This window comes from Streptomyces sp. NPDC001137 (assembly GCF_040298885.1).
Taxonomy (GTDB): Bacteria; Actinomycetota; Actinomycetes; order Streptomycetales; family Streptomycetaceae; genus Streptomyces.
The window spans coordinates 342,408-394,785 of record NZ_JBEPBA010000006.1 but is presented as its reverse complement, the minus strand read 5'-3'; the positions used below and the strand labels follow the sequence as shown (position 1 = coordinate 394,785).

Genomic DNA, 52,378 nt, shown 5'->3' with positions numbered 1-52,378 from the left:
CCCGAGGTCAACCCCGTCCGCGACATCGCCCCGCCCCGCATCCCTCTCTACAACGGCACCGCCTGGTTCCTGCCCTTCGCGGGCGCCTACTACAAGACGCTCGACCGCATCCGCTGACCGGTCGGCAGCCCCTCTGCACCCACAAGGAGATACCCACGATGACTGTCGTCCGTGATGTTCCCAAGCAGCTGTTCATCGGCGGCGATTGGCGGGACGCGGAGTCCGGCCGAACCCTGGCCGTCGACAACCCGGCCACCGGCGAGGAACTGTGCCAGGTCGCCGACGCCTCACCCGGCGACGGCCAGCGGGCCCTTGAAGCGGCGGTCGCCGCGCAGGCCGCCTGGGCCGCCACTCCACCGCGCGTGCGCAGCGAGATCCTGCGTCGCGCCTACGACATCATCATCGCGCGCACAGAGGACCTCGCGCTGCTGATGACCCTGGAGATGGGAAAGCCCCTGGCCGAGGCGCGTGCCGAGGTCGCCTACGGCGCCGAGTTCTTCCGCTGGTTCTCCGAGGAAGCCGTCCGTGTCGACGGCGGCATGATGACCGCCCCCGACGGCAGGAACCGTCTGCTGGTCACCCGTCAGCCCGTGGGACCCTGTCTGCTCATCACTCCGTGGAACTTCCCTCTGGCCATGGGCACCCGCAAGATCGGCCCCGCCATCGCCGCCGGCTGCACCATCGTCCTCAAACCCGCCCCGCAGACGCCCCTGACCAGCCTTGTCCTGGCTCAGATCCTCACCGAAGCGGGACTGCCGGCCGGTGTGCTGAACGTCGTCACCACCTCCGACGCCGCCGGCGTCGTCGAACCCCTGCTGCGCGGCGGGCAGATCCGGAAGCTGTCCTTCACCGGCTCTACCCAGGTCGGCAGGATCCTGCTGGCCCAGTGCGCCGACACCGTCATCCGCACCTCCATGGAACTGGGCGGCAACGCCCCGCTCCTCGTCTTCGACGACGCCGACCTCGACGTGGCCGTCGAGGGCACCATGGTCGCCAAGATGCGCAACATGGGCGAGTCCTGCTGCGCGGCCAACCGCATCTTCGTCCACACCTCCGTCGCCGACGAGTTCGCCCAACGCCTTACCGCCCGCATGGCCGCCCTCACCGTCGGGCCCGGCGCCGAACCCGGCACCGACGTCGGTCCCCTCATCGATGTCGTCGGCCGCAGCAAGGCACACGACCTCGTGCGGGACGCAGTCAAGCGCGGTGCCACCGTCCTGACCGGGGGTGAACTCCCAGAGGGCCCCGGCTGCTTCTACCCGCCCACCGTCCTCACCGGCATCGCCCCCGACTCCGCGATCATCGACTCCGAGATCTTCGGCCCGGTCGCCGCGATCCGCACCTTCGCGACCGAGGACGAGGCCGTCGCCGCCGCCAACGACACCGAATTCGGCCTGGCCGCCTACCTGTTCACCCAGAACCTCGACCGTGCCCTGCGAGTCGCCGAACGCCTCGAAAGCGGCATGATCGGCATCAACACCGGACTGGTCTCCAACCCCGCCGCCCCCTTCGGCGGCGTCAAACAGTCCGGCCTGGGCCGCGAAGGCGGACGCGTCGGCATCGACGAGTTCCTGGAGTACAAGTACCTGGCCGTCCCCGTCGGAGCCTGACATGCGCGACCGACTCGTCGTCCTCTACCGCGGCAACCGGCCCCCCGCCACCGCGCGCCTCGAAAGCCTCGCCGACACCGTCTACGCCACCGAGGAGGAGCTGCCCTACCTCCTCCCCGGCGCCGACGTCCTCCTGGCCTGGGTGAACATCACCCCGGCCATCCGAGAGGCTTGGCCCGATGATCCCCACAAGGCGCCCCGCTGGGTGCACGCGTCCTCCGCCGGCGTGGACTCCTTCCTGTTCCCCGCCCTGGTGGACGATCCGCAGGTCGTCCTGACCAACGCCCGCGGGGTCTACGAGCAGCCGACCGCCGAGTACGTCCTGGGCCTGATCCTCTCGCTCGCCAAGGACTTCCCCGGCACGTGGGAGCACCAGCGGCGCCGCGAGTGGCGCCCGCGCCCCAGTGACAGCATCACCGGACGCACCGTGCTGGTCTGGGGGACGGGGCCGATCGGCCGGGCCATCGCCCGGCTGTTGCGCGCCGTCGGGATGCGGGTGAGCGGAGCCGGCCGCGCGCCCCGCACGGACGACCCCGACTTCGGCACGGTGCACGGTGCGATGACCCTGCGCTCCGCCCTGACGGATGCGGACTACGTCGTCCTGGCCGCCCCCCTCACCCAGGGCACCCGGGGCATGGTGGACGCCCCCGTGCTCGCCACCATGAAGCCGGGAGCGCGGCTGATCAACGTAGGCCGTGGCGGACTCGTCGACGAGGAGGCGCTGGTCGACCACCTCGCCGCCGGACGGCTCGCCGGGGCGGCCCTGGACGTGTTCGCCCAGGAACCCCTGCCGGCCGAATCACCTCTGTGGAACCTGCCCGGCGTGATGATCTCCCCACACACGGCGGGCGAGACCACCGGCGAACGCGAGGCGCTCATCGAGGTGTTCCTCGACAACTTCACCCGCCACCTCGAGGGCCGGCCGCTACGCAATGTGGTGGACAAGCAACGCGGATACGTGGTCGACGACACGCACCCCGCCTGAAGACGAGTTGCACGCGCACCCGCCGGTGACTCCTACCTCAGGTCCCCGGCCGCGTCGTGAACGCCACGTGCGGGGGCGCTGCTCGCCCTGGACGGGCGGCGGCACGCTCTCCGGGTGACATTCCGGCCGTTCCCGACGCGAATCCCACCCTGCTGGAAGAGATCTCGACCACAGGAACCCACAGGACAGGCAGCTGTCACAAGAGCAGGCTCTGCCTTGTCTTCCCTGGTAGAGGCGTCTCGTACAGGCACCTCTCGCAGAGATCAGGGAAAACTCGAGAGGAATTCCGTCATGAAGGTCGTAGTGATCGGTGGGACCGGGCTGATCGGCTCGAAGGTGGTCGCCGGGCTCGGCGAGCACGGGCACGAGGCCGTCGCGGCCGCGCCCAGCACCGGCGTCAACACGCTGACGGGCGAGGGGCTCGCCGGCGTCCTGCAGGGCGCGTCGGTCGTGGTCGACGTCTCCAACTCGCCCTCCTTCGAGGACGAGGCGGTCATGGAGTTCTTCCGCACGTCCACGACCAACCTGCTGAAGGCGGAGACCGAGGCGGGCGTCCGCCACCACGTGGCGCTGTCCGTCGTCGGCACCGACCGTCTCCAGGGCAGCGGCTACTTCCGCGCGAAGCGGGTCCAGGAGGACCTGATCAAGGCGTCGGGCACCCCCTTCTCCATCGTTCACGCCACGCAGTTCTTCGAGTTCGGGAAGGGTCTCGCCGACGGGATGACCGAGGGCGACACCGTGCGGGTGCCCGACGCCAAGATCCAGCCCATCGTCTCCGACGACGTGGCCGCGGCCGTCACCCGCACCGCAGTCGGCGCCCCGGCGGACGGCGTGGTGGAGGTCGCAGGCCCCGAGGCGTTCCAGCTGGAGGAGTTCCTCCGCATGGCCCTGGCCGCCCACGACGACCCCCGCACGGTCGTCACCGACCCACAAGCGACCTACTGGGGTGCGGAGTTGACGGAGAACACGCTCCTGCCGGGCCCGGACGCGCACCGCGCCGAGACCCGGTTCGCCGACTGGCTCGCCCAGCAGAAGTAGGGGAAAACCTTCAGGCCGCGGTGGCGCCCTTGAGTGCCTCCAGCAGCTGCTCGCGTGTCAGCAACTGGACCGTGTGGTCCTCGGTCGCCGTGAACAGGGCCACGGGCACGCTGACCAGCCCCAGCGTCACCACTCCGCTCCAGACGGGTCGCGCCATCACCTCTCACCTCACCTTGCGTTTCGTGTCCCGGGTGCGTCCCCGCTCCGGCCCGCCCAGACGTTTGACCTGGTCGGCAGCGGATTCGGCGCGTCGGCGGGCCTCCCTGGCCTGCCGGTCGGTGGCGCGGGCCTGCTCGCGGGCCTTGCGGGCGGCCGACTCGGCCTCATGGTGTTCGCTCTCCAGCCGCTTGATCTCGTCGGCCAGCTCCGTCAGGCGCTGTTCGAGTTCGTCGGCGCGCGCCTGCGTGTCCCGCGCCTGCCGGTCGGCGGCCGCGGCTTCCTCCTGACGGGCGGTGAGGTCGCGTTCGGCCTCCTCGGCCTGCTGCCGGGCCTGTTCGAGCCGTCGGCGCTGCTCTTCTCCGGCCCTGCTGCGGTCTCGCGCGGGCGGGGCCGGGGCAGGCTCGCGAGGACGCGGGCGCGCGCCGTCGGCAGCCTGCGGGAAGCCGACGGCCTGGTCGAAGGCTTTGACCAGGCGTCCACCGGCCCACTCCCGGGCGGCATCCGGGTCGGCGAGCACGGCGTGCAGGATGGTCTCGACCTCGCGCTGGACGCCCTCGCCGACCGGGTGCCCTGCCTGCGAGGCCAGCTGGCGTGCCTGCCGGGACAGCGCGTTGATCAGGGCGTGCTGCCGGCGGCTGAGTTCCCGCAGCTGCGCCCCGTCCAGGTCGCGGTGCGCCTGGCGCAGGCCTTCGCCGAGCCGCAGCAGCGCGTCGGTCTCCTCGGGCTGTTCACGTACGAGGAGGTTGCTCGCCCAGGCAGACAGGCTGGGACGGCGCAGCTTGCTGATCTTCCCTGCGAGGGTGCGGTCACCGGCCCTGCAGGCCTCGGCCGCACGCGCGTCGCGGGCCGCGGTGAAGTCCTCCGGCTTCAGCGCGTACAGCTCGTCCGAGACAGTCTCCAGGTCCAGGTCCACCGCGTCCCTCCGCGCTCGACAGCCCCTCGGTGCTCGACCCCAACGGACGAGTTTCGCGGTTTTCATGCCTTATGCCGGGTTACGCCCCGACATACATCCTGGGGCTACGGCCGCCCCGAGTGTCCCTGCCGCTGTTGACGACGGTTCCCCGCGAGGGCCGGCTGCCGACTCGTACTGGCCCCACCCCTTGCCCCATCTATCGATATTCGATAGATTCCCATCGCAACTCGATGGAGGCTGAGTCATGGGAAAGCTGGCAGTGCGTGCGCTGCGCGCAGTGCTCGTGGTGGTGTTCGTCGGCACCGTGTTCGTGCAGGCAGGAATGGTGTGGGCGCTGATCAGCAAGAACGACCCGGAGGACGGGTCGCTCCCGCTGACCCCGCTGCGTGTGATCACGATCCTGGGCATGGTGTCGGTCCAGGTCGCCCTGGTCTGCGTATGGCGCCTGGTGGCGATGGTGCGACGCGGAACCGTCTTCTCCCACGCCGCCTTCCGGTACGTGGACGGCGTGATCGGCGCGATCGTGGCGGCCTCCCTTGTGTGGTTCGCGGTCACGGCCATCAATGCGCCGGGGCAGCGGGACGACCCGGGCGTCACCGTCATCATGGGCGGGATCGGCCTGGCCATCCTCGGGGTCGCGCTCATCGTGCTCGTGCTGCGGATGCTGCTCGCTCAGGCCGTCGCGCGCGACGTCGAAGCGGCACAATTGCAGGCCGAGTTGGACGAGGTGATCTGATGCCGATCGCCGTCGACATCGACGTGATGCTGGCCAGGCGGAAGATGTCCGTGGGCGAACTCGCGGAACGCGTGGGGATCACGCCCGCCAACTTGGCGGTACTCAAGAACGGCCGCGCCAAGGCGGTGCGCTTCACGACGCTCGCCGCCCTCTGCGAGGTGCTCAAGTGCCAGCCGGGCGATCTGCTGCGCTGGGAGGCCGAGGACTCCGCAAGCGGATGATGTTGCCCCCGGCGGGCGTGGAAACGCCGACACCACCAGCCGTGACACGACACCTGCAGCACCGCGTGGACGTCCCCGGTACCCGAGCGGAAGACGATGCCGGCTGGCAGGGCCGCGCTCCCGAACACTGTTGGTCAATCCGAGGGCTCGCATGACGTCGGCTCCCACGACACGGCTTGCCAACCCTCAGCCCCCATGCGGTTGCGGTCCCTGGTCCGGATCCTGGCTCCTGCCGGTGACCGACCGCACCACCTCCTCGATCAGCATCCTGTTCTCCTGGTCCGCGCTCTCGCCGATGGCGAAGCGGGTACGGATGTAGGCATAAGAGAGGTCGAGCCGGGGGCTGGCGAAAGCAACGGCTCCGGCTGCCCCTCCATGGCCGAAAGCGTCGGGGCCGAGGCAGGGGTAGAGGTCGTCGAAGACCGTGAAGCCGAGGGCGAAGCGGCTTTGGACTCCGCCCACCGCGTCGATGCCCTCGGAGTGAATTCGGGTGAACGTCTCGACCGTCTCGGCATCCAGCAGAGCCGGCCTGTCGTCCAGGACTCCGATCACCGCCGCATACGCCCCGGCCACGCCTCGGGCGGAGGCGACCCCGCCGGCCGAGCCCTGGCCGAGGGCCCTGGTACGGCGGAAATTGGGGAAGACGGACAGGTCCGGCATGTACTTGTAACTGAAGGCGATCTTCACCAGTTCCGGCGGCTCCTCCACAACCGCACCAGGAGTCGGGATCCCCGGGTCCACCGGGACATACCTGGGTTCCAGTTCCTCCGGTAGGCCCAGGTAGAAGTCGACGGCGTGCGGACGGCGCACCCGGTGTTCCCACCAGTCCTGGAGGGTACGGCCGGTGGCGCGACGCACGACCTCACCCGTGAGGGCGGCCATGACGAGGCCGTGGTAGCCGAACGCCGTGCCGGGCTTCCAGTAGGGGGCCTGGGCGGCGAGGCGCTGGGCCATGAGGGTGTCGTCGGCCAGTTCCTCGATCGTGAAGACGTCGTCCACACCTACCACGCCCGCCTGGTGGGCGAGCAGTTGCCGCAGGGTTATCTCTCCCTTGCCCGCCTCGGCGAACTCCGGCCAGTACGACGCCACCGTTCGGTCCAGGTCCAGTACGCCGTCTTGGACGAGCAGGGCCACCACCAGATGGGCCGCGCCCTTGCTCACCGAGAACACACCAGTCAGCGAGTCGCCATCCTCGACAGGACCGGCCCAGAGGTCCACCACGCGCTCACCCCGGTGATGCACCGCGAGCTGTTGGCCCGTCGGGTGCGGTTGCCGGGCCGCCACCTGCGCGAAGACCTCGCGCACCGCCTCGAAGCCTGCTTGCACATGCCCGTGAACGTGTCCCCGCCCCAGAGTGCGGCCGCCGTCTCGGTTGTCAGTCAACCCTGCCTCCCGTCGTGGAATGTGCGCTCACCTCAGCCCCTGGAGGTACCCGCGTACGCGATCAGCAAATACACCGCCCCGATGCAGCTCTGCGCAGACTGCCACTGCCGCGACGAACCCCAACGAGCGAACGCAGCCGGAAACGGCAGCTCATGCTCGGGAACGGCTACACGGTGAAGACAAGCCCATACGGGACGCTCACCCTTGAAAAGAAACATCTCCCAGAAGTGTGGTCCATGGAAATCGTTCCAGCGATGTGGAGCGAACTGCCCGACAAGAGGCCGTGGCACCGAACGAGCTCCGATGGACGCACCCTGGCAGAGGAACTTGTGTTGTAAGAACCCCCGACGAAATGATCTTCGAGGTGGTTGGTCAGTTTGGTGCTCATCCGGCCGTCGATGTGATCAGCCGTTGCGTGATCCCGGTCTGAGCTGTGACACCGGTCCGACGTCTGTTCAGCGGGAGGCGAAGCCGTCCCGGTGGCGCAGCACCGCGGTCGAGTCCACGGCGTCGGTCACCGCTTCGCGCGCGCCGGGCAGCCGGCGGGCCACTCGGTCGGCGACGTTCTTCCCGACCAATGACGATGACGGCCAACACGCTGTCGACACTGGTGGTGTGGTCGGTCATGTCAGTTGCTCCCACCGGTGTTCCGGCTAGCGTTGTGGCCGAGGCGCAGCGCAGAGACGAGGAAGAAGATACCGCCAAGCAGGGCGTAGCCGGCCAGATTGCTCAGCGAGGAGTGAGGGGCAGCGGCCTGCCGGAGGAACGAGATCCCGGCGAGCGCGGAGATGCTGCCGCTGGCGATCATCGCCCACTGGCCGCCGAGGTCGCGTCGCCGCAGAGCGACGATGAGCTGGACGAGGCCCGCTACGACGGCCCAGACCCCCCACACGCGCAGGACCCCCGGAATGCCGGAGGTGACCGCGAAGACCAGTCCGACGGCGGCGAACGCACTGATCGCGATGTTGACGTAGAGACCAAGAGCGGACCGGCTCGCTCGGGAGGAGCGGGCATCGACGACGGCGGCGCCCACGTCGAATAGCGGGTAGATCACGAGCAGGCTCGCGCTCACCGGCCCGATGCTCGACGCGGTCAAGAAGAGCACGACGGCCCAGATCAGAGCGAACCCGAAACGAACGAGGTAGAGCCGACGAAGCGCTGACGCGACGGTGGCAGGGGCGGGGGCAGTAGTCGTGGTCATGACTGTTCCTTTCCAAAGAAAGCCGTTGGATCCGGTGTCTGCTGACGTGGAGCGGGCCACGGCATGACCGCCGGTACCCTGGCAGAAAGACCGTTCTCTCTTGCCGCGTGGAGCCTGACACGACTCCTCGGCGATTGCAAGACCGATCGTTCTTTCTGCTACGGTGGGGTCATGGCCACCCGGACACGTCCCGCGCCCGACAACCCGAACGGCAGTTCATCGGGAGAGCCGGTCCGCTCCGAGGCGCGACAGCGGCTGCTGTCCACGGCCAGCGGGCTGTTCTACCGCGAAGGCATCAGGGCGGTCGGGGTCGAGCGGATCCTCGCCGAGGCCCCGGCCACGCGGGCGACGTTCTATCGGCACTTCCCCTCGAAAGAAGACCTCGTGGTCGCCTACCTGCGCGGCGTCGACGCGGATACGCGGGCCGGCGTGCAGGCCGCCATCGAGGCCGCACCGTCCCCGGCCGACGCACTGCGCGCGATCGGGACCGCCGTCGCCGACAGCCTGGCCTCGCCGGAGTTCCGCGGCTGCGCGTTCCTCAAGGCCGCCGCCGAGTACCCCGACCCCGAAGACCGGGTGCGCCAGGTGATCCTCGATCACCGAGCCTGGTACACGACCACGCTCACCCAACTCTTCGCGCAGGTCTTCGGGAACTCACCGCGTCGCGGCAAACCAGAACACGCCGCCCGGCACTTCGTCATGATGCGCGACGGCGCCATGAGCGGCGCCCACCTCGACGGCGTCGACAGCGTCGGCGCGGCGTTCCGCCGCGGCGTCGAGGGCCTGCTCACCGTCCTTCACTGAGCACCCACCGGCATCGGGCCACAAAGCAAACACACAGCGGCCAACTACCGCGCTCGCAACCCGACCTTCCGAACCACCGCCGCAGGCAAGCTCGTTGGCAAGTTCCCCTTGGCCGTCCACCTTGAGAACGGTGAGACCGAGTGGCACGACATCCTCAGCTTCGGCGATCGTGCAGCAGCGCTGCAGAAGCGAGCGGAAGCCACCGAGGGGCACATCGGCACCCTCTTCGGTACTGCCGTCCGCCCCTTTACGATTACGACAACGGCATCGCCATCCCGCCACAGCAACGTCCCCGACGGTCCGGCCCTCCTCTACGCGCGCTCGGAAACAGCCGCCATGATCGAGGGAGTCAAGGTCGCTGAATTTGACCATCTCGCAGAGGGCTAGCGCGCTCTCAGCCATGCGAGTGAGTAGTTCGCTGAGCGGTTTTTCGGAATGATTAGCGAGGTAGCTTGGTGGCGACGTTGTCCTAGACGAGGCGGGAAACCATGCGTGCACGTAGAGTCTTCGCCATCTTGATCGCCACCCCTGTCCTGCTTGCCGCGATGGGAGTGGCTGGTGGATCCGCGGTCGCTATGCAAAGACCCGCCCCCGAAGGGTCAAGTGCTCGGCCCAAGCCGACCGCCGAAGTTGAAAGCAGGCACGGCGAGGTCAAAAGATCTGCCGATGAAGAATCTGAACCGGAAGAAGGCCTACTCGGCACTGTCGGAGGTGAACTCCTCGATCGCGTTTCTTCCAGATGGGCGTAAGGGCTCGTAACGCGATCAGGATCGCGTTACGAGCCCTTTGTGAGCACAATCGACCATGCAGAACAGCACGAAGCCGGGTCTCCCCATCGGGAACCCGGCTGTTTTCAGTCTTCGGCGAGACGTACAAAATTTGGTGAGACGAAAACCCGGAAACGATCAAGGGCCTCGTCTCACATGATGTGATCCAAGGCCCTGATCTGCGACTACGGAGAAGACTCCAGTCGGGACGACAGGATTTGAACCTGCGACCCCTTGACCCCCAGTCAAGTGCGCTACCAAGCTGCGCCACGTCCCGGTGCGCTTCCCGCGGTGAACCGCGTGATCGCGCGGACAGCACTTTACCGCACGTGCGGGGTGGTGCCGAAGCGGGCCCGGGGGGCGCGCGACAATCGGGCGTATGGGCAGTACGGGACGTAGGAGCAGCGCGCCGTCGGGCCGGGTGGCCGGGGCGCGGGACCGGGACGGCGAGGGGCGGGCTCGGAATGCCCGGCCGCGGGACGGGCTCGGGCGGCCGTTGCCGTACGGCGCGGAGGGGGTGGCCCGGCAGCCCGAGGGCGTGGTGCGCACCCCGGAGCAGAGCGTCGCCGAGGCGCAGGAGCTCCTGAATGACGGTAAGCCCTTCCATGCTCATGAGGTGTTCGAGGATGCGTGGAAGTCGGGGCCGGAGGAGGAGCGGGAGCTGTGGCGGGGGCTGGCGCAGCTTGCCGTCGGGCTCACGCATGCGGCCCGGGGGAATGTCACCGGCGGCGCCCGGTTGCTGCGGCGGGGCGCCGGGGCCGTGGAGCAGTGGGCGGCGGGATCGGGGCGGCTGCGGCCGTACGGGATGGATCTGGTGGGGCTGGCCGGCTGGGCGCGTGAGCTGGCGGACGACGTGGAGAGGGGCGGCGGGGCCGTCGATGCGGGAGCGCGGGCGCCGCGGTTGCGTGGGCGGACCTCGTAGGGCCGGCGGCCGTCCGTACCCGCTCGGTAGGGATGCGGTGTACGGACTGTCAGTGGGGTGCGGCAGACTCGGGGTGTGCGAAAGATTCATGTCATCGGTATCGGCGCGGGCGACCCCGACCAGCTCACCCTGCAGGCGGTCAGGGCGCTGCGGAGCACCGACGTGTTCTTCATTCTCGAGAAGGGTGAGGTGAAGGACGACCTCACCCGCCTCCGCCGGGACATGCTCGACGCGCACATACCGGACGGGGCGTCGTACCGGGTGGTCGAGGCGCGGGACCCGGAGCGGGACCGCAAGGCGGGCGGTGCGGACTACTCGCCCGCGGTCGGGGACTGGCGCAGTGCCCGTGCCGACATCTACGAGCGGCTGATCGCCGAGGAGCTGCGCGAGGACGAGAGCGGCGCGTTCCTGGTGTGGGGGGATCCGGCGTTGTACGACAGCACGATCGGGATTCTGGAGGAGGTGCGGGAGCGGGGTGGCGTCGAGTTCGACTACGACGTCGTGCCGGGCATCAGCAGTGTCTCCGCGCTCGTCGCCCGGCATCGCACCGGGCTGAACCGGGTGGCCCGGCCCGTCCAGATCACCACAGGGCGGCGGCTCGCCGAGGGCTTCCCGGAGGGCGTGGACGACGTGGTCGTGATGCTGGACGCCCACCAGACCTTCCGGCAGTACGCCGACGAGGACATCGACATCTACTGGGGCGCGTACATCGGCACCCCGGACGAGATCCTCGCCTCCGGGCCGATCGGTGAGGCCGCGCCGCGGATCGAGCGGCTGCGGGCCGAGGCCCGCGAGCGCAAGGGGTGGATCATGGACACGTATCTGCTGCGCAGACATCCCGGGCAGCGGTAGGCATAGGCCACCCGAGCGGGTCGCCCCGCATGCGCCGGTGGTCCACCGGTGTGATCGTGACCTCGTGACGGTGGCCGAGGGGGCCGCCCCGCCTGCCGCCGCACCGCAGCGGCCGTGCTCGACCCGCGCCGCCGCAACGTCGTCTTCGTGACGATCAAGCTCGGGAACCGCTGCCGCCGCCTGAAAACGGGGTGCTCGGCGATGCGGGTGATCGCCATACTCGCCTCATGTCTCCCGCACCCGTCCGCTTCCGCGACACCCGCCGCACGGCCTACGAGTTCTCCGGGTCCACGCTGGTGCGCTGCCCGCGCTGCGACCGCGTCGCCCACTTCGAGCGGCGCGAGGGCCTGGCGGCCGGCGCCCCGGGCCGGACGTATCCGGAACGGCGTCTGGTCTGCCGCTCCTGCGGTCTGTCCCGCGTCGACACCGGACCGCACTGTGGGCCACGGGAGCCCGGGCAGAGATGCTGCCGACCGGCCCCGGCCCTGTGGCTGCGGGCGGAGACCAGGCACGGCGAGCTGTGGGCGTACAACCTCGAACACCTCGACCTGATCAGGCGGTTCGTCGCCGCCGATCTGCGGGAGCGGGCGCCCTGGTACGACACCGGGCCGAAGATGACGTTGGTCGCGAGGCTGCCCGCCTGGATCAAGAGCGCCAAGAACCGCACCGCGGTGCTGCACGCGATCGACCGGCTGCGGGCATCGGTCATCTCGGGCTGAGACCCAGCCGGGCGAGGGCCTGCGGCACATCGGGGACGGCGGTCACGCCCTCCGGCAACGGCGGCCTTTGTACGACCACCACGGGCAGCCGGAGCCCGCGGGCGGCCGTGAGCTTGGCGGCCGTCGCCTCTCCCCCGCTGTCCTTCGTCACCACGACGTCGACCAGGTACTCGCTCAGCAGCGCCGTCTCGTCGTCCACCGTGAACGGCCCGCGCGCCAGCAGCACTTCCGTGTGCGGCGGCATCGGCGGCTCGGGGGGTTCCACGGACCGTACGACGAAGTGACGGTCTGTCAGATGGGCGAAGGCGGAGAGCCCCATGCGTCCCGTGGTCAGGAAGACGCGGGGGCCGAAGCGCGGCAGCAGGTTCGCCGCCGCGGCGAGGGACGGGACCATGTGCCAGCGGTCCTCGGGGCCCGGTTGCCAGCCCGGTCGGCGCAGGACGACCGCCGGGACGCCGGTCGCCGACGCGGCCCGCGCCGCGTTCGCCGTGATGGCCTCCGCGAAGGGGTGCGTGGCGTCCACGAGGGCGTCCACGCGCTGCTCGCGCAGCCAGTCGGCCAGCCCCTGCGCCCCGCCGAAGCCTCCGACGCGTACGTCCCCGGCCAGCGCGCCCGGCCGGATCACCCGTCCCGCGAGCGAGGTCGTGACGCGTACGCCGGGATGTGCCGCGAGCGCGGCGGCGAGTTCGCGGGCCTCGGTGGTGCCGCCGAGGATCAGGACGTGGGGGGACATGGCTGCGAGCGTACGAGGTCGGCGGTGGACGCGGTCGTGGGGGATGCGGGACGGCCGCCCGGTGGGGGTACCGGGCGGCCGTCTTGTTCATGTGCTCAGCCCTGACGGGCCTTGAAGCGGGGGTCCTTCTTGTTGATCACGTAGACCACGCCCCTTCGGCGCACCACCTGGGCGCCGGGCTTGGACTTCAGGGAACGCAGGGACTTGCGGACCTTCATGGTTCTGCTCTCCTCGGGTAGCGCGCGGCAGGGCGTCAGTGACGGGTCGCCGCGGAACGGCCGTAGCGGCGCTCGAAGCGCTCCACGCGGCCGGCCGTGTCCAGGACCCGCGACCTGCCCGTGTAGAAGGGGTGGGACGCCGAGGAGATCTCGACGTCGATCACGGGGTAGGTGTTGCCGTCCTCCCACTCGATCGTCTTCGAGGAGTCGGCGGTGGAGCGGGTCAGGAAGGTGACGTCCGCGGTGCGGTCGCGGAAGACCACGTACCGGGAGTCGGGATGGATGCGGGGCTTCATGGGGTTTTCCTTTCCGGGACCGCGGCCGGAGGGTGGTTCCTCAGGGCCGCGGCCGGGTTGTGGCGTGCTGCTTCAGCGCTCCTCGCGGAACTCGACGTGCGCGCCGGCCACCGGGTCGTACTTGCGCAGGACGAGTCGGTCGGGGTCGTTGAGGCGGTTCTTGCGGGTCACGTAGGTGACGCCGGTTCCGGCCGTCGACTTCAGCTTGACGACGGGGCGCGCGGTGCTGCGTGCCATGAGGTTCTCCCTTCGCCCACGCCACGGATCTTTGATCCGAGCATGCCAATCACAGCCGGTCCAACAACGGCTTCGGCTGTCGCATTCCCGGGGTGGCGGGCGATGCGCGGTTATCGTCCAGGCATGGAGTCAGTGCGGGAATCCGTGAACGGGTCCATGCGTGGATCCGTGCGTGCCGTTCTCATCGACATCGACGGGGTGCTGACCGTCTCGTGGGAGCCGTTGCCGGGGACGGTCGAGGCGTTGCGGGAGATCCGGGAGGCCGGGTTCGGGGTCGCGCTGGTCACCAACACCACCTCGCGGACGCGGGCGTCGATCGCCGGGACCTTGCGGGAGGCGGGGTTCGCGGTCGACGCGGAGGACATCCTGACCGCGCCCGTCGCCACCGCCGCGCACCTCGCCGAGCACTGGCCGGGGGCGCGGTGTGCGCTGCTGAACAGCGGGGACATCCGGGAGGATCTCGACGGGGTTGCACTGTTCGACCCTGCGGATGCCGACGGTGACAGCGTGCCGGATGTCGTGATCGTCGGGGGTGCGGGTCCGGAGTTCGACTACGACGCGCTCAACCGGGCCTTCGGGTATCTGCAGCGCGGGGCGCGGCTGGTGGCCGTACACCGGAATCTGTACTGGCGTACCGACGCCGGGCTGCAGCTCGACTCCGGGGCGTTTCTCGCCGGGCTGGAGCAGGCGGCCCGGATCGAGGCCGAGGTGACCGGGAAGCCGTCGGCGGCGTTCTTCGAGGCGGCGCTGGCGCGGCTCGGTGCGGGGGCGGGTGAGGCCCTGATGGTCGGGGACGACATCGAGTCCGATGTGCTGGCGGCTCAGCGGGCCGGGATCACGGGGGTGCTGGTGAAGACCGGGAAGTATCTGCCCGAGACACATCGGGATGCGAGCGGTACGCCGGATCACGTCATCGAGTCGTTTGCGGATCTGCCGGAGTTGTTGCGGGGCTCGGCGGAGGAGTAGCGCGGCTAGCGCAACAGGAGCTGCAGGCCGCCCACGATCGTCGCGGCGATGACGAGTTGTTCGAAGAGGCGCTGGTTGATTCGGTTCACAGCCCATTTGCCGAACAACGCACCGGGCACGACGAAGACCGCGAGTGCGGCGTCGAGGGACAGCGAGCGGCCGTCGATCAGGCCGAGGCCTGCGCTGAAGGGCACCTTCGACACGTTCACGATCAGGAAGAAGAAGGCCGAGGTGCCCAGGAAGCCCAGCTTGCGGAAGCCCGCCGACAGCAGGTACATCGACATCACCGGGCCGCCCGCGTTGGCGACCATCGTGGTGAAGCCGCCGAGGACGCCGTACGAGCGGGCCTTGATCCGGCCGGACCTCGTGGTCACCGAGTCCGGCTCCTCGTCGGCCTCGGCCGTGCGCCGCCGCCACACCGTCACGCCCGCCATCAGCAGCAGGATCGCGCCGATCGACGTCCGTACGATCCCGTCGTCGGCCCACATCAGGAACACCGTGCCGACCACCACGCCCGCCGCGACCGCCGGGAACAGCCGCCACAGCGTGGGCCAGTGGGCGTGCCGGCGGTAGGTGAGGACGGCCAGGACGTCGCCGACGATCAGGATCGGCAGGAGTACGCCGGTGGAGGCGCGGGCGGGCAGGACCGCGGCGAAGATGGCGAGGCTCACCGTGTTGGCCCCGCTCACGGCGGTCTTGGAGAAGCCGACGAGGAGGGCTGCGCAGGCGAGGGCGGCGAACTCCCAGCCGGTTATGTGCCAGAGCGTCATCGTGTTCATGCGGGAAGCGATGGTATGCGCAGGCAGGGGGGCGTGTAAGTACCGTCTCGCTGGTTGGCACCCGGCGGTGGTGGGGCCGTCTGCTGGGGGCCGTCGCCCCCAGACCCCCGCTTCGGCCCTCAAGGGGCCTCGTCCTCAAACGCCGGACGGGCTGGATTGGCTAATGGCGCTCGACCAGCACCGCACTCCCCTGCCCCACCCCCACACACATCGTCGCCAAGCCCCGCTCCGCCCCCGTCCGCCGCATCCGATGCAGCAGCGTGGTGAGAATCCGTGCCCCCGAGCAGCCCAGCGGATGCCCCAGGGCGATCGCGCCGCCGCTCGGGTTGACCAGGTCGGGGTCGATGCCGAGCTGGTCCACGCAGGCGAGGGCCTGGGCGGCGAACGCCTCGTTGAATTCGGCCTCCTGGATGTCGGCGACGGTCCAGTCGGCGCGGGCGAGGGCCTTGCGGGTGGCGGGGACCGGGCCGATGCCCATCACGTCGGGGTGGACCCCGGCCGAGGCGCCGGCGACATAGCGGCCCAGGGATTCCAGGCCCAGGTCGTTGAGAGCTTCCTCGCTGACCAGGAGGAGGCCGGCGGCGCCGTCGTTCATCGGGGAGGCGTTGCCCGCGGTGACCGTGCCTCCGGTGCGGAAGACCGGCTTGAGGCGGGAGAGTCTCTCGTACGACGTGTCCTCGCGGATGCATTCGTCGGCGTCGACGAGCACCCCGTCGGGACGCTCCACCGGCAGGAGTTCGTCGTCGAAGTAGCCGTTCTTGCGGGCGTCCGCGGCGCGTTGGTGGCTGCGCAGGGCGAACTCGTCCTGGCGTTGGCGGGTGATGCCGTAGCGGTCGGCGACCTCCTCCGCGGTCTCGCCCATGGACAGCAGGCCGTGGAGGTCCTTCATCGCCGGGTTGACCAGGCGCCAGCCGAGGCGGGTGTCGACCGTCTCGATGCGGTGCGGGAGGGCCTCGTCGGGGCGGGGCAGGACGAAGGGGGCGCGGCTCATCGACTCGGAGCCGCCCGCGAGGACGATGTCGGCCTCTCCGGCGGCGATGGTGCGGGCGGCCGTCGTCACCGCCTCCAGGCCCGAGGCGCACAGGCGGTTGACGGTGGCGCCGGGGACGGATTCGGGGAGGCCGGCGAGGAGCGCGGCCATGCGGGCGACGTTGCGGTTGTCCTCGCCCGCCTGGTTGGCGGCGCCCCAGTAGACGTCGTCGACGCGCGCCGGATCGAGGGCGGGGACGTCCGCGACGAGGGACCGGATCACATGCGCCGCGAGGTCGTCGGGGCGCACGGCGGACAGGGCTCCGCGCAGCTTTCCGATGGCGGTGCGGCGGGCGGCCGCGAAGTGGACGGGGCGCACGACAGGACTCCTGACCGAGGGCACACTTAATTAGCGCTGCTAGTTTTGGAGTGTAGACCGCTGCCGCGCCGCCTGGGAAGATCCCGGAAAGGTCACCAGGACACCTGGGGCCGGAACCCAACGCCTTCACCGATGCAGCTGGAGGAGACATGGCCGACGCCCGCGAGCACGTCGTCACGGGGAGCCACGGCTCGATCGCCGTACGCGAGTGGCCTCGGGAGCGGCCCCGGTATCTGGCACTGGTCGTGCACGGCTACGGGGAGCACGCCGGGCGGTACGAGGAACTGGCCGGGGTGCTGGTCGAACACGGGGCCGCGGTGTTCGCGCCCGATCATGTCGGGCACGGCAGGTCGGCCGGCGAGCGGGTGCTGGTCGAGGACTTCGAGGACGTCGTCGGGGACGTTCATGTCGTGGCGGAGCTGGTGCGGTCCTTGTACCCGGGAATGCCGGTCGTGCTGGTCGGGCATTCCATGGGCGGGCTGATCTCGGCCCGTTACGCCCAGCGGTACGGCGACGAGCTCGCCGCGCTAGTGTTGTCCGGGCCGGTGATCGGGGCGTGGGAGCTGCCGGGGCAGCTGCTCGCGCTCGACGAGATCCCCGACACGCCCATCAGTCCTGCCTCGCTCTGCCGCGATGCGGCGGTGGGAGCGGCGTACGTGGCCGATCCGCTGGTCTGGCACGGTCCGATGAAGCGGCCGACCGTGGAGGCTTTCGCGCGGACGCTGGAGACCGTCACCAAGAACGGCGATGTCGGCCGGCTGCCGCTGCTGTGGCTGCACGGCGAGGACGACCGGCTGGTCCCGCTCGCCGGGAGCCGCGTCGGTGTCGAGCAGCTCAGCGGCGGCAACCTCACCGAACGGATCTACCCCGGCGCCCGGCACGAGGTGTTCAACGAGACCAACAAGGCCGAGGTCTTCGCTGATCTGTCCCGGTTCCTGGACGGCGTGCTCACGAGTTGAGACGACACCGGTGGCCCCCGCACCTTGTTTGCAGCACTTCGCCATGGGCACCCGAGTTCGCGTGAAGTGACCGCTACGGCTGGAAGGAGAAGCGCCCTGATGACTGCGGTGAAGAGCACACTTCCGGAACCGGCCCGCAAGGTCGCCGGTGACGCGCTGCAGAGCACTCTCGTGGATCTTCTCGGGCTCTCACTGATCGCAAAGCAGGTGCACTGGAACATCGTGGGCCCGCGGTTCCGCTCGATCCACCTTCAGCTCGACGAGGTGGTGACCACCGCCCGCACGTACGCAGACACGGTCGCGGAGCGCTCCTCGGCGCTCGGCCTGCCGCCCGACGGGCGGCCCGAGACGATCGCGGCGGCCTATACGCTGCCGGGTCCGAAGGACGGCTGGGTGCGGGACACGGAGGTCGTCCAGCTGATCTCGGACGTGCTGGAGGCGGCGATCGGGCGGCTGCGCGAGCGCATCGCCGCGACCGCCGAACCGGATCCCGTCACCCAGGACCTGCTGATCTCCCTCACCGCGGAGCTCGAGAAGCAGCGGTGGATGTTCGACGCGGAGAACTGGCCGCGCGAGGACTGACTCGTCGACGGCCGGACCATGCACGTACGGAAGGGGCACGCGATGACCGACGCCCTCGAATTCGACGCGCTGTGGGACGACTTCCACCGCGTGGTGAACATGACCTCCCAGGAGCTCGCCGCCTGGCTGCGGGTGAGCGACGCCGACGAGAACACGGAGCCCCTGCCCGAGCAGGCGGGCTCGCCCACCGGGCAGCACGTCCTCGCGATCCTGCAGAAACGGCGCACGGACCTCACGGACGACGACATCCGTGTGATGTACGAGGTCGTCGACACGGTCACCGCGCAGGCGGACCTGGAGCGCGAGCCCGAGGCGGAGGACACCGACCGCCGGCACCGGCTGATGACGATCGGCCATGACCCGCTGAAGCCATGAGCGACCAGAAGGACGTCGTACGCGAACTGGTGCGGGCGCACGGGCAGACGTTCGCCGAGGAGGCGGGCATCAAGCTGAAGGACACCCCGCAGCCGCTGTACCGGCTGCTGGTCCTTGCGCTGCTGCTCAGTGCCCGCATCCGCGGGTCCATCGCCGTCGACACGGCCCGCGAGCTGTACCGGGCGGGTCTGCGCGACCCACGCCGGATGGCCGGGGCCGACTGGCAGCAGCGGGTGGACGCGCTGGGCCGCGGCGGCTACCGACGCTACGACGAACGCACCGCCACCCTCCCCCGTAGCCTTCGGCACGGGGGTGCCCCCATTCGCTCCGGCTCCGACTTCGCTCCGCTCCGCTCGGCGACGGCGCCCAGTTGTTGACCGAGCGCTGGGGCGGGGATCTGCGCCGGCTGCGGCAGGAGGCGGACGGCGACGTCGGCGAACTGCGCCGTCTGCTCCAGGAGATCCCGGGCCTGGGCCCGGCCGGCGCCGACATCTTCCTGCGCGAGGCCCAGCGGGTGTGGCCGGAAGCGGCACCGTATCTGGACCGCAAGGCGCTCGACGGAGCGGAGCGGCTGGGGCTGCCGAAGGACCCCAACCGGCTGGTGAAGCTCGCCGGGAACACCCAACCCGCCGTGCTCGCGGCCGCGTTGGTGCGGGCGGCGCTCGACAAGGAGGTGGCCGAAGACAGTCTCCGTCGCGCAGCATGATCGTGTAACACTGCTCGCACGCACGGCCTTCCGGGCCTGTCGAGCAGAGGAGCGTCACGTGACGGGGACCGAGCCGGCCGCACCGCGGATCGACACGACCAGGCCGCACCCGGCCCGCGTCTACGACTGGTTCCTCGGCGGCAAGGACAACTACCCCGTCGACGAGCAGCTGGGCCGGCAGATCGCGTCGATCCAGGGGGACGCGCCGCGCGCCGCCCGAGCCAACCGCCGCTTCATGCAGCGCGCCACGCGCAGGCTCGTCGAGCAGTCGGGAATCCGCCAGTTCCTCGACATCGGTACGGGCATCCCCACCGAGCCCAACCTCCACCAGATCGCCCAGCGCGTCGCACCGGACGCGCGCGTCGTCTACGTCGACAACGACCCGATCGTCCTCGCCCACGCGAGCGCCCTGCTGCGCGGCACCCCGGAAGGCGTCACCGAATACCTGCAGGCCGACGCCCGCGACCCCGCCGCCATCCTCGAACAGGCGGCCCGCATCCTCGACTTCGACCGCCCGGTCGCCCTCTCCCTGATCGCCCTGCTGCACTTCATCGCCGACGAGGACGGCGCCTACGACCTGGTGAGCACCCTCGTCGACGCCCTAGCCCCCGGCAGCTGCCTGGTCCTGTCCGCCATGACCGCGGACTTCGAGCCGGAGAACGTACGGCGGGGCATCGAGGCCTACGCGGCGGGCGGAGTGACCCTGGTGGCTCGCACACAGGCCGAAATGGGCGGCTTCTTCAAGAACCTCGACCTCGTCGAGCCGGGGATCGTGTCCGTGGTGGACTGGCACCCCGAACTCGGCGTGGACGAGCCACCGGACGGCGAGGGGCCCGTGTCGCTGTACGGGGGCGTCGGCGTCAAGCGCTGACTCGGGGCTCATGTCATGGGCGGCGGACTCGTGGTCACTTCAAAGCGGACTTCAGCGCTGGAGCAACGGACCCTGAATCCGTCGAAGGGATCTTCCAGTGGAATGCGACGCCGTTGCCGTCAACGTAGACGAGGGTGCCGCCCTTCTCGGCGGCGGTGATATCGAAGACGACGGAGTCGGCCTGGTAGGTCTTGGGGGAGACGTCTGGAGCACCCTCACTGAATCCGACGGGAGCGACCTTTCCCGCCGCTTTGCTGTTGCCTGCCTCGACGGTCTTCCCGCCGGGTGCCTTCCACCGGAAGCCGTCCTTGCCGGCGGTGGTCGTCACCGGGGTCTTGGACCGATTCCTGGCTTCGAACCTGACGACGGCGAAGAGACCATGCTCCGGGCTCTCGGCGCCGGCCTTGTCGACGTAGACGACGGCATCCGGGGTGATCTGCGCGGTGCCCCTGCCACCGACTCCGGCTGTGTCGGCGCTCTGCCCGAAATTGAGCGCGGTACGCGGACTCGGCTGCGGATCGCTCTTGTCGTCCCCGCCGGAACAGGCAGTCAGGCTCAAGGAGCAGGCTGCTGCGAGCGCGGATGCTCTGATGATGTGGCGCATGATCCCCCTGGGTAGAAGCAGACGCAGTATGCAGAGTCTGCACCACACGCACCAGTCAGGTGCCGACCCGGACACCATGATCAGCATGCCCGGGTCGGCGTGCCCTCAGCAGATATCGAGGCGATTGAAGTCGTACGTCGCGTAGTCCGGGACCGAGTAGATCTTGTAGTCCGCGGGGATGTAGACCTGGTACCTGGGCCCCCAGAAATGGACCTGGGCGCCGCCCGTCTGGTGGTTGAGAACAGCGAGCGAGTCGATGAAGTTCGAGAGCGACCGCGTATCGCACTTGAACAGGTGGAAGATGCTGTGGTTGCCGTCGCCTTGGCCAACCGCCACGCAGGCGATTCCATTTGCCCAGGCGCACGTGGCCAGCGCCGCGTTCCGATCGGCACTCGACACATCCCGCTGTACCCACTCGCCTGAGAACAGCGGGTAGATCTGCGGTGTCCATGCGGCCGTTCCGGTCGCAACGTTCGGTGCTGCCTGTGCTGGTGCCTGCGCCGCCAGCGGAACAATTGCGGCGATCATCGTCACGACTATGACAGCCGCCCGTCGCCTGATTCTGCTCAATTTCATACGGCCTCCTCTGTAGTCGCAACCGATGCAGCCATTTCTGGCTGAACGGTGTCTTTCTTCCGAGGAATTGGACTACCTGGACCTCGGCGCCGATGCGCCGTGAAGGCGAACAGGTCGCGACCACCCTGCACTTCTGGAAACGCACCGTCCATCACTTCGAAGAGCATCGAAAAGGCAGGCACGGCAAGGGGTGTCATCGGTGTGGATCGGTGATCTCCCGCAGCGCTTCCAGGGCTTGTCTCAGTTGCCGGGTGCGCACGGGGCCCAGGTGGGCCGTCCATTCCGCCTGGATGTCGCGGACGACGGGCAGGCTCAGTTCGATGAGTTCGTGGCCCTGGGCGGTGATGGTGACCAGTCGGGCTCGTGCGTCGCGCGGGTCGGGCACGCGTCGGACGTAGCCGGCTCGTTCGAGCTGGTCGACGATCGATCCGATGGTCTGCTTGCTGAGTTGTGACGCCTCGGCCAGCTCGGCCAGCCGCGAGCCCTCCGGACGGATCCGCTGGAACACCCGTGCCTGGGTGAGCGAGATGTCGTGCCCGGCGGACTTCAGGGCGGCCATCACGGCCGACTCCATGAAGCGGTACGGGATGAACATCAGGAGTCCCAGGTTGAGCTCGTCAGCGTCATCGTCGGTCATGCCGCCATCATTGCAGAAAGTCCGAACCTCGTACTAATATAGTCCGAGGTTCGGACCTTTGGGGGCTGTCATGGGCGACTCGGACGCTTACTGGTCTGCTGTCCGCGCGACCCGTCTGCGGATCGCTGACCTGCTGGAAGAACTCACCCCGGCCGAATGGGAACAGGAGTCCCTGTGCCGGGGCTGGCGTGTGCGGGACGTCGCGGGACACCTCGCTCTCGTCCCCACCATCACCACCTGGGACATGGTCGCGGTCGCCCCGCGCGCCCGGTTCAGCCCCGACCGGATCAATACCGTGCTGGCCCGCCGGCACGGCTCCCGTGAGCCCGCGGACCTGGTCGCCGCGATCCGCGGCCACGCCGACACCCGCCGCACGGCGAAGGTGCTGGACACCCGCAACGCGCTGTTCGACGCCATCGTCCACAGCCAGGACATCGCCCTCCCGCTCGCTCGTCAGCTTCCCGTCCCGGCCGAACACAGCCGGCAAGCACTGCGGCGGGTCTGGGCGATGGGCTGGCCGTTCCACGCCGCGCGCCGCCTGGCCGGCCTCGCTCTGCGGGCGACCGACACCGACTGGGCGGTGGGCGAGGGACCGGAGATCGCCGGGCCCGCCCTGGCCCTGCTGCTGCTCTCCACCGGACGCACCGCCTGCCTGGACGCCCTGCGGGGCGACGGCATCGACCGGCTCAAGTCCTCGCACACCAACCGCTGAGACGTCCGCGCTCACGAGAAACGGAGCATCTGATGCGTCGCACCATCGGCATGACCCTCTGCGCAGTTCTCGCCGTGCTCGACCTGGCCGGCCTCGTCGGGCTGTGGCAGCACCCCGGCCCGCCGCCCGGCATCACCATCACCGGCGCGGTGCTGGGCGCCGTCACCCTGTCCTGCTACCGGTCCGCCGGCCGGGGCGACGTCCGCGCCCTGCGGGTCGTCGTCGGCTCACGGGTGGTCTCGGCTCTGCTCGGCCTTCCGGTCTTCTTCACCGCGGACGCGCCCGGCTGGGCCCGGATCGTCGTGGCGGTCCTCATCGTCGCCACCGCCGTCGCCGTCGCGCTGCTGGCGCCCGCCGCCCGCCCGACCGCGGCCGAGCAGGCCTGACGCCACCGGCCACCGCCCAGCGGGCTCCGACCGACACCGCCGGGCTGGACTTGCCCGAGATCCGCCTCAGCGATTCAGCCACAGGCTCTCAATCACCCGCGGACGGACCCCCGCGGCCATCCGGCCGCTACCGATCCCCGCCGACGCGCGGTCGCGTAACGCTCCTCCCGGTGTCGTTCACCCCAACAGCCACCCCCCGTCCACGCTCAACTCCACCGCGTTGACCGACCTGTTGCGCAGCAGGAAGTCCACCGAGTCCACCACGTCCGCCACGGTGGCGAGCCGGCCGGTCGGGGTCCTGGCGCGCAGGGCGTCGAGGACCTCTTCCGGCTTGGCCTGCCAGTAGGGGCTGTCGCCCACGACCCCGGGGTGGACGGCGTTGACGCGGACCGGGGCGAGTTCCACCGCGAGCGTGTTCACCAGGCCCCGTACGCCCGCGTTGACCGTGGCCACCGTGGTCGCGCCGGGATAGGGGCGCTCCTTGGCCTGGCCGCCGAAGATGACGATCGCGCTGTCGTCGGTCATGCGCGGCCGCAGCACGTGCACGACCTCGGTGTAGCCGACCAGCTTGAGGGTGACCAGGCGCAGGGCGGCGGCGATGTCGTAGTCCGTCGCCCGGTTCTCGTCGCGGGAGACGCCCGCGAGGACCAGGTGGTCGACGCGTCCGACGTCCGCCAGCGCCGCGGCGATCTCGCGCGGCCGGGACAGGTCGAGGGCGAGGCCTCGCGCGCCGATCTCCTTGGCGACGGCGTCGGCGCGGTCTCGGTCGCGGCCGGTGAGGACCACCTCGTCGCCCCGCTCGGCCCGGACCCGGGCGAACTCGCGGCCGATGCCCGACGTACCGCCGACGACAACGACGCTGCTCATGACTCCAGGGCCTCCCTCAGGTACTCCCAGTCCCGTGTGAACCGGTACGAGTGGCGCGGCGGCGGCTGCGGCGCCTGGGTCTCCAGCCAACGCAGGGGTCCCGTACCGGCGTTGGCGAAGCCGTGCACGCAGCCGGCGCCCGCCCAGGCGCAGTCGCCGGGTTGGAGCCGGTAGCGCTCGCCGTCGAACACCGCGTCCGCCTCGCCTTCGAGGAAGTAGTACGTCTCCTCGAAGGGGTGGTCGTGGGTGCCCGCGACACCGTCCGGCGCGTACTGGACCATGAACATCGTCGAGGCGACCGCGCCGAGGTCGCTGTCGACCATCATCTTGACGGTGATGCCGCTGTAGACGAGCAGCGCGGTGCGCATGCTGGCGGAGACGGCGAGGAGGTCCTGGGACTGTTTGCCCGGGTCCATCTGGGCGGGCTCGAAGTGGCCGAAGCTGCGGGTGCGCGGGTCACGGACGTCGATACGGGCGGGGCTGCGCGCGGGCAGGTCGCGCACCGCCTGCGTGTCGTACCCGTAGCGTGCCCGCGGGACCGGCGCCAGCATGTCCGCCCAGCGTGCGGGCGTGTCCCCGGTGCCGCGCCAGGCGTGCGGGACGCCGGTCGCGAGGATGCCGTAGTCGCCCTCCTCCAGGAGGTACGAGCCCTCGGGCATGTCGAGGATCACGGTCCCGTCGAGGATGTGGAAGCTCTCCTCGTACGAGTGCACATGCGCCGGCAGCGCTCCGTCCGGGCGCAGTTCGCACAGGCCGAAGCCGGTGTGCACGCTGCCGTCGTCCTCGCCGACCAGCGTGCGGCGCCGGTAACCCTGTGCGTCGTACGGCGGCTCGGCCGCGTCGGCGGCCCGCCGCACCAGATGCTCCGTCATGCGGTCGGCTTCGCCTCCTTCGCCTTCGCTTCCTTCGCCGCCAGCAGCCGGTCGCGGGACTCCTCGACCAGTTGCCGGGCGCGTGCGACGTCGGCCGTCAGCCTGCCGTCGCGCTTGCGGATCACTCCGTCGACGATGACCGTCTCGACGTTGGAGACGTCCGCGCACAGCGTGACCGCGGAGGCCGCGTCGTGCACCGGCGCGATGTTCAGCGCGGTGGCGTCGAGGGCGACGACGTCGGCGCGCTTGCCGGGGGTCAGGGAACCGGTGCGGTGCTCCAGTCCCGCGACATGCGCGCCGTTGCTCGTCGCGATCTCCAGCATCTGACGTGCCGTCAGCATGCTCTCCGGCACGGGCATGTTGGCCTGCCAGCAGTCGGCGTTGAGCCGGGCGCGCTCGGCGCCGAAGGCCGCGCGGATCTGGGTGAACATGTCGCCGGGCACGGTGGTGACGACGTCGATGCTGAGGGAGGGGCGCAGTCCGTGCTCGATCGCCGCCATCACGGGCGGCCAGCCGTGCCCCATCTGGGTCTCCACCTGTGGCGCGATCGAGACCGTACCGCCGCTGTCGGCGACCATCTGCCACTCGTCCTCGTGCAGGTAGCAGCAGTGGATGTAGGTGGTGTCCGGGCCGAGCAGGCCGAGGTCGTTGAGCTGTTTCACCATGCCGAAGCGGCCGGCGAGGCGGCCCATCGCCACATGCACGGTGATCGGGATGTCGAGTTCGCGGGCGAGGGCCCATTCGGAGGTGACGACGTCGTTCACGCAGAAGCCGGGGCCGCGGGTGGCGAGCGCCATGGTCAGCAGACCGTCGTCGGAGGAGAAGTACTTGGCGCGGACACGGCGCACGTCGTCGCCCGGGATCGCGATCTTGCTCTCGAACCAGTAGTCCGCGAGGGAGGTGTTGGCGCTGCCGTATGCGTACTGGGCGCGGATGCCGGTCTCCGTGAGCGCCTGGATCGCGGCGTCCGGGTGCTCGGGCGTGTTGTTGATGTGGGACCAGTCGACGAGCGTGGTGATACCGGCGTTGAGGCACTCCAGGGCGCCGGCGAGGTTGGCCGCGTACACGTCCTCGGGCGTGTACAGCGGGGCGAAGGTGTCGAGGATGTCGACGAAGTAGTCGTCGAGGGTGGCGTCGGGGGCGACGCCGCGGATCGAGGCCTCCCAGGTGTGGCGGTGGGTGTCGACGAAGCCGGGGATCACGATGCGGCCGGTCATGTCGAGGACCTCGGCGTCGGCGCTGATCTCCGGCTGTACGGCCGCGATCCGGCCGTCCTCGATGAGGACGTCACCCCGCGGCAGATCCCCGACGGAGGGATCCATCGAGAGCACGTGCCCCGCGCGAAGCAGTATCCGATCGGTCATCGCGCTTCCTCCTCAGGGGTGTTCAGTACGCGGCGAGACTCCGTACCGCCGCCACGACCTTGTCCACGGTGGGAATGACTTGCTCCTCCAGCGCGTCGGCGAACGGCAGCGGCACGCACTCCCCCGCCACCCGGCGCACCGGCGCGTCCAGCAGCGTGAAGCCCTCGTCGGCGACGACCGAGACGAGGGTGGCGCCCCAGCCGCCCTGGTAGGGGTTCTCCTCCACGGTCACCAGCCGCGAGGTCTTCGCGAGGGAGGCGAGAACGGTGGCGACGTCGAGCGGGACGAGGCAGCGCAGGTCGACGACCTCGGCGTCGATGCCCTCCGCGGACAGCTGCGAGGCGGCCTTCAGCGCCACCGGGACCATGGAGGCGAGCGCGACCAGCGTCACGTCGGCGCCCTCGCGCACCACGGCGGCGCGGCCCAGCTCGACCACGTGATCCGGCGGCGCGGGCGCACCCTTGCTCGCCAGCAGCCCCTTGTGCTCGAAGAAGACCACCGGGTCGTCGCTCCGAATGGCCGCCGCCATCATGCCGATGACGTCGGCGGGCGTGGCGGGGGCCGCGATCTTCAGCCCCGGGACGGTCAGCGCCCAGTTCTCGGTGGCCTGCGAGTGCTGGGCCCCGAAGCCGAGGCCGCCGCCGTTGGCGGTGCGCACCACGAGCGGCACGGTGACCTGTCCGCCCGTCATGTACCGCACCTTTGGTATCTCGTTGGCGAGGTAGTCCCAGCAGCAGGCCAGGAAGTCGGAGAACATGATCTCGGCGATCGGCCGCATCCCGGTCATCGCGGCGCCCATCGCCGCGCCCACGATGGCCTGTTCGGAGATGGGCGTGTCCCACACCCGCTGGGGCCCGAACTCCTTGAGCAGCCCGACGGTCGTCTTGAACACCCCGCCCGCCTCGCCGATGTCCTCGCCGAGGCAGACCACGGCCGGGTCGCGGCGCATCTCCCGCGCGATGCCCTCGGCGACCGCCTCGCGGTAGGTGATGACGTCACGGTCCGTGCTCACGTCCGCCATGCCGCACCTCCGTCCGCCCATACGTCGGTCAGCGCCTCGCCCGGATCGGGCGGCGGCGCGTTCTTCGCCGCCTCGACCGCCTGCTGTACGAGGTCACGGGCGCGCTCGTCGGCCGCGGTGACCGTCGCCTCGTCCGCCCCCAGCTCGACGAGGCGTCCACGCGCGAGGTCCAACGGGTCGTGCTTGAGCCAGCGTTCGACCTCCTCGGCCGGGCGGTAGGTGGCCGGGTCGGCGCGGCTGTGGCCGAAGTGGCGGTAGGTCTCGGCCTCCAGCAGAGCGGGCCCGTCTCCTGCCCGGGCCCGCTCGGCGAGGCGGGCGACCGCCGCCTTCACGGCGAGGACGTCGTTGCCGTCGACGACTTCGCCGGGGATGCCGTACGCGGGCGCCCGGTCGGCCGCAGGGCGGGCGACGGCCGTGACGTCGGCGATCGGCGTGTACTCCATGTACAGGTTGTTCTCGCAGACGAACAGCGCGGGCAGCTTCCATACGGCGGCCAGGTTGAGCGCCTCGTGGAAGGCGCCGATGTTGGTCGCGCCGTCACCGAAGAAGGCGACGGCCACCTGCTGCGTCCCGCGCAGCCGGGCCGACCATGCGGCGCCGACCGCCATCGGCAGGTGGGCGCCGACGATGGCGTACGAGCCGAGCATGAACGCGTCCGCCTTGGTGAGGTGCATGGAGCCGCCCTTGGCCCCGCACAGCCCCGTTGCCCTCTGCATGAGTTCGGCGAGGCACTCCTCGGGGGTGGCGCCGCGGGCCATCGCGTGGTGGTGGCCGCGGTAGGTGGCGAAGACGTAGTCGTCGGGGCGCAGGGCGGCGCTCGCGCCGACGGCGATCGCCTCGTGCCCGGCGGCGAGGTGAGTGGTTCCCTTGACCAGTCCGGACAGGAACAGGTCGTGGGCGGCCTTCTCCGTACGGCGGATGACGGCCATCTGCTCGTACAGGGTGAGGAGTTCGTCGCGGTCGGCCATCAAACGCCCCCGTTGGTGCGGGTGTTGAGGTGGGACTGGGCCTCGCGGCGGGTGTTGAGCTCGCCGCCGACCGTCCAGTACTTGCGGCCCGCGACCAGCAGTTCCTCGGCGGGGAACTTGGTGATGACCTCGCAGCCGTCGGCGGTGACGACCAGCTCCTCCTCGATACGGGCCGCGGACCAGCCGTCGGCGGCCGGCCAGTAGGTCTCCAAGGCGAACACCATGCCCTCTTCGAGGACTTCGGGGTGGTCGAGGGAGACCAGGCGGCTGAAGATGGGCTTCTCCCAGATCGACAGGCCGACGCCGTGGCCGTACTGGAGGGCGAAGGCGGCGGTCTCGTCGGCGAAGCCGAACTCCTCGGCGCGCGGCCAGACCTGGACGATGTCGGCGGTGGTGGCGCCTGGACGGACGAGGGCGATGGCCTGGTCCATGTACTCGCGGCAGCGGACGTAGGCGTCGCGTTGGGCGCGGGAGGCGCTGCCGACCGCGAAGGTGCGGTAGTAGCAGGTGCGGTAGCCGAGGTGGCTGTGCAGGATGTCGAAGAAGGCGGGGTCGCCGGGGCGGATCAAACGGTCGCTGTAGACATGCGGGTGGGGTGAACAGCGTTCGCCGGAGATGGCGTTGACGCCTTCGACGTACTCGCTGCCGAGGTCGTAGAGGACCTTGCTGACCAGGCCGACGCACTCGTTCTCGCGCACGCCCGGGCGCAGGTGGCCGTACAGCTCCTCGTAGGCCGCGTCGACCATCGCGCAGGCCTGCGTGAGCAGGGAGATCTCGTCGCGGGTCTTGGTGCGGCGGGCCTCCAGGAAGACCTGCTGGCCGTCGACGACGTCGATGCCCTCCGCGCGCAGGGCGGCGAGGATCGGCATTTCGGCGACGTCGATACCAAGGGGTTCGTTCGCGAGGCCGTGTTCGCGCAGCTCGGTGGCGATCTTGGCGGCGACGTCCTCGGCGATCCCCGCCTCGGGGTGGAAGGCGCCACGCAGGGTGGAGATGCCGGCCCGGGCGCCGGTGGGCGGGCCCTCCTTGCCGTCGCTGTAGTCCAGCCACGGGTTGTAGAGCTGGTGGTGGCGGGCGGCGGAGCCGAAGTCCCAGACCACCGGTTCGCCGCCGCGCACCAGCAGGGCGAAGCGGATCAGCTTGTCCATCGCCCAGGTGCCGATGTGCGTGGCGGTCATGTAGCGGATGTTGGCGAAGTCGAAGCTGAGCACCGCGCCGAGCGAGGAGCGGTTCAGGGTCTCGTTGAGCCTGGCCAGGCGCTGTCTGCGCAGCCGGTCCAGGTCGATGCGCTCTTCCCAGTCGACGGCGTTGGGTCCATATGTGCGGATCGCCATGGCGACCACCCCCACTCCGGAGTGAACGACCACACCGGGCAGGTGTCAAGTGTTACTGAACACTCTGGCTGAACACGAACCAGACCCCGACGGCCGGTTCGGTTCCATCATTCCGGTAGCGGTGCGGGGTCGTCGACTCGAAGCAGACGGCGTCGCCGGGGCCCAGCGTGTACTCGTCGAAGCCGAGGGTGAGGACCAGTTCACCCGAGGTCAGGTAGCCGTACTCGGTGCCGGTGTGCCGCATCAGGCCGCCGGAGCTGGAGGAGGAGCCGCCGGGCCGGTAGGTCACCAGCAGGAAGTCGACGTCCGTGCCCGGAACATGCCCGAGCCGCTCCCACACGACCCCCGAGTCAAGCTCCAGCAGCTCGCGCTCCCCCGGTGTGACCAGGGGCCCGATGCGCCGGCCCGGGTCGGCGGCGAAGGCCGCGAGGGCGTGCAGGACGGTGGCGGGGGCGGCGGCAGCGGCCACGACCGGAGAGGCGGCGGCCTCCCCCTCGTAGCCGTCGAAGAGCGCCTCCACGGAGACCGACAGCGCGGTGGTGATGGCGTACAGCGTGCTCACCGACGGCTGGCTCTTGCCGGTCTCGATCTGGGAGACCAGGCTCGCGGAGACGCCGATCTCCCGCGCGAGGGCGCGCAGGCTCACCCCTTTGGCCAGGCGTGCCTGCCGGATGCGTGCGCCGACGGGCGGCACGGCGGCAGGGGACACGGCAGCTCCCCTCTCGGGCGGACATGTGCAGCACCATTGAACAGCGGGGGTCGGCCGTGACGCCAGGGCCTCAGGCGAGGAGTGAAGTACGGGGGTCAGCGCAGGCGCGCCCGGAAGACCGCCCGTACCTCCCAGCCTGGCCCGGCGCGCGGCCCCGTGTGCAGGTCGCGGCCGAGTGCCGTCAACCGCTCCTCGAGGCCGACCAGGCCGAAGCTGCCGCCGCGGGCCGCGGCGGGGACTTGCGCGCCGCCGCGGCCGGCGACTCGCTGGGCTCCCCCTCGGTCGCGGTCCGTCTGCTCAAGTACGTCACCGCCACCCCGAGGACATCACGGCCTCAGCGTGGCAGAACGGGTACGCGCAGCCGAGCGTCTAGAGGTTCAGCACGTGCGCGACCGTGCGCAGCACCCCGTTGTCGTTGTTGGACGGGGCCAGGTGGCGGGCCCGGGCGATGACGTCCGGGTGGGCGCCCGCCATGGCGAAGGACCAATCGGCGGCGTCGAGCATCTCCAGGTCGTTGAGGTAGTCGCCGAAGACCATGGTCTGGGCGGGCGTGATGCCCAGTTCGTGCTGGAGGCGGCGCAGGGCGGAGCCCTTGTTGGCGGTGCGGTTCATGACGTCGACCCAGTGCTCGCCGGAGACGACCACTTGGTGGGTCGGGGTGAAGGACTGAAGCGCGGGCGCGGTGGTGTGCGCGGCGGAGCCGAAGTCGAACAGGGCGACCTTGATGACGTCGTCGTCGAGCGCGGTGGCGTCCTCGACGATGCGGTGTTCGACGTAGTACTTGCGCACCTCCGCCAGGAACGGCTCGTCGCTGCGCTCGACGTAGGCGGAGCGCTTGCCGCAGACGACCGCGCCCACGTCGACACCCTCGGCGACCAGGCGCCGTACCGCCTGCACGACACCGGCCGCCACACCGGGCCCCAGCGGGTCCGAGCTGAGCTCCACACCGTCGCGCACCACGTATGCGCCGTTCTCCGCGATGAACACCATGCCCTCGGCGACCTCGGCGAACTCCCGTGCCAGCGTGGCGAATTGGCGCCCGCTCGCCGGGCTGAACAGCACGCCGCGCCGGCGCAGTTCGGCCAGCGTCTCCCACAGGCCGGGCGGAATCCGCTTGGCGTCGTCCAGCAGCGTGCCGTCCATGTCGGTGACGACCAGGCGTATGTCGGCGGAGCCGGCGGGCAGACCGGACGCGGCGAGGAAGGGCGAGGCGGCGGAGGACATGACCTGCTTCCGGTGGGGCGCGACGGGGCGCCGGACGGCTTACGGCGGTCCCGTCACCCTACGCGAGCTGCGCGGACGCTCAGCTTCCGGACCGGATCAGACCCGTCAGGTACCGCCACAGCGACGAGCGCCGCTTGGCAGCCTGGTCCGGTGCGGCGGGCGCGTCCGGTACGTCCGCCACGGGCGCCGGCGCGACAGGCAGCGGCGGTCCGGACAGTTCGTAGCGCACCGGCAGCGAGCGCAGCCCGCGCATGAACGGCGAGGAACGCCAGGGCAGTTGGTCGACGGGCAGGGCGAGTTCCAGGTGCCCGAACCGTTCGAAGACGCGGCTGACGCCCGCTGCCGCGATCGTCGACGCCAGCTCGCGGGCCGGGCACTGGCGGGGGCCCGCGCCCCACGACAGGTGGGCGCGGCTGCTGATGCCGGCGCCGGGCGCCATCCGGCCGGCGAACAGGGGGTCGGCGTGGGCGGCTGCGGAGGAGACCCACACGGGGTCGCCGGCGCGGATGGTGTAGTTGCCGAGCCGGGTGTCCGCGGCCGCGAACCTCGGCACGAAGTTGACCAGCGGCGGCTTGCGCATGACCACACGGTTCATGGTCTCGCGCACCATCCCCGCGGACAGGGTGGTGCGGACCCCGCCCTCGTTCTCTCCCGCGATCACCTCGACGACCGTGTTGGAGATGAGGATGCCGACGTGGTCGGAGGTCATGCCGAGCAGCATGAACAGCTCGCGGGCCAGCGCGTCGACGGACAGGTCCGGGTGGGCGGCCAGCAGATGGGAGGGGAAGTCGTCGCCCGGCTTCTCGATCTTGGCGGCGGCGAGTTCGGAGAGCGTGACCAGCAGGCGGGCGAGGGCGGATTCGGCGTCCGGGCCGGCGTCCAGCACCCGCCACATGTCCATCAGGGCGTCGTCCCCCTGCGAGCCCGGGAAGCCGAGCAGATGGCTCGCCGCCATCAGCGGCAGCGGGCGGGAGAACTGCGCCGACAGGTCGGCCATGCCCGTGCCGCCGCCCTGGGCGAGCAGGGAGATCAACTCGTCGGCGTATCCGGTGACGGCCGCCTTGAGCCGCTTGGCCTGCGGACCCCGCGGATCCTGGAAGGGGCGCAGGGCCGTGTCCCAGGCACCGCGCAGTGTGCGGTAGCCGGGGCCGCCCTGGATCAGCACGTGGTTGACCTCGAGGGAGGGGCCGAGCGGCCAGTCGGCCGGCACCCGGCCCTCCGTCCAGGCCCGCCAGTTCTCCAGGCCCTTGGGCCAGCCGGCGTCGTCCTGGAGCACGTGCAGCGACTCGCGGTAGCCGAGCACGAGCCACGCGGGCACACCCAGCAGATCGACCGGCGCGACCGGGCCGTGGCGCTCCCGCAGCCGCTCGTAGACGAGCGCGGGACGGGTCTCGTAGTCCCGGGTCAGCAGGGGTTCCGGAGCCAGGTCCTCCAGCGGTGTGCCGGCCCGCTCCACGCTGTCCTCGTCGACCAAGTGGAACTCCATGCTTCCGCCGCCCCCTTCGACACCGCCCGAAACAGTCCGCGGCGTGCGGGTACCCGCGAACCCGGAGGGACCGTACCTCAGGTGTCACAGAAGTCACACGGCAGGGTACTCACGGGTAGCAAGGAGCGCTCCCGCCCTCAGTTCCGCTCGCCGCTCCCGGCCACCATCCGCTCCAGCCGGTCGAAGCGTTCATGCAGGGCACGGGCGGTCTCCTCGCCCAACTCGTGGGCATGCAGGGCGAGACGGTGGCGGCGTTTCTGCTCCCGTCCGACGAACCAGGTGGCGAGGGCCGCGGTGACCATGCCGTACGTGGTGATCCCGACGACCATCACGACGGTGCCGATGACGCGGCCGCCGAGGGTCACCGGGTAGAAGTCGCCGTACCCGACGGTGGTGGCCGTCTCGATCGACCACCACAGGGCCTGTGGGTACGTCCGCAGATTGGCGCGCGGCGTGTCGTGTTCGGCGGCGACCACGGCCCACGAGCCGATGAGCATCACCACGCCCAGTACGGCCGTCGCCCCGCCCGCCGCTTTCAGGTGCAGGGAGCGGCCCTGTGGGCCGAGCAGCAACGCGACCGCCCTGGCGAGGAATCCGGGCAGCATGGTCACTCCTCGGTATGCGTCGGCATGGGGTCAGTGTCGCCGCGGGCGGGCGTGCGGGCATGCCGGGCGGGGCGTTCGAGTTGCCGTGCGAGGTGGGGCGTTGTGCGCTGAAGGCATGTACTTCTGCGCACCGGGCAACGGACCGGGTCCATGACGGCGGATCCCCCCTCGGTGCCGGAGACCTACGGCTTCGACTGCACCCACTGCGGTCACACCTGGAAGGCCGACTTCCAGCTCATGTTCTTCACCGACCCGCTGGATCCCTCGGGCCTGACCACCCAGGAGTACGTCGACGAGGCGGGCCGGGCCATGCGGTCGCCGCTCGCGGACGCGGTCTGTCCCGAGTGCGGCGGACGCAGGGTACGCGTGCACGCGGAGCCGGAAACGCCCTGACGGCCCGCTCACCCGAACGGGCCGTCGTGCCTGGTGGGGCGGTAGGGCCGGTGGTGCGCTGAAGGGAGGTCCCCCAGCTGCTCCGGAGGCATCCGCGATGATCCCTCACCCGTCCGCTGTCGTCCGTGCGCTCGCCTCGGCCGTGGCGGTGACCACGCTGCTGGCCATCGCGTCCTGCTCGGGCGACGGCGACGCCTCCCAGGCCTCCGACGCCACCGCCACCCCGCTCGCGGCCCGCACCTCGGCCCCGGTCCCCACCCGTACGTCGGCCCCGCCCCGCCTGACCCAGGCCGGAGCACAGGCCGCGCTCATCACCGAGGAGGACCTGGAAGGCGACTGGAACCAGGTCAAGGGCGCCGCCGCCTGGGGTGACACCCTGCTCATCGGGAAGGTCGACGTCGCCCAGTTCCTGACCTCGAAGGCGAACGCCGCCGACTGTCAGCGGCTCCTCGACGCGCTCTACGACGACGACCTGCTGGGCGAGCCGAGCGGCGCGTCCGCGCTGACCGGCTTCGAGCAGGGCGACTCGCGCCTCCTCTACCAGGTCGCCGCCTACAACCCCGTCCGGCTCAGCGCCTCGCTGGCCTGGCTGAAGACCCTGCCGGTCAAGTGCGACCAGTTCACCGCGACCGACGCCAAGGGCGGCAAACGGACGGTCCAGGTGACCACCGCCTCGGTGCCCAAGCAGGGCGATGCCCGGCAGGGCCTGCACGTGACGGTGCAGGGCACCGCGAACGGCGAACCCGCCACCCTCACCCTCGACGTGGCCGCCGTGCGCGTGGGCAACGACGCGATCACCGTCACCGCGGGCGGCCTGGCCGGGGGCGCGCACCCCTCGCTGGAGCTGGCGGTGCGCACGGGCGCCCAGCGGCTCAAGGAGGTCCAGAGCGGCAAGACGCCCGCCGCCGGTCCCGGCCGCACCGGCTGACGGCCGGTCAACCGGCCCGTTCCGCACACCTGATCGGCCGATTCCCGGGACAGCGTGATCACTGGGCGGCACAATGGCGGCGACGGCCACAGGTGTTGAGAAGGAGCAGAGTTGTGAGTGAGAGCCACACCCCGGGCGGGTCGGCGAGGCTGAACACCGGTGTGGCGCACAACGCGCGCGTGTGGAACTACTGGATCGGCGGCAAGGACAACTACGAGGTCGACCAGCAGGTCGGCGAGCACGTCGCCGGGATGTTCCCGATCATCCGGGAGATCGCCCGCGCGGACCGCTGGTTCCTGGGCCGTGCGGTGCGGTTCCTGGCCGAGGAGCGCGGGGTGCGGCAGTTCCTGGACATCGGCACCGGGCTGCCGACCGCGGACAACACCCACCAGATCGCCCAGCGGATCGCCCCCGACGCCCGGATCGTCTACGTCGACAACGACCCCATCGTGCTCGCCCACGCCCGCACCCTGCTGACGGGCACCCACGAGGGCGTCACCGACTACGTGGACGCCGACGTCCACGACCCCGACGCCATCCTCGAACGCGCCTCCCGCACCCTCGACTTCAGCCGGCCGGTCGCGGTGATGATGCTGGGCATCCTCAACTTCGTACTGGACACGGAGAAGGCGCACGAGATCGTACGGAAGGTCGTCGCCGCGGTGCCCTCCGGCAGCTTCCTGGTCCTCACCCACCCCACCTTCGACGACGACCTCGGCGGCGCGGGCCAGATCCCGGCGATGAAGTTCTGGAACGAGAACGCCACCCCGCCGATCACCGCCCGCAGCGGCGAGGACATCGCCGCCTTCTTCGAGGGGTTGGACCTGCTCGAGCCGGGCCTGGTGTCGTGCTCGCAGTGGCGTGCCGAGCCCGGATCACCCGCCGTGGTACCGCAGTTCGGTGGGGTGGCCGTGAAACCCTGACGGAGCAGCCCTGTCGGACGTACCGAGCGTGGAGGACGTATGACGACCCTTGCCGACCCCGTACCCGGCGGCCGCCCGGGTGACGTCGAACGGGCCACCTCGCTCGGCGGCGAACTGTCCGGGCGGGGCGTGCACGGCATCGTCCTGGCCTACGTCGACACCGCCGGGGTCGGCCGGGTGAAGACCGTCCCCACGGCCAAGCTGGCCTCGGCGGCGGCCTGGGGCGTGGGCATGTCGCCGGTGTTCGACACGTTCCTGGCGAACGACTCCATCGTCTCCACCGACGTCCTGGGCTCCCCGGACGGCGACCTGCGCCTCTACCCCGACCTCGACCAACTCGTCGTCCTGGCCGGTCAGCCCGGCTGGGCGTGGGCGCCGGTGGACCGGATCACGCAGGAGGGCGAGCCGCACCCGGGATGCAGCCGCACGGTCCTGCGCCGCGTCGTCTCCGAGGCCGCCGACCGGCACGGCCTCACCTTCAAGGCCGGCATCGAGGTCGAGTGGGCCGTCGGGCAGGGTCCGGCGGAGGGCGGCGACTTCGTACCCGCGCTCTCCGGTCCCGCCTACAGCGCCACCCGCCAGGTCGAACTCAGCGACTACACCGCCGACCTGCTGGCCGCGTTCGCCGCGCAGGGCGTGGACGTCGAGCAGATCCATCCCGAGTACGCGGCCGGGCAGTTCGAGATCTCCGTGGGAGCCCTCGACCCGGTGGCGGCGGCCGACCGGAGCGTGCTGGTGCGGCAGACCGTCCGCGCCGTGGCCCGGCGCCACGGACTGGTGGTGTCCTTCGCCCCGGCGGTCTTCGCGCAGGGTGTCGGCAACGGCGGCCACATCCACCTCTCCGCCTGGCGCGACGGCGTCAACCTGCACTCCGGGGGCGAGGGCCGCTACGGCATGACCGCCGACGCCGAGTCCTTCGCGGCCGGGCTGCTCGCCCGCCTCCCGGCCCTGACGGCGGTGACCGCGCCCAGCCCGGCGAGCTATCTGCGCCTCAAACCCTCCCAATGGGCCGGGGTGTTCACCGCCTGGGGCCGCGAGACCCGCGAGGCCGCCGTGCGGGTCGTCACCGGCACGGCGGGGCTGCGCGACCAGGCCGCGAACCTGGAGGTCAAACCGGTCGACCTGGCCGCCAACCCGTATCTCGCCCTCGCCTGCCTCATCGCGGCCGGGCTGGACGGCCTGACCTCGTCGACGCCCCTGCCCGAGGAGATCACCGGCGATCCGGCCCGACTCGACCCCGCGGACGCGGCGGCCCGGGGCGTCCGCCGCCTGCCGACCTCACTCACCGAAGCCGTCGAGGAGTTCCGCAAGGACGAAGTGCTGCGGGCCGCGCTCGGCCCGGTCCTCGCGGACGCCGTGATCGCCGTACGACAAGGGGAGATCGCTGCGGCGCACGGACTGGACGACGAGCGACTGGCGGCGGCGTACCGCTGGAAGTACTGACCATGACCGGCCCGGTCCAAGAGGCACTCGACGCACTGGAGCTGGTGGACCACCACTGCCACGGAGTCGTCACCGCCGACCTGACCCGGGACGGCTTCGAGGACCTGATCACCGAGGGCGCGGCCTGGCCCGGCATCTCCCCCTTCGACAGCCCGGTCGGGCTCGCGATCCGCCGCCACTGCGCCCCGCTGCTGGACCTGCCGCGCCACGCGCCACCCGATGAATACCTCGCCCGGCGCGCCGAGTTGGGCCGGCAGGAGGTACACCGCCGTTTCCTCACCGCCGCTCGGACAAGCACGTTCTGCGTGGACACGGGATACGCCCCGGAGCGCCTCACCACGCCCGCCGAGCTGGCCGAGACCGCGGGCGCAACGGCGTACGAGGTCGTACGGCTGGAGGGCGTCGCCGAGGCGGTGGCGGCGCGGGGCGTCGAGCCCGACGACTACGGCGACGCCTTCCAGGCAGCCGCGCTGGAGGCCGTGCAGCGGCCGGGCGTGGTGGCGGTGAAGTCCGTGGCCGCGTACCGCACCGGCTTCGACCTGGACCCGGCCCGCCCCTCCGCCGCGGAGGTCACCGAGGCGGCCCGGCGCTGGTCGGCGCGCGGGGGCCGGCTGGACGATCCCGTTCTCGTTCGGCACCTGCTGTGGACCGCGGTCGACCTCGGTCTCCCCCTCCAGCTCCACACCGGCTTCGGCGACAACGACATCCGCCTGCACCGCGTCGACCCCACCCACCTCACCGACTGGCTTCATCTGACCACCGGCACCATCCCGGTGCTGCTCCTGCACTGCTGGCCGTACCAGCGCCAGGCCGCCTATCTGGCCGCCGTGTTCGAGCACGTGTACCTGGACGTGGGCCTCACCCTCCACTACGTCGGCCCGGCGCGCGCCCGGGCGGTCCTGGAGGAGGCGTTGGAGATCACACCGTTCGGCAAGCTGCTGTACAGCTCCGACGCGTACGGTGTGGCCGAGTTCTACTGCCTGGGCGCGCTCGCCTTCCGCCGCGGTCTGGCCGGTCTGCTGCAGGACCGGGTGGCCGCCGACGAACTGAGTCCGCCCGACGCGCTGCGGTTCGCCGAGTGGGCGGGAGCACACAATGCGCGCCGGGTCTACGGCCTTTCCGGCCCCTCCTGAAAGTATGATCAAGCAATGTCTGACATGACCGAAACCACGCCGGGCTGGCTCAGCTCCGACGACCTCGAGCTGGCACGCGCCCGTATGCCGATCCTGTACGTCGAGGCCGTGCCCGTGCGCGTCGACGACAGCGGCGAAGTCACCAGCGTCGGCCTGCTGCTGCGCATCGGCCCGGACGGGACGGTCAGCCGGACCCTGGTCTCCGGTCGCGTCCTGCACCACGAGCGGGTCCGTGACGCCCTGCTGCGCCACCTGGAGAAGGACCTCGGTCCGGTGGCGCTGCCCCGGATCCCGGCCTCCCTTCAGCCGTTCACGGTCGCGGAGTACTTCCCGACGCAGGGCATCACGCCGTACCACGACCCGCGCCAGCACGCGGTGTCCCTGGCCTACGTCGTCCCGGTCACCGGCGACTGCCGGCCCCGGCAGGACGCTCTGGACCTGGTGTGGTTCAGCCCGCAGGAGGCCGTGTCGGAGGCGGTGCAGAGCGAGATGCCCGGCGGGCACGGGGTGCTGCTCAGGCAGGCCCTCGCCCACGTCGGCTGCTCTGTCTGAGCATCGTGCTGAAGGGTGTGACGGGGCGCTCCACGCGCTCCCCGTCCACGATGATGTCGGCCACCTCGTTGTAGAACGCGAGGAGTCCCTTGATCGTGCCCACGGCGGGCAGCGGGTCCGGGTAGCTCCAGACGACGTTGGGAGGCACGTCGGCCTCGCCGCGCAGCGACCAGTACTGCGCCGTGCCCTTGTAGGGGCAGCCGGTGTGGTGCTCGGTGGGTTCGAGGAGGTCGAGGCGGACGTCCTCGGGCGGAAGGTAGTAGCGGGTCGGCAGACCGGTCTCGAAGAGCAGCACCGGCCGGTGGGTGTCGGCGACGAACGTGCCGCCGACCGAGACCTGGACATGCCGGCTGCTCGGGATGGCATCCACCCGCTTGTGCGGGTCACGGGGGTGGATGAAGATCTCTTCCTCCTCCTCGTACCAGTGGTCGAGGCCCCTGCCGCTGCGCCGGAACCACTCGAAGGCGATGTACTCGGCGAGGTCGGCGGCCGGGAAGGTCCAGGCGGCGTTCTCCAGCAGCTCGCCGTCGGCTTCGAGGTCGTAGAAGATCCTGGATCCCGTGTGGGCACCCGTCCGCGGGTTCTTCGCGGGCCGCAGCAGGTCCTCGCGCACGTCCGCGCGCGGGAAGGCGTACTGCGGTACGGGCAGCGAGGGCTCCCAGACGAGGACGGGGTGCCGGCTGTCGACGACGGTGACGTCACCCTTGCGGCCACGCACCCAGCGCTCGCTGGGCTCCCACAGGAGGCCTTCGGGGGTGGTGCGCAGGGACCGTTCGGTGGGAAGTGCACTCATGACCGCTCTCCTTCGGCTCGTCAGGAGCACCACCAGCTTCGCCGCTATCGCGCGGGGAAGCCAGGGCGGGGGTCGGTCAGGCGCGGCCGGGCGGTGGCCGAAGCCGTCGCGGCCATACGGTCGCCGACGGCTCAGCAGGCCGTCACTTCCGCTCCAGCGCGGCCAGCCTCAGCTCGAGCTGATCGACCCGGTGCCGTAGCAGGGTGACCTGGGCCTCCAGGCTGACCTCCCGCTCCGCCCGGCGCTGAATGCGCGGGGACGCGGCGGCGCGCTCGATCACCGCGTCCAGCCGGACCAGGCGCTGCGGCCCGTTCGGGCCGTCCACCAGCCGGGACTGGATCTCGCCACCCCGGTACCAGGACCGCAGCGCGGAGCGGGAAACACCGGTCTCGGCTTCCGCCCTGGCCAGCGTGACCCAGGGTTGCTCCTCCAACTGCTCGAACAGCTCCAGCTCGTTCTGCCAGCGCGCGAGCCGGTCCTCCCAGTCCGACGGTGTCTCCATCACACCCTCCCTTCGACACGGTGACCCTATCAATACCAGTGTATTGACAGGGTTGAGACCATGGAGACATGACTTTCGAGAGGTTCACAGGGAAAGCACGCAGGGTGGTCGTCGCGGCCCAGGAGCAGGCGCGGCTGCTCAAGCACAGCCACATCGGCACGGAGCACCTCCTGCTGGGGCTGCTCGAAGTGCCGGACGGCACGGCGGCCCAGGTCCTGCACCAGCTCGGGTACGACAAGGGGACCGCGCAGGCCGACATCACCGCGGCCGTCGAGCCCGGCACGAAGGAGCTCAGCGGCCACATCCCGTTCGCGGCGCGCTCGAAGAAGGTGCTGGAACTCGCCCTGCGCGAGGCGCAGCAACTGCACCACAACGACATCGGTACGGAACACATCCTGCTCGCCCTGGTCAGGGAAGGTGAGGGCCTGGGCGCGCAGGTCCTTGCCGAGCGGATCAGTCCGGTCAGCAAGATCCGTACCGCCGTGCTGGCCGCCGCGGAGGGAGCGCCGGACGCTGCGGGAGGCCCATGGCCGGCCGGCACACCCGCCACCGAGGACACCCTCTCCACCGCCGGCGCACTGGCCGGTGGCGCACCGGTCGGCAGCCATCATCTGCTGGAGGCGCTGCTGCGGGCGGAGAACAGCATGGCGGCCAGGGTGCTGCGCGAACTCGGCGTCGACCCGGACGCCGTAGCCACCAAGATCGACGAACTGGACCCGGAGACGACCACGGACGCCAACCCGGAGGAGGCCGCCGCGCGCAAGATGGAGATCCGGCTGGTCGACGACGAGGTGCACCTGATCCTGCGCGACCCGGCAACGGTCACGGCGGCCAAGAAGGTGACCGAGCTCTCCGGCGGCCCGATCCGGGGCGTCGGACCGGTCGCCGGCCTGTTCGTCCCGCTGTGGAGGTCGGCCAACCAACTGCTGGAGCAGATCCGGCACACACTGGAACCGGAGCCCGAAGAGGACGACGGCTCCCCCGCGAGCAAGGTCGCCAAGGCCGTCCGCACGGTCCTCGCGCCCCGGCTGCGCCGGTGAACGCGCCGGTCGGCCGACCGGGGTCTCCGGCCCGGGCGGCGCCCGGTGAGTCCCGGCCCCCGCCGGAAAAGGACGCCTCCTTCCCGCCGGGCTGAAGCATGATGACCCCCATGGACCTTGAGCCGTACCGGGGCGAGTTGGTGGCGTACTGCTATCGGATGGTGGGCTCGTTCCACGAGGCCGAGGATCTGGTGCAGGAGACCATGCTGCGAGCCTGGAAGGCCCGGGAGCGGTACGACGCCTCGCGCGCGGCGGTGCGGACCTGGCTGTACCGGATCGCGACCAATGTCTGTCTGACCGCGCTGGAGGGCAAGGCGCGGCGGCCGTTGCCGTCCGGGCTCGGTGCGCCGAGCGAGGACCCTGGGGCGCCCCTCACGCCGGCCTTCGACATCCCGTGGCTGCAGCCGTTCCCCGACGCCCGCTACGACGTGGAGAGGCGGGCCGATCTGCGGCTGGCGCTGGTGGCGGCGATGCAGCTGCTGCCGGCCCGGCAGCGGGCGGTGCTGGTGCTGCGGGAGGTGCTGGAGTTCAGTGCCGCGGAGGTCGCGGAGCAGCTCGGGACGACGGTCGCCGCCGTCAACAGCTCGCTGCAGCGGGCCCGGGCCGCGGTCGCCGGGGCGCGCGATCCGGGCGAGGTCCAGGAGCCGGACGACGCCGGGGCGCGGGAGGTGGTGCAGCAGTACGCGCGCGCCTTCGAGGCGGCCGACGTCCCCGCGCTGGTGCGGCTGCTGACCGACGCGGCCGTCCTGGAGATGCCGCCGGTGCCGCTGTGGTACCGGGGTCGCAGGGACTACGGCCTGTTCATGGAGCGGGTCTTCGAGATGCGCGGGACGGGGTGGCTCACTCGGCCGCTCACCGCGGGCGGACAGCCGGCTCTCGCCGCCTACGCGCCCGCCCAGGACGGCGGGCACCGGATGCACACGCTCCAGGTGTTCACGGTCGCCGGCGGCCGGGTCGCGAGGAACGTGGTGTTCGCGGACCCGCGCGTCTTCGAGGCGTTCGACCTGCCCGGGGAGATTTCCCCGGACGACTTCGAGCGCGGGCGATGAGTCCGGTCGGTGGCGCCGGTACATACCGGTGACCACCGATCGAGACATCCGAGAGGACCTCGCCATGAGCGTCATCGTCATCGCGTTCACCACACTGGACGGCATCGCCTCCGACCCGGACGGCCGCGCGGGCACCCCCGGCGGCGGCTGGATGTTCCGGCACGGCCCCGAGGCGGTGGCCGGGGACAAGTTCCGGCTGGGGGCCGTCCTGGACGAGGGGGTCCTGCTGCTGGGCCGCACCACCTGGGAGCTGTTCTCGCAGCTGTGGCCGGGGCGCGACGACCCGTTCGCCGCACGCATGAACGCCGCACGGAAACTCGTCGCCACCCGCACCCTCACCGACGTCTCCGCCTGGGCGAACTCGCAGATCCTCACGGGCGACCTGGTCGACGCGGTCAAGCGCGAGGAGCGCGATGTGGTCGTCACCGGCAGCCTGAGCGTCGTCCGCGCACTGATGGCCGAGGACCTGATCGACGAGTACCGCCTGATCACCTTCCCCACGATCGTCGGCACCGGCGACCGCCTCTTTCCCGCGGACACCCCACCCGTCCACCTCGAGTGCGAGTCGGCGCAGCAGACGGGCCCCACGGTCCTTACGCGCTACCGGAGGACCGGGCGATGACAGCGCGCTTCCTCGTCCTCTACGGGGCTCCGCCCGACCCCGCGGCATTCGACCGGCACTACCGCGAGGTCCACCTCCCGCTCGCCCGCAAGCTGCCCGGCCTGCGCCGCTACGCCCTGGGTCGCGAGCCCACCGCCGTGCGGGGAGGCGAACCACCGTATCTGGTCGCCGAGTTGGAGTGGGACACGATGGAGGAACTACGCGCCGCGTTCGCCTCCGCGGAGGGCCACGCCTGCGCCGAGGACTCGGAGCGCCTGCAGGAGCTCGCGCCGGTGCGCAGCATGGTCTTCACCGTGGGCGAGGCCTGACACAGGCCCTGGTCATGGGGGTCAGGTCGGGTCCTCCGGCTTGCGCTGGGTGGTGCCGGGGGCGCCGGTGTCGCGGTGCCATTCGACGACCAGTTCGTCCTTGGTGCCGAAGCGGACCAGGTGGCGGCCGACGACGTCCTCGAGCAGGTCGAGGTGCTCGGCGTCGGTCTCCACCGAGAGCAGCAGGGCGCCCTCGGTCGCGGTGAGGGAGCCCGTCCCGTTCTGGAAGACGAGCTTCCCCTCCCCCGTCTCCTCGTCCCAACTGGTCTGGCTGCGGCGGCCGAGGTGGGAGGCGAGCTGCTTGGCGTAGCGGTGCGGGCGGTCGGTGGTGACGCGGGCTTCTGAACGGGGCATGGCGGACTCCCGGGTTCCCAGTGACGCGGCTGGAGTCGATGGTAGGGATTTCAGCGATGCTCGGGGTTCTCCGCGTCGAAGCGGCAGCCGGCGTCCCACTCGGAGCGCTGGTTGCCGTGGGCGGGGATGCCCTTGGCGCGCTTGAGCATGGCGGCCAGGTGCATCAGGTTCCAGGTCATGAACGTGGTGTTGCGGTTGGTGAAGTCGTTCTCCGGGCCGCCCGATCCGGGGTCCAGATACGACGGTCCGGGCCCCGCGGCGCCGATCCAGCCGGCGTCGGCCTGCGGCGGGATGGTGTAGCCCAGGTGCTGAAGGCTGTAGAGGACGTTCATCGCGCAGTGCTTCACGCCGTCCTCGTTGCCGGTGATCAGACAGCCGCCGACCCTGCCGTAATAGGCGTACTGTCCGGCGGAGTTGAGCAGCGAGGAACAGCTGTAGAGCCGCTCGATCACCTGCTTGGTGACCGAGCTGTTGTCGCCGAGCCAGATCGGTCCGGCGATGACCAGGATGTCCGCCGCCATCACCTGCTCGTACAGCGCAGGCCAGTCGTCCGTGGTGAAGCCGTGCTCGGTCATGTCGGGGTAGACGCCGGGGGCGATGTCGTGGTCGACGGCGCGGATCTCGGAGGTGGTGACCCCGCGCGACATCATGATCGACGCACTTTTGTCGATCAGCCCCTGGGTGTGGCTGAGCTGGGGCGAGGGCTTGAGGGTGCAGTTGATGAACAGGGCGGTGAGGTCCTCGAAGCGGTACGCGTCGTCGGTCGCGGGCGATGCGGTCATGGGCGTACTCCTAAAGGCGGGATCGCCGGGCGGGTCGAGCCGCGGCTCAGCAGCAGCCTCTCGCCGCGGCGGCGATTTGTCCTGCTCTGGCGCGGCGGCGTAAGAGACCCGTCATATCGGGGCGACGTACGACGCGCGCCCGCCGCCCGGCGCGGGGATCCTGGGAAGGTGACGATCGACGTGACCGTGACACGTGTGATCCCGCTGTCGCCCGAGCGGGTGGCGGAATACGCCATGGACTGGCGCCACGACGCCGAGTGGACGCAGGGCATTCGTACTGCTGAGCTGACGCGGGAGGCGGACGGGGGCGGCTTCGGCGTCGGCGCCGAGGTCACCCGGACGGCGTTCTTCCTCGGCCGCCGCATCGACTACGTCCTGCGCGTGACCGCGCACGACTTCCCCCGACTGCTGGACATGGTGTCGGTGGCGGGCCCGATGCCCATGCACGTGACGTACTCCTTCGAGCCGGACCCGGCCGGCACCCTGGCCCGCATCCGGGTCCAGGGCGGCTCCGACGGCTTCTACCGGCTTGCTGCACCGCTCCTGGCCCGCCAGGTCCGCTCCTCCCTTCGCAAGGACCTCCGCGACCTCGAACGCCGACTCACCCACCGCACGGATCGAGGCCGCTGATGGCGTACGACGAAGGACTCGCCGAACGGATCCGGCAGCACCTGGGCGCCGATCCCGGCGTCGCCGAGAAGCACATGTTCGGCGGCATCGCCTTCCTGCTGCACGGCAACATGGCCGTCGGGGTGACCGGCGACGACCTGATGGTCCGCGTCGGCCCCGACGGGACGGACGCCGCGCTGGCCCGGCCGGGTGCCCGCCTGTTCGACATGACCGGCCGCCCGATGCGCGGCTGGGTGGTCGTGGACTCCTCGGTTCTCGCCGAGGACGAGACACTCGGCGAGTGGATCGACGAGGGGTACGGCTTCGCCGCGGGCCTGCCGCCCAAGTGACGGGGAGGGGCCTCAGTGTGCGGCGTCCAGCCGGGCCCGCTGCTCCGCCGTCAGTTCCAGGTCGACCGCGGCCAGGTTCTCCTCCAGCTGGGCGAGCGTCGAGGCACCGGCCAGCGGGATGACCGGGAGGTCGCCGCCCAACTGCCAGGCGAGCACGACCTGGTTGGCGGTTGCGCCGGTCTCGCGGGCGATCTCGCGCAGCACGGTGAGGCGGGCCGGGGTGCCGGGGTGGTCGTAGTCCGAGGGCAGCCGGTCGGGGTGGGTGTAGCTGCCCTTCAGGAGGGGTGAGTACGCCACCAGGGTCAGGGCGGGATCGGCCCGCACATACGTCAGCAGGTCGGGGCCCGCGTGGCCGAGGCTGCCGTAGGGGAACAAGTCGTCGGGTACGTCGGAGCGCGGGCGCAGATAGCTGTGCGCGTACTGGAGGACCTCGTAGCCCGGCAGTCCGGCCGCGGCGGCGAGCGCGCGGGCCCGCTCCACCCGCCAGGCGGCCTGGTTGCTGACGCCGAGCAGCCCCACGGTGCCCTCGGCGACCAGCTCCGCGAAGCCCTCGACCGTCTCCCGCTGGGGCACGGCCGGGTCGTCGATGTGGGCGTAGAGCAGGTCCAGCTTGTCGACGCCGAGGCGTTCGCGGCTGCGTTCGGCGGACTCGCGGATCACCTTCGCCGACAGGCCCTCCGGGTTGTCGATGTAGCTGGTGCCGGGGGCCAGCGGGCGGGCGCCGACCTTGGTCGCGATGAAGATCTCGTCGCCGATGCCGCGGCTGCGCCGCCAGCGGCCGAGGAGTTCCTCGCTCTGGCCGCCCTGCCCGCCGTCGACCCAGAACGCGTAGTTGTCGGAGGTGTCGATGAAGTTGCCGCCCGCCTCGACGTACCGGTCGAGCAGGGCGAAGGACGTCTTTTCGTCCGTGCGCGAGCCGAACAGCATCGCGCCGAGCGCGAGCACGCTCACCTCGCGGCTGGCGTGCGGGTCCGTTCCGATGGTGCGGTACTTCATGCCGGGTCCTCCCGTCCGTGCCCGTGGTTTCGGGTACGAACGGGAGTCTTCAGCCTGAAGCGCACTTCAAGTCAAGGGGCCCGGCGTGCACTACTTGCTGAACGGGCCCTCAAGCGCCGCCCACTGCAACAGCATGATCGTCTTGGCGTCGGTGATCTCGCCGGTGCGGATCATCTCCAGGGCCCGGCGGAAGGGCAGTTCGACGATCTCGATGTCCTCGCCCTCCTCGTCCAGGCCGCCGCCCTCGTGGGTGCGGGTCGAGGGGCCGTAGGCGGCGGCGTAGAAGCTGACGCGTTCGGTGACCGAGCCCGGGCTCATATAGACGTCGAAGACGTGCTGGACCTCGCCGATGGTGTGTCCGGTCTCCTCCACCACCTCGCGGCGGACGGCGAGTTCGGGGTGCTCGTCATCGTCGTCGAGGAGTCCGCCCGGCGTCTCGACCAGCATGCCGTCGGGGTGCCCGTTGACGTACACCGGGAAGCGGAACTGCCGTGTGAGCAGCACGGTTTCGCGTTCGGTGTCGTAGAGCAGCATGGTGGCGCCGTTGCCGCGGTCGTGCGTCTCGCGCTGCTGGGTGGACCAGGTGCCGTCGGCGTGCCGGAAGTCGAAGGTGGTGGCACGCTCGACGTACCAGTGGCTGGAGAGCAGTTTCACCTCCCGCACCTTCACACGGGGGTTGCCGGTCAGATCGAGTCCGGTGCGGTCCAGGCCGGTGCGGCCGCGGCCGTCCGGGGTGTCGATGCCGGCGGTCATCGTGGACCGCCGGCGGTGCGTGCGTAGGTCATGGTCGCTGTCTACCACGGCCGCCGGTCAGGTCAGGGTCAGCACGTGGGTGTGCCAGGCCGGCAGGTCGGCGAACAGGCCCGGGGTGAGCAGTTGGTCGCCGGCGCGGTCGTAGGTCTGGCCTGTGAGCAGGTCGGTCAGGTGGCAGGGGTGGCCGGCCAGGTCGGGCCAGGGCAGGGGGACTTGCCCCTGGGACGGGGTGGCGGAGTAGTTGACGATCACGAGGTGGCGGGTGCCGGGGCCGGTCCAGCTCCAGGCGAGCAGGTTGCGGTGGGTGTCGTTGTCCGGCCAGCCGGTGGTGGTGAGGAGGCGCCATTCGCCTTCCCGTACGGCGGCCGCGACAGGGAGCAAGTGGTCGTAGAAGGCGAGGATTTGCTCGTCGGGCGGTTCCTGCGGGCGGCGGGCCAGGAAGACGGGTGGGCGGACCTTGCGGCCCTCGAACTGGCCCTCGTGCCAGAGCGTCGCGCCGGGCAGCGTGGCGATGGTGACGGCTGCGGCGCGCTCCTGCTCCCCCGGCATGGTGGCGGCGGCCCGCGGCTCGTCGTGGTTCTCCAGGAAGCGGACCAGGCCGCGCTGGTAGCTGAGGCCGGCCTGGAGGTGGGTGCGGGTCGACTCGGCGCCCTCGTGGAGGAGGCGGTCGTAGAGCCGCTTGTCGTAGCAGTGGTCGAAGCCCTGTTGCTGGAGGGCCCATTCGAGGTCCCAGTACGCCTCGGCGACGAAGAGCAGGTCGGGGTGGTGCGCCCTGACGCGCGGGACGACGTACGGCCAGAAGTCGTCCGCGGGCAGCGGGCCCGCGCGGTCGCCCCAGGTCTTGGCGAAGACGTCGTTCATCATCAGCATCGCCATGTCGCAGCGCACGCCGTCCGCCTGGTCGCCGATGGAGACGAGGGTGTCGACGGCCGCCGTGCGCAGGTCCTCGCTGAAGGCGTTGAGCTGGACGACGTCCGGCCAGGGGGCGAAGTACGGGTCGCGGCCGTTGGCGTAGATGTGGCCGCCGACGTCGAGGAAGGCCTCGGGTGACCGGGCCAGGTCCTCGCGGGTGCCCTGGATGAGGCGCTCGGGGTGGTCGGTGAGCCAGGGGTGGTCGGGGGCCACATGGTTGGGCACGTAGTCGAGGATCAACCGCACACCACGGGCGGCCAGTTGGGCGCGCGCCTCGGCCAGGCCTTCCGGCCCGCCGAGTGAGGCGTCGACCACGTAGTCGCGTACGCAGTACGCGGATCCGGCGATGTCCGCCTCGGTCAGGTCGGGCAGCGCCTGGCGGAACGACGCGAGCAGGGACTCGTCGCGCAGGGCGATCGCGAGTCCCGCAGGGCTGCGCTCCCAGACGCCCATCAGCCAGATGGTGTCGATGCCGGGCCGTGCGACCTCGTCCCAGATCTCGGCTGGGACGTCGCCGAGGGTGACGCGGCGCCCGTACCGCCCGCTCAACTCGCCGAGCCAGACGAGGGTGTTGATCTCGTAGATGACGGTCATGACAGGGGCTCCTCGTCGCCCGAACCGGCGAACCGTTCATCCCGTTCGTCCTGTTCCCTCACGGAGCGCAGGGACTCCCGGCCGCCGCGGTGCCAGTCGTCGGCGCTGATGGCGTGGAAGAGGGTCGCGGTGGCGGCCACCAGTCCGGTCCAGCCGGTCTGGTGAGAGGCTCCGAGGCCCGCGCCGTTGTCGCCGTGGAAGTACTCGTAGAAGAGGATCAGGTCCTTCCAGTGGGGGTCCTTGGCGAACTTGGGCTGCGCGCCGTGGACCGGCCGGTGGCCGTCCTCGCCGGTCAGGAAGGTGGCGGTGAGCCGGTTCGAGATCTCGCGGGCCACCTCGTAGAGGTTCAGCCGGCGTCCGGAGCCGGTCGGGCACTCCACGGTGAAGCCCGGGCCGTGATAGCCGTGCAGGTTGAGCAGGGCGCGGATGAGAAGGAGGTTCATCGGGAACCAGACCGGGCCGCGCCAGTTGGAGTTGCCGCCGAACATGGCGGAGTCGGACTCGGCGGGCAGATAGCCGACACCGTACGTCCGGCCGTTGACGTCGAAGTGGTACGGGTGCTCGGCGTGGTAGCGGGAGAGGGACCGGATGCCGTGAGGGCCCAGGAACTCCTCCTCGTCGAGCATGCGGGCGAGGATGCGGCGCAGCCGGTCCTCGCCGAAGAGGGCGAAGAGGTAGCGGCCGTTCTCGTCGGCCGTCCCCAGGTCGTGCTGTTGGACGACGGCCTCGACGGCCGGATGCCGCCTGATGAACTCCTTTGCCCCCTCGACCAGTTCGGGGAAGGTACGGTCGGCGCGGCCGCCGATGACGCTGGTCGCCGCCAGCGGTATCAGGCCGACCAGGGACCGCACCTTCAGCCGGGTGGCGGTGCCGTCGGGCAGCCGTAGCACGTCGTAGAAGAAGCCGTCCTCCTCGTCCCAGAGGCTGGCGTTGTCCTTGCCGATGCGGTTCATGGCGACCGCGATCCAGGCGAAGTGCTCGAACAGCATCTGCGCCTGCTCGACGTAGACGGGGTTGTCGACGGCGAGTTCGATGGCGATGTCGAGGAGGTTCTGGCAGTACAGCGCCATCCAGGCGGTGCCGTCGGCCTGGTCGATGTGGCCGCCGGTGGGCAGGGGGGCGCTGCGGTCGAAGACGCCGATGTTGTCGAGGCCGAGGAAGCCGCCCTGGAAGACGTTGTTGCCGTCGACGTCCTTGCGGTTGAGCCACCAGGTGAAGTTCTTCGTCAGCTTCTGGAAGGCGTTCTCCAGGAAGGCGCGGTCGGCGTGGCCGGTGCGGTGCTTCTCGAGTTCGTAGACGAACAGGACCGCCCAGGCGTGCACGGGCGGGTTGACGTCGCCGAAGTTCCATTCGTACGCCGGGATCTGACCGTTGGGGTGCAGGTAGAGGCGGCGCAGGAGGAGCTCCAGCTGCCCCTTGGCGAAGCCGATGTCGACCATGGACAGGGCGAGGGTGTGGAAGGCGAGGTCCCAGGCCGCGAACCAGGGGTACTCCCAGGTGTCCGGCATCGACATGACCTCGTCGTTGACCATGTGGTACCAGGCGCTGTTGCGGATGCCGGGGTCGGCTGCGAGGGGGTCGACGCCGTGTTCGGCCAGCCAGCGCTCGACGTCGAGGTAGTAGTACTGCTTGCTCCACAGCATCCCGGCGAGCGCCTGGCGCACCAGCCGGCGCTCGTCCTCGCCCATGCCGTCGGGGACGACGTCCTCGTAGAAGGCGTCGGCCTCGGTCCGGCGGGTGTCCATGGTCGGCGTGAACTCGGCCCAGGGATCGGCGAGTTCGGTGTCGGACAGCCGCAGCCGGACGGTCACGCCGGCACCGGCGGGGACGGTCAGGGTGTGGTGGAAGGCAGCCTTGGTGCCGGTCTGCGCGGGATTGACGGCACCGGTCTCGCCGTGGACGACGCAGCGGTCGATGCCGTCCTTGACGTAGGGCGTGCTGTTCGGGCTGCCGAAGATGCGCTGGTTGTTGGTCTCGTTGTCGGTGAACAGGGCGGGGGCGTCGGTGTCGCAGTACAGCCATCGCGGGCCGAGTTCGTCGTGGTCGGCGCGGATGGCGTCCGCCGTCTTCGTGAGGCTCGGGACGGCCGTGCCGCCCGCCCAGGACCAGGTGTGCCGGAACCAGAGCGTCGGCAGGAGGTGGAGGGTGGCCTCGTCGGGGCCGCGGTTGTGAGCGGTGATCTCGATCAGCAGGTCTTCCGGTCCGGCCTTGGCGTACTCGACGAAGACGTCGAAGTAGCGGTCCTCGTCGAAGATGCCGGTGTCGAGCAGTTCGTACTCGAAGTCGCGACGGCCGCGGGCCTTGTTGGTGTCGACGAGGTCGGCGTAGGGGAACTCGCCCTGCGGGTACTTGTACAGGTACTTCATGTACGAGTGGGTGGGCGTGCTGTCGAGGTGGAAGTAGTACTCCTTGACGTCCTCGCCGTGGTTGCCCTCGGAGTTGGTCAGGCCGAACATCCGTTCCTTGAGGATCGGGTCGCGGCCGTTCCACAGGGCGGGCGCGAAGCACAGCCGCTGCTTGTCGTCGCTGATGCCGGCGATTCCGTCCTCGCCCCAGCGGTAGGCGCGGGAGCGCGCCTGGTCGTGGGTGAAGTACGACCAGGCCTCGCCGTCGGGGCTGTAGTCCTCCCGGACGGTGCCCCACTGGCGCTCGGCGAGGTAGGGGCCCCAGCGGCGCCAGGCCGCACGGGACGCGTCGGCCTCCGCCAGCCGTTGCCGCTCGGCGCCCACCGTGCCGCTGTCCTCCGCCATCGCCGCCTCCTCCGCCCAGCCCGGCATTGTTCCCAGACTCGGACGTCTCGGACGCGGTCGCAATGGGTGGGGGGGGCGGAGGGGGGACTTCCCGTTCAGCTGTCGGCCGGCATCACGCTGTTGATCTTGCCCTTCGTGTCCGCCACCAGATAGCCGGTCTGGCCGTACTCGTTGCTGAGGTAGATCCTCATCCCGACGGGAAAGTCGAAGGCGTTGCCCGGGGGGTCCAGCACCAGGTATCGGGTGTTCGCCTTGGGTACCTTGAGTTTCTTCTTGGCCTGGGCCAGCAGTGAGGGGACCTTGTCCCAGTCGAAGCCGTCCAGGCGGACGGGTCTTTCTTCGCCGGTCAGTGTGCCCTTGATGATGTCCTGCTGTACGCCTTGGCCGGGGCGGTAGGTGTACGAGTCGTACGCGGTGTCGCTGCCCTTCACCATCACGTCGGCCGAGACGTACTGCGGGTAGACCGTCAGGTCGCCGAACCGGTACCGGCCGGTCTCCTTCTCGATGGCCGCGATGGCGGTGCGGATGCCCTGCGGGGTCAGCAGGTTGGTCGTGGTGGTCTGTTCCTCGGCCGTGGGAGAGGTGGCGGAGCCGGCCGAGGACGATGTCGTGGGGCCGGAGCCCGTGGTGTGGGAGCCCGAGGCCCCGGACCCGTGTGTACCCGAATCCGGCAGCAGGGTCCACACGAGTACGCCGGCGAGGGCGACTGCGGCGGTGGGCAGGACGAGCAGAGTCCAGCGGCGGCGACCGGCGGACACCGGGGTGGTCGGTGGCGCGTACTGCGGTGGGGCGTCCTGCGGCGAGGTGCCCCACGGGGGGACGGCCGGGGGTTGCAGGGGGAAGGATG

Annotated in this window: 63 protein-coding genes, 1 tRNA gene and 1 pseudogene (2 of these 65 only partly in view); 31 read left to right on the top strand and 34 right to left on the bottom strand. The window is 70.6% G+C overall.

Annotation, left to right across the window (positions count from 1 at the left end; translation table 11 throughout):
- The 4 genes from ABT254_RS15305 to ABT254_RS15290 form a co-directional block, all read left to right on the top strand.
- Positions 1-117, top strand: the final stretch of a protein-coding gene (locus tag ABT254_RS15305; protein WP_351469008.1) for an NAD(P)/FAD-dependent oxidoreductase. It extends 1,164 nt beyond the left edge of the window; only the last 117 of its 1,281 coding nucleotides appear in the window; its start codon lies off the left edge, out of view; the stop codon is at positions 115-117.
- A 41-nt stretch (positions 118-158) separates the two neighbouring features.
- Entirely contained in the window at positions 159-1,610 is a 1,452-nt protein-coding gene (locus tag ABT254_RS15300; RefSeq protein WP_351469005.1) for an NAD-dependent succinate-semialdehyde dehydrogenase, read from the top strand.
- A 1-nt stretch (position 1,611) separates the two neighbouring features.
- Entirely contained in the window at positions 1,612-2,595 is a 984-nt protein-coding gene (locus tag ABT254_RS15295) for a D-2-hydroxyacid dehydrogenase (RefSeq protein ID WP_351469002.1), read from the top strand.
- Positions 2,596-2,886: 291 nt separating this feature from the next.
- Positions 2,887-3,633 (top strand): SDR family oxidoreductase, encoded by a 747-nt coding sequence (locus tag ABT254_RS15290; RefSeq protein ID WP_351468999.1) that lies wholly within the window; start codon positions 2,887-2,889, stop codon positions 3,631-3,633.
- 10 nt (positions 3,634-3,643) lie between these two features.
- Here the strand turns inward: ABT254_RS15290 and ABT254_RS15285 are convergent, their stop codons facing one another.
- Both ABT254_RS15285 and ABT254_RS15280 read right to left on the bottom strand, forming a co-directional pair.
- Positions 3,644-3,790 (bottom strand): hypothetical protein, encoded by a 147-nt coding sequence (locus ABT254_RS15285; RefSeq protein WP_351469163.1) that lies wholly within the window; start codon positions 3,788-3,790, stop codon positions 3,644-3,646.
- Positions 3,791-3,796: 6 nt separating this feature from the next.
- Positions 3,797-4,705 (bottom strand): hypothetical protein, encoded by a 909-nt coding sequence (locus tag ABT254_RS15280; protein WP_351468996.1) that lies wholly within the window; start codon positions 4,703-4,705, stop codon positions 3,797-3,799.
- A gap of 244 nt (positions 4,706-4,949) precedes the next feature.
- Between ABT254_RS15280 and ABT254_RS15275 the strand changes: the two genes are divergently transcribed.
- On the top strand, positions 4,950-5,441 hold the full coding sequence (locus tag ABT254_RS15275) for a DUF2975 domain-containing protein (protein ID WP_351468993.1): 492 nt from the start codon (positions 4,950-4,952) through the stop codon (positions 5,439-5,441).
- The gene (locus ABT254_RS15270; protein ID WP_351468990.1) at positions 5,441-5,662 is read left to right on the top strand and encodes a helix-turn-helix domain-containing protein; all 222 of its coding nucleotides are present in this window, start codon (positions 5,441-5,443) and stop codon (positions 5,660-5,662) included. Before ABT254_RS15275 ends, ABT254_RS15270 begins: the two co-directional genes overlap by 1 nt.
- Positions 5,663-5,848: 186 nt before the next feature.
- Here the strand turns inward: ABT254_RS15270 and ABT254_RS15265 are convergent, their stop codons facing one another.
- From ABT254_RS15265 to ABT254_RS15255, 3 genes are all read right to left on the bottom strand, one after another.
- Positions 5,849-7,045 carry a serine hydrolase domain-containing protein gene (locus ABT254_RS15265; protein WP_351468987.1) on the bottom strand — a complete coding sequence of 399 codons (1,197 nt, stop codon included), beginning with the start codon at positions 7,043-7,045 and terminating at the stop codon, positions 5,849-5,851.
- 455 nt (positions 7,046-7,500) lie between these two features.
- On the bottom strand, positions 7,501-7,623 hold the full coding sequence (locus ABT254_RS15260) for a hypothetical protein (protein WP_351468984.1): 123 nt from the start codon (positions 7,621-7,623) through the stop codon (positions 7,501-7,503).
- A gap of 50 nt (positions 7,624-7,673) precedes the next feature.
- Positions 7,674-8,246 (bottom strand): hypothetical protein, encoded by a 573-nt coding sequence (locus tag ABT254_RS15255; protein WP_351468981.1) that lies wholly within the window; start codon positions 8,244-8,246, stop codon positions 7,674-7,676.
- Between the two features lie 171 nt (positions 8,247-8,417).
- Between ABT254_RS15255 and ABT254_RS15250 the strand changes: the two genes are divergently transcribed.
- Together ABT254_RS15250 and ABT254_RS15245 are read left to right on the top strand one after the other, a co-directional pair.
- Positions 8,418-9,050, top strand: coding sequence for a TetR/AcrR family transcriptional regulator (locus tag ABT254_RS15250; RefSeq protein ID WP_351468978.1), 633 nt, complete (start codon positions 8,418-8,420; stop codon positions 9,048-9,050).
- A gap of 108 nt (positions 9,051-9,158) precedes the next feature.
- Positions 9,159-9,437 (top strand): DUF397 domain-containing protein, encoded by a 279-nt coding sequence (locus ABT254_RS15245; RefSeq protein ID WP_351468975.1) that lies wholly within the window; start codon positions 9,159-9,161, stop codon positions 9,435-9,437.
- A gap of 583 nt (positions 9,438-10,020) precedes the next feature.
- Here ABT254_RS15245 and ABT254_RS15240 read toward each other — a convergent pair.
- Positions 10,021-10,094, bottom strand: a tRNA-Pro gene (locus tag ABT254_RS15240).
- A 102-nt stretch (positions 10,095-10,196) separates the two neighbouring features.
- On the opposite strand from ABT254_RS15240, the gene ABT254_RS15235 reads away from it, so the two are divergent.
- The 3 genes from ABT254_RS15235 to ABT254_RS15225 all read left to right on the top strand — a co-directional run bounded on the left by ABT254_RS15235 (position 10,197) and on the right by ABT254_RS15225 (position 12,310).
- The gene (locus tag ABT254_RS15235) at positions 10,197-10,739 is read left to right on the top strand and encodes a DUF309 domain-containing protein (protein ID WP_351468973.1); all 543 of its coding nucleotides are present in this window, start codon (positions 10,197-10,199) and stop codon (positions 10,737-10,739) included.
- 75 nt (positions 10,740-10,814) lie between these two features.
- Complete coding sequence (gene cobF / locus ABT254_RS15230; RefSeq protein WP_351468971.1) at positions 10,815-11,591, top strand: precorrin-6A synthase (deacetylating); 777 nt, start codon at positions 10,815-10,817, stop codon at positions 11,589-11,591.
- Between the two features lie 227 nt (positions 11,592-11,818).
- Positions 11,819-12,310, top strand: coding sequence for a hypothetical protein (locus ABT254_RS15225; protein ID WP_351468968.1), 492 nt, complete (start codon positions 11,819-11,821; stop codon positions 12,308-12,310).
- Here the strand turns inward: ABT254_RS15225 and ABT254_RS15220 are convergent.
- The 4 genes from ABT254_RS15220 to rpmG form a co-directional block, all read right to left on the bottom strand.
- Positions 12,297-13,043 carry a cobalt-precorrin-6A reductase gene (locus tag ABT254_RS15220; RefSeq protein WP_351468965.1) on the bottom strand — a complete coding sequence of 249 codons (747 nt, stop codon included), beginning with the start codon at positions 13,041-13,043 and terminating at the stop codon, positions 12,297-12,299. The genes ABT254_RS15225 and ABT254_RS15220 overlap by 14 nt on opposite strands.
- Before the next feature lie 95 nt (positions 13,044-13,138).
- Positions 13,139-13,261 carry a type B 50S ribosomal protein L36 gene (gene ykgO / locus ABT254_RS15215; RefSeq protein ID WP_030935932.1) on the bottom strand — a complete coding sequence of 41 codons (123 nt, stop codon included), beginning with the start codon at positions 13,259-13,261 and terminating at the stop codon, positions 13,139-13,141.
- Between the two features lie 35 nt (positions 13,262-13,296).
- Positions 13,297-13,557, bottom strand: a complete 261-nt coding sequence (locus ABT254_RS15210; protein WP_351468961.1) for a type B 50S ribosomal protein L31 — start codon at positions 13,555-13,557, stop codon at positions 13,297-13,299.
- A 72-nt stretch (positions 13,558-13,629) separates the two neighbouring features.
- Entirely contained in the window at positions 13,630-13,794 is a 165-nt protein-coding gene (gene rpmG, locus ABT254_RS15205) for a 50S ribosomal protein L33 (RefSeq protein WP_266963303.1), read from the bottom strand.
- Between the two features lie 156 nt (positions 13,795-13,950).
- On the opposite strand from rpmG, the gene ABT254_RS15200 reads away from it, so the two are divergent.
- Positions 13,951-14,760 carry an HAD-IIA family hydrolase gene (locus ABT254_RS15200; protein ID WP_351469154.1) on the top strand — a complete coding sequence of 270 codons (810 nt, stop codon included), beginning with the start codon at positions 13,951-13,953 and terminating at the stop codon, positions 14,758-14,760.
- Positions 14,761-14,765: 5 nt separating this feature from the next.
- On the opposite strand, the gene ABT254_RS15195 is transcribed toward ABT254_RS15200, so the two are convergent.
- Positions 14,766-15,539 carry a sulfite exporter TauE/SafE family protein gene (locus ABT254_RS15195; RefSeq protein WP_351468957.1) on the bottom strand — a complete coding sequence of 258 codons (774 nt, stop codon included), beginning with the start codon at positions 15,537-15,539 and terminating at the stop codon, positions 14,766-14,768.
- Positions 15,540-15,699: 160 nt separating this feature from the next.
- Complete coding sequence (locus ABT254_RS15190; protein WP_351468954.1) at positions 15,700-16,887, bottom strand: thiolase family protein; 1,188 nt, start codon at positions 16,885-16,887, stop codon at positions 15,700-15,702.
- A gap of 149 nt (positions 16,888-17,036) precedes the next feature.
- Between ABT254_RS15190 and ABT254_RS15185 the strand changes: the two genes are divergently transcribed.
- The 5 genes and pseudogenes from ABT254_RS15185 (at position 17,037) to ABT254_RS15165 (ending at position 20,380) form a co-directional block, all read left to right on the top strand.
- Entirely contained in the window at positions 17,037-17,846 is an 810-nt protein-coding gene (locus ABT254_RS15185) for an alpha/beta hydrolase (RefSeq protein WP_351468951.1), read from the top strand.
- Positions 17,847-17,945: 99 nt separating this feature from the next.
- Positions 17,946-18,428, top strand: coding sequence for a Dps family protein (locus tag ABT254_RS15180; RefSeq protein WP_351468949.1), 483 nt, complete (start codon positions 17,946-17,948; stop codon positions 18,426-18,428).
- A gap of 42 nt (positions 18,429-18,470) precedes the next feature.
- A complete protein-coding gene (locus ABT254_RS15175; protein WP_351468946.1) occupies positions 18,471-18,803 on the top strand; it encodes a DUF3140 domain-containing protein in 333 nt (110 codons plus the stop codon).
- A pseudogene (locus ABT254_RS15170) lies at positions 18,800-19,509 on the top strand (endonuclease). Before ABT254_RS15175 ends, ABT254_RS15170 begins: the two are co-directional and overlap by 4 nt.
- Positions 19,510-19,567: 58 nt before the next feature.
- Positions 19,568-20,380, top strand: a complete 813-nt coding sequence (locus ABT254_RS15165) for an SAM-dependent methyltransferase (protein ID WP_351468944.1) — start codon at positions 19,568-19,570, stop codon at positions 20,378-20,380.
- Between the two features lie 34 nt (positions 20,381-20,414).
- Here the strand turns inward: ABT254_RS15165 and ABT254_RS15160 are convergent, their stop codons facing one another.
- The 3 genes from ABT254_RS15160 to ABT254_RS15150 all read right to left on the bottom strand — a co-directional run bounded on the left by ABT254_RS15160 (position 20,415) and on the right by ABT254_RS15150 (position 22,197).
- Positions 20,415-21,071 (bottom strand): hypothetical protein, encoded by a 657-nt coding sequence (locus tag ABT254_RS15160; protein WP_351468942.1) that lies wholly within the window; start codon positions 21,069-21,071, stop codon positions 20,415-20,417.
- Between the two features lie 18 nt (positions 21,072-21,089).
- On the bottom strand, positions 21,090-21,512 hold the full coding sequence (locus ABT254_RS15155; protein ID WP_351468939.1) for a hypothetical protein: 423 nt from the start codon (positions 21,510-21,512) through the stop codon (positions 21,090-21,092).
- A 241-nt stretch (positions 21,513-21,753) separates the two neighbouring features.
- The gene (locus ABT254_RS15150) at positions 21,754-22,197 is read right to left on the bottom strand and encodes a MarR family winged helix-turn-helix transcriptional regulator (protein WP_351468936.1); all 444 of its coding nucleotides are present in this window, start codon (positions 22,195-22,197) and stop codon (positions 21,754-21,756) included.
- 70 nt (positions 22,198-22,267) lie between these two features.
- Here ABT254_RS15150 and ABT254_RS15145 point away from each other — a divergent pair, with 70 nt between their 5' ends.
- Both ABT254_RS15145 and ABT254_RS15140 read left to right on the top strand, forming a co-directional pair.
- A complete protein-coding gene (locus ABT254_RS15145; protein ID WP_351468933.1) occupies positions 22,268-22,909 on the top strand; it encodes a maleylpyruvate isomerase family mycothiol-dependent enzyme in 642 nt (213 codons plus the stop codon).
- 32 nt (positions 22,910-22,941) lie between these two features.
- On the top strand, positions 22,942-23,295 hold the full coding sequence (locus ABT254_RS15140; RefSeq protein ID WP_351468930.1) for a hypothetical protein: 354 nt from the start codon (positions 22,942-22,944) through the stop codon (positions 23,293-23,295).
- A 177-nt stretch (positions 23,296-23,472) separates the two neighbouring features.
- Here the strand turns inward: ABT254_RS15140 and ABT254_RS15135 are convergent, their stop codons facing one another.
- The 10 genes from ABT254_RS15135 to ABT254_RS15085 form a co-directional block, all read right to left on the bottom strand.
- Positions 23,473-24,162: an SDR family NAD(P)-dependent oxidoreductase gene (locus ABT254_RS15135; RefSeq protein WP_351468928.1), complete on the bottom strand. Its 690-nt coding sequence runs from the start codon at positions 24,160-24,162 to the stop codon at positions 23,473-23,475.
- Positions 24,159-25,034 (bottom strand): cupin domain-containing protein, encoded by an 876-nt coding sequence (locus ABT254_RS15130; RefSeq protein ID WP_351468926.1) that lies wholly within the window; start codon positions 25,032-25,034, stop codon positions 24,159-24,161. The genes ABT254_RS15135 and ABT254_RS15130 overlap by 4 nt, the downstream gene beginning before the upstream one ends.
- A complete protein-coding gene (locus tag ABT254_RS15125) occupies positions 25,031-26,398 on the bottom strand; it encodes an amidohydrolase family protein (protein ID WP_351468923.1) in 1,368 nt (455 codons plus the stop codon). The genes ABT254_RS15130 and ABT254_RS15125 overlap by 4 nt, the downstream gene beginning before the upstream one ends.
- 22 nt (positions 26,399-26,420) lie before the next feature.
- Entirely contained in the window at positions 26,421-27,419 is a 999-nt protein-coding gene (locus tag ABT254_RS15120) for an alpha-ketoacid dehydrogenase subunit beta (protein ID WP_351468920.1), read from the bottom strand.
- Positions 27,407-28,387, bottom strand: a complete 981-nt coding sequence (locus ABT254_RS15115) for a thiamine pyrophosphate-dependent dehydrogenase E1 component subunit alpha (RefSeq protein ID WP_351468917.1) — start codon at positions 28,385-28,387, stop codon at positions 27,407-27,409. The genes ABT254_RS15120 and ABT254_RS15115 overlap by 13 nt, the downstream gene beginning before the upstream one ends.
- Positions 28,387-29,721: a M24 family metallopeptidase gene (locus tag ABT254_RS15110; protein ID WP_351468914.1), complete on the bottom strand. Its 1,335-nt coding sequence runs from the start codon at positions 29,719-29,721 to the stop codon at positions 28,387-28,389. The genes ABT254_RS15115 and ABT254_RS15110 overlap by 1 nt, the downstream gene beginning before the upstream one ends.
- A gap of 52 nt (positions 29,722-29,773) precedes the next feature.
- Positions 29,774-30,430, bottom strand: a complete 657-nt coding sequence (locus ABT254_RS15105; RefSeq protein WP_351468911.1) for a helix-turn-helix domain-containing protein — start codon at positions 30,428-30,430, stop codon at positions 29,774-29,776.
- Between the two features lie 369 nt (positions 30,431-30,799).
- The gene (locus tag ABT254_RS15095) at positions 30,800-31,654 is read right to left on the bottom strand and encodes a Cof-type HAD-IIB family hydrolase (RefSeq protein ID WP_351468908.1); all 855 of its coding nucleotides are present in this window, start codon (positions 31,652-31,654) and stop codon (positions 30,800-30,802) included.
- A 79-nt stretch (positions 31,655-31,733) separates the two neighbouring features.
- Entirely contained in the window at positions 31,734-33,140 is a 1,407-nt protein-coding gene (locus tag ABT254_RS15090; protein WP_351468905.1) for a cytochrome P450, read from the bottom strand.
- 137 nt (positions 33,141-33,277) lie between these two features.
- Positions 33,278-33,745: a potassium channel family protein gene (locus ABT254_RS15085; protein ID WP_351468903.1), complete on the bottom strand. Its 468-nt coding sequence runs from the start codon at positions 33,743-33,745 to the stop codon at positions 33,278-33,280.
- A gap of 150 nt (positions 33,746-33,895) precedes the next feature.
- On the opposite strand from ABT254_RS15085, the gene ABT254_RS15080 reads away from it, so the two are divergent.
- From ABT254_RS15080 to ABT254_RS15055, 6 genes are all read left to right on the top strand, one after another.
- Entirely contained in the window at positions 33,896-34,138 is a 243-nt protein-coding gene (locus ABT254_RS15080; protein WP_351468900.1) for a hypothetical protein, read from the top strand.
- A 97-nt stretch (positions 34,139-34,235) separates the two neighbouring features.
- Positions 34,236-35,066 carry a hypothetical protein gene (locus ABT254_RS15075; protein ID WP_351468898.1) on the top strand — a complete coding sequence of 277 codons (831 nt, stop codon included), beginning with the start codon at positions 34,236-34,238 and terminating at the stop codon, positions 35,064-35,066.
- Between the two features lie 113 nt (positions 35,067-35,179).
- Positions 35,180-35,989, top strand: coding sequence for an SAM-dependent methyltransferase (locus tag ABT254_RS15070; RefSeq protein ID WP_351468895.1), 810 nt, complete (start codon positions 35,180-35,182; stop codon positions 35,987-35,989).
- A gap of 39 nt (positions 35,990-36,028) precedes the next feature.
- The gene (locus ABT254_RS15065; RefSeq protein ID WP_351468892.1) at positions 36,029-37,432 is read left to right on the top strand and encodes a glutamine synthetase family protein; all 1,404 of its coding nucleotides are present in this window, start codon (positions 36,029-36,031) and stop codon (positions 37,430-37,432) included.
- A 2-nt stretch (positions 37,433-37,434) separates the two neighbouring features.
- Positions 37,435-38,565, top strand: coding sequence for an amidohydrolase family protein (locus tag ABT254_RS15060; RefSeq protein WP_351468889.1), 1,131 nt, complete (start codon positions 37,435-37,437; stop codon positions 38,563-38,565).
- Positions 38,566-38,580: 15 nt separating this feature from the next.
- Positions 38,581-39,117, top strand: a complete 537-nt coding sequence (locus ABT254_RS15055; RefSeq protein ID WP_351468886.1) for an NUDIX hydrolase family protein — start codon at positions 38,581-38,583, stop codon at positions 39,115-39,117.
- Here the strand turns inward: ABT254_RS15055 and ABT254_RS15050 are convergent.
- Both ABT254_RS15050 and ABT254_RS15045 read right to left on the bottom strand, forming a co-directional pair.
- Positions 39,080-39,910 (bottom strand): DUF427 domain-containing protein, encoded by an 831-nt coding sequence (locus tag ABT254_RS15050; RefSeq protein WP_351468883.1) that lies wholly within the window; start codon positions 39,908-39,910, stop codon positions 39,080-39,082. The two genes, ABT254_RS15055 and ABT254_RS15050, sit on opposite strands and share 38 nt — an antisense overlap.
- A 142-nt stretch (positions 39,911-40,052) precedes the next feature.
- Complete coding sequence (locus tag ABT254_RS15045; protein ID WP_351468880.1) at positions 40,053-40,412, bottom strand: excisionase; 360 nt, start codon at positions 40,410-40,412, stop codon at positions 40,053-40,055.
- Between the two features lie 68 nt (positions 40,413-40,480).
- Here ABT254_RS15045 and ABT254_RS15040 point away from each other — a divergent pair, with 68 nt between their 5' ends.
- The 4 genes from ABT254_RS15040 (at position 40,481) to ABT254_RS15025 (ending at position 43,431) form a co-directional block, all read left to right on the top strand.
- Positions 40,481-41,452, top strand: a complete 972-nt coding sequence (locus tag ABT254_RS15040) for a Clp protease N-terminal domain-containing protein (protein WP_351468877.1) — start codon at positions 40,481-40,483, stop codon at positions 41,450-41,452.
- 110 nt (positions 41,453-41,562) lie between these two features.
- Positions 41,563-42,501, top strand: coding sequence for an RNA polymerase subunit sigma-70 (locus ABT254_RS15035; RefSeq protein ID WP_351468874.1), 939 nt, complete (start codon positions 41,563-41,565; stop codon positions 42,499-42,501).
- Between the two features lie 64 nt (positions 42,502-42,565).
- Complete coding sequence (locus tag ABT254_RS15030) at positions 42,566-43,123, top strand: dihydrofolate reductase family protein (RefSeq protein ID WP_351468871.1); 558 nt, start codon at positions 42,566-42,568, stop codon at positions 43,121-43,123.
- The gene (locus ABT254_RS15025; protein ID WP_351468868.1) at positions 43,120-43,431 is read left to right on the top strand and encodes an EthD family reductase; all 312 of its coding nucleotides are present in this window, start codon (positions 43,120-43,122) and stop codon (positions 43,429-43,431) included. The genes ABT254_RS15030 and ABT254_RS15025 overlap by 4 nt, the downstream gene beginning before the upstream one ends.
- A gap of 21 nt (positions 43,432-43,452) precedes the next feature.
- Here the strand turns inward: ABT254_RS15025 and ABT254_RS15020 are convergent, their stop codons facing one another.
- Positions 43,453-43,785: a DUF2218 domain-containing protein gene (locus ABT254_RS15020; RefSeq protein WP_351468866.1), complete on the bottom strand. Its 333-nt coding sequence runs from the start codon at positions 43,783-43,785 to the stop codon at positions 43,453-43,455.
- Positions 43,786-43,835: 50 nt separating this feature from the next.
- Positions 43,836-44,567 (bottom strand): flavodoxin family protein, encoded by a 732-nt coding sequence (locus tag ABT254_RS15015; RefSeq protein WP_351468864.1) that lies wholly within the window; start codon positions 44,565-44,567, stop codon positions 43,836-43,838.
- Between the two features lie 168 nt (positions 44,568-44,735).
- Between ABT254_RS15015 and ABT254_RS15010 the strand changes: the two genes are divergently transcribed.
- The gene (locus tag ABT254_RS15010) at positions 44,736-45,197 is read left to right on the top strand and encodes an SRPBCC family protein (protein WP_351468861.1); all 462 of its coding nucleotides are present in this window, start codon (positions 44,736-44,738) and stop codon (positions 45,195-45,197) included.
- Positions 45,197-45,526, top strand: a complete 330-nt coding sequence (locus ABT254_RS15005) for a TfoX/Sxy family protein (RefSeq protein ID WP_351468858.1) — start codon at positions 45,197-45,199, stop codon at positions 45,524-45,526. The genes ABT254_RS15010 and ABT254_RS15005 overlap by 1 nt, the downstream gene beginning before the upstream one ends.
- A 12-nt stretch (positions 45,527-45,538) precedes the next feature.
- Here ABT254_RS15005 and ABT254_RS15000 read toward each other — a convergent pair whose 3' ends face one another.
- The 5 genes from ABT254_RS15000 to ABT254_RS14980 form a co-directional block, all read right to left on the bottom strand.
- Entirely contained in the window at positions 45,539-46,522 is a 984-nt protein-coding gene (locus tag ABT254_RS15000) for an aldo/keto reductase (RefSeq protein ID WP_351468855.1), read from the bottom strand.
- 90 nt (positions 46,523-46,612) lie between these two features.
- A complete protein-coding gene (locus ABT254_RS14995; protein WP_351468852.1) occupies positions 46,613-47,275 on the bottom strand; it encodes an NUDIX domain-containing protein in 663 nt (220 codons plus the stop codon).
- A 57-nt stretch (positions 47,276-47,332) separates the two neighbouring features.
- Positions 47,333-48,781: an alpha-amylase family protein gene (locus tag ABT254_RS14990; protein ID WP_351468849.1), complete on the bottom strand. Its 1,449-nt coding sequence runs from the start codon at positions 48,779-48,781 to the stop codon at positions 47,333-47,335.
- Positions 48,778-51,531 carry an MGH1-like glycoside hydrolase domain-containing protein gene (locus ABT254_RS14985; protein WP_351468846.1) on the bottom strand — a complete coding sequence of 918 codons (2,754 nt, stop codon included), beginning with the start codon at positions 51,529-51,531 and terminating at the stop codon, positions 48,778-48,780. The genes ABT254_RS14990 and ABT254_RS14985 overlap by 4 nt, the downstream gene beginning before the upstream one ends.
- A gap of 95 nt (positions 51,532-51,626) precedes the next feature.
- A protein-coding gene (locus ABT254_RS14980) for a serine/threonine-protein kinase (RefSeq protein WP_351468843.1) crosses the window boundary here: on the bottom strand, positions 51,627-52,378 show its end. 868 nt of this gene lie beyond the right edge of the window; the window shows 752 of its 1,620 coding nt (coding positions 869-1,620); its start codon lies off the right edge, out of view — the gene reads right to left on this strand; the stop codon is at positions 51,627-51,629.

What these genes read in the sequence shown, in the direction of transcription:
- ABT254_RS15155 (WP_351468939.1), bottom strand. Translation starts at nt 21,512, where the DNA reads ATGATCGCCGCAATTGTTCCGCTGGCGGCGCAGGCACCAGCACAGGCA.
- ABT254_RS15115 (WP_351468917.1), bottom strand. Translation starts at nt 28,387, where the DNA reads ATGGCCGACCGCGACGAACTCCTCACCCTGTACGAGCAGATGGCCGTC.
- ABT254_RS15120 (WP_351468920.1), bottom strand. Translation starts at nt 27,419, where the DNA reads ATGGCGGACGTGAGCACGGACCGTGACGTCATCACCTACCGCGAGGCG.
- ABT254_RS15285 (WP_351469163.1), bottom strand. Translation starts at nt 3,790, where the DNA reads ATGGCGCGACCCGTCTGGAGCGGAGTGGTGACGCTGGGGCTGGTCAGC.
- ABT254_RS15200 (WP_351469154.1), top strand. Translation starts at nt 13,951, where the DNA reads ATGCGTGGATCCGTGCGTGCCGTTCTCATCGACATCGACGGGGTGCTG.
- ABT254_RS15195 (WP_351468957.1), bottom strand. Translation starts at nt 15,539, where the DNA reads ATGAACACGATGACGCTCTGGCACATAACCGGCTGGGAGTTCGCCGCC.
- ABT254_RS15080 (WP_351468900.1), top strand. Translation starts at nt 33,896, where the DNA reads ATGACGGCGGATCCCCCCTCGGTGCCGGAGACCTACGGCTTCGACTGC.
- ABT254_RS15160 (WP_351468942.1), bottom strand. Translation starts at nt 21,071, where the DNA reads ATGCTGATCATGGTGTCCGGGTCGGCACCTGACTGGTGCGTGTGGTGC.
- ABT254_RS15300 (WP_351469005.1), top strand. Translation starts at nt 159, where the DNA reads ATGACTGTCGTCCGTGATGTTCCCAAGCAGCTGTTCATCGGCGGCGAT.
- ABT254_RS15140 (WP_351468930.1), top strand. Translation starts at nt 22,942, where the DNA reads ATGCGTCGCACCATCGGCATGACCCTCTGCGCAGTTCTCGCCGTGCTC.
- ABT254_RS15065 (WP_351468892.1), top strand. Translation starts at nt 36,029, where the DNA reads ATGACGACCCTTGCCGACCCCGTACCCGGCGGCCGCCCGGGTGACGTC.
- ABT254_RS15095 (WP_351468908.1), bottom strand. Translation starts at nt 31,654, where the DNA reads ATGTCCTCCGCCGCCTCGCCCTTCCTCGCCGCGTCCGGTCTGCCCGCC.
- ABT254_RS15185 (WP_351468951.1), top strand. Translation starts at nt 17,037, where the DNA reads ATGGCCGACGCCCGCGAGCACGTCGTCACGGGGAGCCACGGCTCGATC.
- ABT254_RS15125 (WP_351468923.1), bottom strand. Translation starts at nt 26,398, where the DNA reads ATGACCGATCGGATACTGCTTCGCGCGGGGCACGTGCTCTCGATGGAT.
- ABT254_RS14985 (WP_351468846.1), bottom strand. Translation starts at nt 51,531, where the DNA reads ATGGCGGAGGACAGCGGCACGGTGGGCGCCGAGCGGCAACGGCTGGCG.
- ABT254_RS15055 (WP_351468886.1), top strand. Translation starts at nt 38,581, where the DNA reads ATGTCTGACATGACCGAAACCACGCCGGGCTGGCTCAGCTCCGACGAC.
- ABT254_RS15250 (WP_351468978.1), top strand. Translation starts at nt 8,418, where the DNA reads ATGGCCACCCGGACACGTCCCGCGCCCGACAACCCGAACGGCAGTTCA.
- ABT254_RS15020 (WP_351468866.1), bottom strand. Translation starts at nt 43,785, where the DNA reads ATGCCCCGTTCAGAAGCCCGCGTCACCACCGACCGCCCGCACCGCTAC.
- ABT254_RS15255 (WP_351468981.1), bottom strand. Translation starts at nt 8,246, where the DNA reads ATGACCACGACTACTGCCCCCGCCCCTGCCACCGTCGCGTCAGCGCTT.
- ABT254_RS15295 (WP_351469002.1), top strand. Translation starts at nt 1,612, where the DNA reads ATGCGCGACCGACTCGTCGTCCTCTACCGCGGCAACCGGCCCCCCGCC.
- ABT254_RS15175 (WP_351468946.1), top strand. Translation starts at nt 18,471, where the DNA reads ATGACCGACGCCCTCGAATTCGACGCGCTGTGGGACGACTTCCACCGC.
- ABT254_RS15235 (WP_351468973.1), top strand. Translation starts at nt 10,197, where the DNA reads ATGGGCAGTACGGGACGTAGGAGCAGCGCGCCGTCGGGCCGGGTGGCC.
- ABT254_RS15015 (WP_351468864.1), bottom strand. Translation starts at nt 44,567, where the DNA reads ATGACCGCATCGCCCGCGACCGACGACGCGTACCGCTTCGAGGACCTC.
- ABT254_RS15085 (WP_351468903.1), bottom strand. Translation starts at nt 33,745, where the DNA reads ATGCTGCCCGGATTCCTCGCCAGGGCGGTCGCGTTGCTGCTCGGCCCA.
- ABT254_RS15110 (WP_351468914.1), bottom strand. Translation starts at nt 29,721, where the DNA reads ATGGCGATCCGCACATATGGACCCAACGCCGTCGACTGGGAAGAGCGC.
- ABT254_RS15135 (WP_351468928.1), bottom strand. Translation starts at nt 24,162, where the DNA reads ATGAGCAGCGTCGTTGTCGTCGGCGGTACGTCGGGCATCGGCCGCGAG.
- ABT254_RS15050 (WP_351468883.1), bottom strand. Translation starts at nt 39,910, where the DNA reads ATGAGTGCACTTCCCACCGAACGGTCCCTGCGCACCACCCCCGAAGGC.
- ABT254_RS15270 (WP_351468990.1), top strand. Translation starts at nt 5,441, where the DNA reads ATGCCGATCGCCGTCGACATCGACGTGATGCTGGCCAGGCGGAAGATG.
- ABT254_RS15005 (WP_351468858.1), top strand. Translation starts at nt 45,197, where the DNA reads ATGGCGTACGACGAAGGACTCGCCGAACGGATCCGGCAGCACCTGGGC.
- ABT254_RS15150 (WP_351468936.1), bottom strand. Translation starts at nt 22,197, where the DNA reads ATGACCGACGATGACGCTGACGAGCTCAACCTGGGACTCCTGATGTTC.
- ABT254_RS15130 (WP_351468926.1), bottom strand. Translation starts at nt 25,034, where the DNA reads ATGACGGAGCATCTGGTGCGGCGGGCCGCCGACGCGGCCGAGCCGCCG.
- ABT254_RS15225 (WP_351468968.1), top strand. Translation starts at nt 11,819, where the DNA reads ATGTCTCCCGCACCCGTCCGCTTCCGCGACACCCGCCGCACGGCCTAC.
- ykgO (WP_030935932.1), bottom strand. Translation starts at nt 13,261, where the DNA reads ATGAAGGTCCGCAAGTCCCTGCGTTCCCTGAAGTCCAAGCCCGGCGCC.
- ABT254_RS15145 (WP_351468933.1), top strand. Translation starts at nt 22,268, where the DNA reads ATGGGCGACTCGGACGCTTACTGGTCTGCTGTCCGCGCGACCCGTCTG.
- ABT254_RS15210 (WP_351468961.1), bottom strand. Translation starts at nt 13,557, where the DNA reads ATGAAGCCCCGCATCCATCCCGACTCCCGGTACGTGGTCTTCCGCGAC.
- ABT254_RS15000 (WP_351468855.1), bottom strand. Translation starts at nt 46,522, where the DNA reads ATGAAGTACCGCACCATCGGAACGGACCCGCACGCCAGCCGCGAGGTG.
- ABT254_RS15075 (WP_351468898.1), top strand. Translation starts at nt 34,236, where the DNA reads ATGATCCCTCACCCGTCCGCTGTCGTCCGTGCGCTCGCCTCGGCCGTG.
- ABT254_RS15040 (WP_351468877.1), top strand. Translation starts at nt 40,481, where the DNA reads ATGACTTTCGAGAGGTTCACAGGGAAAGCACGCAGGGTGGTCGTCGCG.
- ABT254_RS15060 (WP_351468889.1), top strand. Translation starts at nt 37,435, where the DNA reads ATGACCGGCCCGGTCCAAGAGGCACTCGACGCACTGGAGCTGGTGGAC.
- ABT254_RS15275 (WP_351468993.1), top strand. Translation starts at nt 4,950, where the DNA reads ATGGGAAAGCTGGCAGTGCGTGCGCTGCGCGCAGTGCTCGTGGTGGTG.
- ABT254_RS15220 (WP_351468965.1), bottom strand. Translation starts at nt 13,043, where the DNA reads ATGTCCCCCCACGTCCTGATCCTCGGCGGCACCACCGAGGCCCGCGAA.
- ABT254_RS15035 (WP_351468874.1), top strand. Translation starts at nt 41,563, where the DNA reads ATGGACCTTGAGCCGTACCGGGGCGAGTTGGTGGCGTACTGCTATCGG.
- ABT254_RS15090 (WP_351468905.1), bottom strand. Translation starts at nt 33,140, where the DNA reads ATGGAGTTCCACTTGGTCGACGAGGACAGCGTGGAGCGGGCCGGCACA.
- ABT254_RS14990 (WP_351468849.1), bottom strand. Translation starts at nt 48,781, where the DNA reads ATGACCGTCATCTACGAGATCAACACCCTCGTCTGGCTCGGCGAGTTG.
- ABT254_RS15290 (WP_351468999.1), top strand. Translation starts at nt 2,887, where the DNA reads ATGAAGGTCGTAGTGATCGGTGGGACCGGGCTGATCGGCTCGAAGGTG.
- ABT254_RS14995 (WP_351468852.1), bottom strand. Translation starts at nt 47,275, where the DNA reads ATGACCGCCGGCATCGACACCCCGGACGGCCGCGGCCGCACCGGCCTG.
- ABT254_RS15045 (WP_351468880.1), bottom strand. Translation starts at nt 40,412, where the DNA reads ATGGAGACACCGTCGGACTGGGAGGACCGGCTCGCGCGCTGGCAGAAC.
- ABT254_RS15030 (WP_351468871.1), top strand. Translation starts at nt 42,566, where the DNA reads ATGAGCGTCATCGTCATCGCGTTCACCACACTGGACGGCATCGCCTCC.
- ABT254_RS15025 (WP_351468868.1), top strand. Translation starts at nt 43,120, where the DNA reads ATGACAGCGCGCTTCCTCGTCCTCTACGGGGCTCCGCCCGACCCCGCG.
- rpmG (WP_266963303.1), bottom strand. Translation starts at nt 13,794, where the DNA reads ATGGCACGCAGCACCGCGCGCCCCGTCGTCAAGCTGAAGTCGACGGCC.
- ABT254_RS15180 (WP_351468949.1), top strand. Translation starts at nt 17,946, where the DNA reads ATGACTGCGGTGAAGAGCACACTTCCGGAACCGGCCCGCAAGGTCGCC.